Origin of the sequence: Nostoc sp. DedQUE08 (genome assembly GCF_034530895.1) — a bacterium.
Lineage (GTDB): Bacteria > Cyanobacteriota > Cyanobacteriia > Cyanobacteriales > Nostocaceae > Nostoc.
The window spans coordinates 1-57671 of record NZ_JAVRCD010000043.1 but is presented as its reverse complement, the minus strand read 5'-3'; the positions used below and the strand labels follow the sequence as shown (position 1 = coordinate 57671).

The following is a 57671-nucleotide window of genomic DNA, read 5'->3' as shown; positions in this document are numbered from 1 at the left end:
TTTGCTTACCCTGCATAAACCATTGATGAATTTGGCTGTGCAGCATATATTCATTTCTGACTGTATCTAAAGCCATTGTGGCTTCAAAATTTTTCACTATTATCGGCAAATTATCTGCTTGAGTGTTGGCAGATTGAGATTTTTTAGCTCTAATTAGAGAGATGCTGTTTCGATCTAGCTTGACATCGGCGGCATAGAGTTGAGCAATTTTGTCCCAAACTTTCTGGTCAGTAATTTCAGCTAAGGCGTTTTGATTCCGTTCAGCATCAGACTGGAGAGCAGTTAACATTGGCGTTTCAACTCTCATTTTAGAAACTGCTAGAGAGCTTGCTATTTCTGCTGTCGGTGGTTGACTGCGATTGCTCGGAATTTCTACCAACTTAGGGGGAGACTGGATACCCAGGCGGGATAAATCTGCAACCCATTGGCCTTGGATAGAATTTAAGCGATCGCTGTGGTATTTTCTTAAATAAGACTCGCGATCGCTTGGTGTAAGTTTACTATAATTTTTTACTGCTAATTCAGCCTGCTCTAGCTGCCGCAAAAATGCTTTGGGACTATACAACCCTGGAATAGCATCGATTGGACGACCTGATGCATCCAATACATAATGAATGCTATTGCCTGTAATCGTTCGCTCCAACTTGCGTCCGTCGCCAAAATCAATAGTTACTTTGGGTACAGGACGCACTGATTGCCAATGCAAAATGAAACGGTCTTGAAGCAGTTTAGAAATTTCCACATTCGGATACAGTGCTACCCTGAAGAACCTACTATTAGCACAACTCAAATCTTGATCCAGCCTACCCAATAACCGCAGAGATAGAATAGGTTTACCACTGGTTCTAGCAGCAGCTTTGGCTTGTTCTATATCAGTGTACCAATACAAACGAGAGGCGTAACAGTCCCGTTGTTGACAAAGTTCATCTAAAGCTAGCCGAAGTGCAGGGGAAGGTAGAACTGCTTCTGAAGAAGCGGTATTTAACGTATTAGCATGGGATTTAAGAAATACTTCTAACCCTTTTGGGCCCTATTTCCGAAGTACAGAAACTTCTTGAGATAGCTTGGAGGTTTCAGCTACAGGAGTTTGAGCATCAGCTATCTGCACAAAACCGAAGCTGACTAGCATGAGTGCGAAAGGATATTTGCAGGCTCTAAATTTCATATATTTTCAGATATTTTCAAGAAAAATAGGGGGTGTGAATGAGGAGCATCCGGTTTTGGCAACAACAAATAGAAACAATTTGGTTGACACTCTTAACATTCCACTGTAAGCCAGAAATTTTAATCCTAGCGTTTACAGTAGTTTTGTAGATTTATTTCATTAAAACTTCAACGAAATAATTACGAGTTTGTCTGTATTTTTACTCATTTTTCATATCTATTTGTTATTTGAGAATAAGTGAAATCAGCAAATGCGATCGCTAAATCAATAAATGCGATCGCCAAAATAACATTATGTGTACACACAAGTCGAATTACCCCCTTAATCCCCCCTTAGAAAGGGGAAAAATCTAGTTCCCTCCCCTTTATAAGGGGAGGGTTAAGGTGGGGTAAAACCTTGGGTTTTTCAGCTATTTCAGACTTGTGTGTACACAGTATCCTTTTAGGCTACGCAGGGTACACAAGTACTAAAAATCTTATCGCTTAAAGAAAATTAACCGTTTTTATACGCAGATGAATATATTCTCTGCGTATTTTTTATGAAAAAAAGATTCATCCCAATGTATATTTCCGCATTATTTTGGGAATCATAAATCGAGGAAGCATGATAAACCGCAAAATATGACTTCCTGAAATATCACGTAACTTTTAGAGGATAATTATGTCTAAACGCAAGTTGCCCAAAGGCCGTAGTGTTAGTTCAGTTGCTATAGAACCAGAAGTTGCGATCGCAATTCTTGGGTTATTTTCTGCTGCGGCTGATGGTGAGGGTATTTCTTCCACAGAAGAATATGCTTTGAGTGAATTTCTCGGTCGGGTTGACTTATTTGAAGATTACTCTGAAGAAGACTTTGAAGAATTGACCGAAAAAGTCGTCAGTTTGATTGAAGAAGAAGAACCAGAAGATTTAATCGCCCAGTCTATCGAATCCTTACCCAATAGAAATTATCGCGAAGCTGCATACATCACAGCTATCTTAGTAGTAGGGATTGATGAAGAAGTACCCGAACACGAACAAGATTATATTTCTGAACTTCAAGAAGCCTTAAATATTTCAGACGAACGCGCACAAGAACTCATAGACGCAGTGTTCGGAGAAGAAGAAGAGGAAGAGGAGTAATATTTATTGACTTGCAACCTCAGTCATCTACTATCTTTAATTTGAGGTTGCTAATTTAGAATATGAAATAATTTTGTTTGGGTTAAGTTGTTCAGATTCCCGGCTTCATGAAGAAGTTGGGAATTTTGCATTGTATCAAAATTAACATTTGTCAGATAAAAGTAAAATATCCTTGAGCGATCGCCATTCAACTTTCACATCACGTTATCATCGGATCTTGGGGAATTTCCGTGCATAACTCGATAGCATCTATGACTGCCTCTCACTCCGAAACTCCATCTACCAAGCCCGATGCAAGTACTTTTATTTCTGACCATCTACAGGTGGATCGCAGTAAGCTAAGTCAAATGTACTTGCATTATGTCGAGACGAAGGATAAATATCCTCACGCGGTATTGCTGTATCGGGTAGGAGATTTCTTTGAATGCTATTTCCAAGATGCTGTAAAACTAGCGCAAGAATTGGAATTAGTTCTCACTAGTAAGCAAGCTGGGGAACAAGGACGGGTGGCGATGTCTGGTGTTCCACATCACGCTTGGGAACGCTACGCGACAATGCTAGTAGAAAAAGGCTATGCAGTAGTAATTTGCGATCAAGTTGAAGATGCTTCTGAAGCTGCTGGGAGATTGGTGCGGCGGGAAGTAACGCGCATTCTTACCCCCGGTACTTTGCTAGAAGAAGGAATGCTCAAATCCAGTCGCAATAATTACTTAGCAGCAGTAGTAATTGCCGCAAATCATTGGGGTTTAGCCTATGCAGACATCTCCACAGGGGAATTTCTTACCACTCAAGGTAGCGATTTAGAACATTTGACCCAAGAATTAATGCGCTTGCAACCTTCAGAGGTGTTAGTTCCGACAAATGCGCCCGATTTGGGTAGTTTGCTGCGTCCGGGAGAAACTTCGCCACATCTTCCTGAGTGTTTGCCACCATCATTTTGTTATAGTTTGCGATCGCAACTTCCCTTTTCCCAAGGTGAAGCTAGACCGAGATTATTGCAGAAATTTAAGGTGCGATCGCTCGAAGGACTCGGTTGCGATCGTCTTCCTCTCGCCGTCCGTGCGGCTGGTGGTCTTCTGGAATACCTGGAAGATACTCAAAAAGAAAACCCTGTCACTCTTCAAAGACTCCGCAGCTACACTGTCACCGACTACCTAATTGTTGACAATCAAACCCGCCGTAACCTAGAAATTACCCAAACCGTTCGAGATGGCACTTTTCACGGTTCCCTACTTTGGGCGTTAGATAAAACTAGTACAGCAATGGGTGGGCGTGCTCTGCGGCGGTGGTTGTTGCAACCCCTACTCGATATTAAAGGCATTCGGGCACGACAAGATACCATCCAAGAATTGATGGAAAATACGCCCCTACGTCAAGATTTGCGGCATTTATTACGGCAAATTTACGATCTAGAACGCCTCACCGGAAGGGCGGGTTCTGGTACAGCTAATGCTAGAGATTTAGTAGCTTTGGCAGATTCCCTCTCACGCTTGCCGGAATTATCCAACTTAGTAGTTGAGACGCGTTCTCCATTTCTCAAAGCTTTGCAGAAAGTCCCAAGTGTGTTGGAAGAATTAGCACAAAAGTTACACGCACATCTTGTAGAATCGCCACCTATACTAATTAAAGAAGGTGGATTAATTCGCCCCAGTGTAAATCCCTTGCTGGATGAAAGAAAAGCGACTGTAGAAGCAGACCAGCAATGGATTGCCAATTTGGAAGTTGATGAGAGAGCTAAGACAGGAATTTCCACCCTCAAGGTAGGATTTAACAAAACCTTTGGTTATTACATCAGTATTTCTCGCACCAAAGCTGACCAAGTACCCGCTAACTATATCCGCAAGCAAACTCTGACCAATGAGGAACGTTATATCACCCCAGATTTGAAGGAACGAGAAGCCCGAATTTTGACGGCGCGGGATGATTTAAATCAGTTGGAATATGAGATTTTTACAGCATTGCGAGAAGAGGTAGCACAAGAGGCGGAAGTAATTCGCAATCTGTCTCGTGCAGTGGCGGCGGCGGATGTGTTGTGTGGTTTGGCTGAATTGGCGGTACATCAAGGTTACTGTCGTCCCGAAATATTGCCAGGGAGGGAGATAAATATTGTTGATGGTCGTCATCCGGTAGTGGAACAGTCTTTACCTGCGGGGTTCTTTGTGCCAAATTCAACGCAATTGGGTCAAGAGTCATTAGTCATTAGTCATACCCTGCAAAAAGGCGAAACGCCTATGTCATTAGTAGATGACCAAGAACAAATAACAAATGACCAAGGACAAAAGACAAATGACTATCCCGATTTAATTATTCTTACCGGGCCAAACGCCAGTGGCAAAAGTTGTTATTTGCGTCAGGTGGGATTGATTCAGTTAATGGCACAAATTGGTAGTTTTGTACCAGCAAGATTTGCCAGATTGGGAATATGCGATCGCATTTTTACCCGTGTCGGTGCAGTAGATGATTTAGCAACTGGTCAATCTACCTTTATGGTGGAAATGAATGAAACCGCAAATATTCTCAATCATGCCACATCTAGGTCGCTGGTATTATTAGATGAAATTGGTCGCGGCACAGCAACATTTGATGGTCTTTCCATCGCTTGGGCGGTAGCAGAATACATAGCAGTGGATATTCGATCGCGCACAATTTTTGCCACCCATTACCACGAGTTAAACGAACTGGCTAGCATTATCCCGAATGTGGCTAACTATCAAGTGACAGTGAAAGAATTACCCGACCAAATTATCTTTTTGCACCAAGTTCAACCAGGAGGTGCTGATAAGTCTTATGGAATTGAAGCGGGGAGATTGGCAGGTTTACCAGCCGTAGTTATTCAACGGGCAAAACAAGTCATGGGGCAAATTGAAAAACACAGTAAGATTGCAATGGGGCTGCAAAATCTTGATGGATAAGCAAGTTTGTAGTAAGGACTTTAGTCCTTATTTTCTAAGCACTAAAGTGCTTACTACAAACCGAGGTGTTAATTACTGCCGAAAAATTTCTACTTTTTCTAACACCACTTCTTGATTTGGACGATCTCTAGTTGTAGGCACATTCGCAATCTTGCTGACTATATCTAGACCTTGGACAACTTCACCAAAAACACTGTGATTGTTGTCAAGGTGAGGCGTTGGTGCTTCTGTAATGAACCATTGCGAACCATTAGTACCGCGTCCGGCATTAGCCATCGACAAGATACCTGCACGAGTGTGTCTCAATTCAGGATGAAACTCATCTTCAAATTGATATCCTGGGCCACCAGTACCCCATCGGCTAGCTGTATCTAGATAACGACTCAGAGGATCGCCACACTGAATCATAAAATCAGGGATGACCCGGTGAAAGCGAACTCCATCGTAAGCTGGAGTTCCCTTACCAGATGCACCAGTTTTAGGGTCTTTCCAGTCGATTGTTCCAGTTGCTAGACCGACAAAATTTTTGACAGTGTTAGGAGTTCGCTCTTCTTCCAAACGAACTACAATTTCACCCAAGGAAGTAATTAAACGAGCGTGCAGTGTTCCATCACCGGGAATATTAATTTCTGGAAAGTTCATTAGATATCCTATTTTAACCAGTGCCAGTATTTGAACTATACAAGTTTATCAGCATTCAAGTTACCGCCTTTAGACATGAAAAAAAACCTGAATTCAAGAAGCAGGAGGTCGAAGGCAGGAAACAGGAGGCAGGAGGAAGCCACCCTTATAGTGGAATTGAAGCAAGGACGCTTTATACTTTTCTGCGAGACGCTGCGCGAACGCGCTGCACGTCTGAGTATAATTCTTTCTTTAAACGTGGCTCTAAACCCAGAACTAAAGTTTTAATTGATACTCCTAACCTCCTGCCCCCTGCCTCCTAACTCCTGCCTTTTAGTAAGGAAACTTGAGCCAACAAATATTTTACTCTGGTAAATTTATCGCTGGATTCCGGCTAAAGAATCCTCTAGGGACTAGCTTAAAGCCAACTTCGTGAACAGGCATCACCGGCCAATCTTCCGATCGCGGAATATGAGTTACGCCCATTGTGTACCACAGTACGATATCTTCACCCATCAAGGCTTCATCGTCTGCAATATATTTTGGTAAACCCTGTTCGGGTTGAGTTTGGTTGGGATAATCGCCGCCAGCATAAAGTTCAGTAGGTTTATATTTTGTTACCCAGAGGTGATGAGTCGCAAATTCTGCCCTTTCCCGGATTTTTGAGCCTTCTACAGGGAAAAATATCGAGTTTCCACCAGGCATCAGCATATATCCAGGTGCAGCACCGAGAGCATTCTTTTTGTCTGCACTAACAATCATCCATTCTCGACTGCTTTTCATATCCAAATCGCGCACAGCAGCCGTTTCTTTGACTAGTGGGATTTCTGCAAGTGCGATCGCATTTCCTAAAGGATTTTTCTCATCCATCGGCAAAGCTTTCACATTCATTTCCATCACAGAGTTAGCCTGACCATCAACATCGAAATCTAGGCGATAATTGAAAAAGTGCTGATGATTTACTCCAAAGATATTCTGAGCAATTAATCGACCATAGGAATCATCATCAAATTGCTTGTGGGCAGCCGTTCCCTGCGCCAATACAATACCAGTTAATTCATTTTGGACTTCCAAAGTCCCATCTTGGTGAAAGATCCAATTGATGCTGTAATCATAGTTATCAATGGCTACTGTCATCTTCATCACTAATTCTCGACTGCGACGGACATCATTACGCTGAGTATTATATTCATAATGTTTCCACAGGATTCCGTTGTCGCGTTCGTAGATGCCGATAACCCCTGGTATTTGATAAGGTTCTCCCTGCTCATTAGCAAATACAGCATTTAACAACAAGCCATTTTCCGGAATTTCTTTACCTAATTCCATCGTATTTGCTAGTAAACCTAAGTTGTATTCTCCAACATCAAAGGCATTTTTAAATGACCAAGTAGGCTGAGGATCGCCATAAGGTACTACCATTTCTGAAAGGCTAGCGCGGTATAAAATTGGTCGAATATTTTCCCCATCTTTGTGCGTCACTTGGTAAAGCATTAATCCATTACGAGGATGCATTGAATAGCGAAACTTCCAACCTTGCCAACTAATTTCATTGTCTTCGATCTGGAAACTTCTACCATTAGGTTGGAGTATTTTTAATGCTTTAAGTGGTGACAGTAATTTACCCAATGATTTGACATCATAATTCCAGTTTTCTTGAGAGAAAGGTATGTTTTCTCTATCAACAAAACTGGCAATTTTACCCGTATTCAAATTGACTGTTGCTAAAACTCCTTCAATCGGACTACCGTAATAGTTCCAGCCTTTACCTTTGTAGTAAGATAAGCCGCGACAAAGACGATTACCTGTTGCTTCTTCCTGTTTGCTGAGAATTCCTGGTGCCCACCAACTGATTTTAACTTGCTCAAAATCGGTAATTCCCCGCTTTTGCATTGCTTTTTGCCATCGGGGATCGGCTTTAACTATTTGAGTTGCTAGTTCGTATTCTGAATTAGCGATCGCAGGTTGAACGGACGGTATTTCTTTCCAAGAACTTAAGGTTTTGCTTCTCAGATCGACAATCCCTTCAAAGGTTTTGTTTTCTGAACGTTCATAGATTACCAAAAAAGCTTTTCGCCCAAAGACTTTACCAGGTGTAAAATTTAGAACTTCTTCTTTATCTGGTTCTTGTAAAGCAATAAGAGGAAAAGCTACCATTTCGCTCAAATTTTTTTCTCTTTGGATGACAGAAACAGCTGTGCTAATTTCTACCTCAGTTAGTGAAGTGAGAGGATGGGAAATCGAAGGCTGTTGAGCCGTTAATGTTTCCATTAATCCGATTGAGAAAGAAATGACAACAATGATGGCAATAGCTAGCCATAAAAAACGCTTTAGCCGCTTAATCATCTTTTACATTTTTACAAAAGACTTATAGTTATCTATTTCCAAACCTAAGATTGAAAACCGATAAATTAAGAGGCTAAAGCGAAATTAATTATAATAAAATAACTCCACTCTGCAAGTGGGGCTACAGTGTACACACAAATCGAATTACCCCCCTTAATCCCCCCGATGTATTGGGGGGAAACAAGAAAGAAATCTAGTTCCCTCACGCCACGTGCTTCAAGTCGGGCATTGCCCGCCCAACGCAGTGGCTCCCCTTTATAAGGGGAGGGTTAGGGTGGGGTAAAACCTTGGTTACTCAGCTATTTCAGACTTATGTGTACACCGTAGGCTTGTGGGGAGGGGAGCTAAAGCACAGCTTTGGCAGGGTGGGGTTTTGGGTATTATGCTTAATTACCTGGACATTATCTTACGCCGAAACTAAACGGCGTAAAGATTCAGCACGACGTTTAGCAATAGAGTTATTTGGAGCTAATTTAAGTGCTTCTTCGTAAGCTTGTAACGCCTGAGTAGTTAATTTTTTCTTCTCATAAGCGTGACCGAGATTATTGAATCCTGTTACGTAGTCTGGTTTAGATTTGAGAGCTTCTTTGTACTGACGAATTGCTAAGTCATATTGCTCTTGGGTAAAATAAACATAGCCCAGCCCGTTGTAGATGGGGGCGATATTTTCTTCTCCGTCTTCTTCAGCTGCTTTGAGAGCTTTTTGAAATAGCGCGATCGCTGGAGAATACATTTTTTTTTCTGAATAAATACTGGCTAACTCATAATATTCTTGAGTCGTACCCTTTTCTTTCTCTAACTTCTTTCGCAACCTGGCAAAAGAGCCTTCAACCTTGCGAGTTTTGAAAATCTGGCGAAAAACACTCACGGCTGCAATTGTGAGTATCACCACCAAAATTGAGAGATAAACAACGGCTAGACTGTTATCCATTACTGCAAATACAAATATTATAAAGTTTGTTATTTGTCATTTGTCATTTGTCCTTTGTCATTTATTATTCGTTTATGACTAATGACCAATGACCAATGACAAATGACCAATTTACGGTAAACCCCAATATTGAGACCGTTGCTGGAGCCAACCTTTTTCTAAATAACGAGCGATCGCTTGATTCACATTTCGTCTAAACTCATCGTACTGCAATCCCTTGGGCATGACTATAGATAAGGGTTCAGTTGATAACTTAGTTGGCAGTAACCGATATTGAGGATATTGTTGCACCCAACCGCTTAGAACACTAGCATCTGCGGCAAAGGCTATTGCGGCATTATTTTCTATTTGCTCTCGCGCTTCTTTATAGGAATCCACTCCTACTAACTCGGCGTTTGGTAGATAGTACCGCACTTTAGCAATGGTACTGGAGTTATTGAGTACGGCAATTTTTTGTTTTGATAGATCGCTCAACTGCTGCACAGAGGGATCTTTTGTAACTAATACAGTGCCATCCAAATAGTAGGGAACACTGAAACTAACTATGCGGGCACGTGACTCGGTTGCTGTGACTCTAGCGATCGCAAAATCAACTTTCTTGTCTAAGACTACAGAAAGGCGATCGCGATTCGCTACAGGTTGAAATTTTACAGCTTCGGCTTTACCAACCAAGTCAACTGCCAAACGCTTGGCCAAGTCAATTTCTAAACCTTGCAAATTCCCGTTGTCATCTTTAAATCCCAAGGGACGCAAGTTATCTTTCACGGCAACATTTAAATAGCCCCGTTGCTGAATTTCTGACATTTGGGCAGCAGATGCAGTTAATCCCGTCCCTACTAAAGAAAAGCAAAAAATCCAAAATATAGTGGCGGATAATACCAGATGTAACCGAGTAATTGTTTGCCGTCTGTTACATCTGTTATACATCCCTCACCACCTTTATCCTTTAGCTTGAAGTGCCAATTCAGCAACTTTGCCGAAACTAGCTGGATCGAGGACTGCCAATTGCGCCAACATCTTGCGATTTAGTTGGATATCAGCTTTTTTCAAGTTACCAATAAACTGGCTGTAACTCAAGCCGTGTTGCCTGGAAGCAGCATTGATGCGGGTGATCCAAAGGCGACGAAAATCGCGCTTTTTCTTTTTGCGATCGCGGTAGGCACTCCGTAGCGCCTTCATCACTTGTTGGTTGGCAGTTCTAAACAGAGTTGAATGGGAACCGCGAAAACCTTTAGCTAGTTTGAGAATTTTATTGCGGCGTTTGCGAGCTACATTACCGCGTTTTACCCGAGTCATAATTTATTTCCTAAAATACTTACAAATATGGGAGCATCAAGCGCACGTTAAGTTCATCGCGTTCGTGTACAAGCGCACTCTGACGCATACTACGCTTTTTATCAGAAGATTTGTGTTCTAAAAGGTGGCTTTTGAACGCTTTACGACGGACGATTTTGCCGGTACCGGTGGCACGGAATCGCTTTGCCGCAGCTTTACGAGTCTTTAGTTTAGGCATGGTCTAGCTTTGATTCGACACGATCCATTATTATATACTATTAAAATTGCTATAACTGCAATTAAATAAAGGATTTAGCCAACAGCGATCGCTGTAGACAAACTTAGCTTCACTTATGGATGAGGTCAATATAGTTGAATATGACCCACGTTGGGCGACTTTGTTTACAGAAGAAGCCGAGCGGATTTGGCAGGCACTAGGCAATGACTTAGTTGTAGAAATTGAACATATTGGTAGTACCGCAGTACCAGGAATGGCAGCCAAACCAGTTATTGACATTCTGGTGGGAGTGCGTTCCTTGGTAAATGCAAAATCTGCTATTTTGGCTTTAGAATCCTTGGGATACGTTTATTGGCGTGAAAACCCGCGTCCTGGACAGATGTTTTTTGTTAAAGGAATGCCACCATACGGAAAGCAACGTACTCATCATGTTCACATAGTCGAGATTGACAGCGAATTTTGGGAGCGCAAGCTATTTTGCGACTATTTGAGAAAGCATCCTGAAGAGGCGAAACGCTACGAAGTTCTAAAACGCGACTTGGCGGCAAGTTTTCGGAGCGATCGCGAAGCTTATACGAATGGTAAAAATGACTATATCCGTGCTGTGATGGTCAAAGCACGGAATGAGGATATGGGAAAAAACCAAAGCCATTGATTATTTAGCTTTTTTCAGTAGCGTTGGCTTTGGGATCTAAAATTATTTGCGAAGTGGATTTATTCACATGGTAAATCCAAGATTGCTCTTTAACCTTGACAATCACTTCCCAACCTTCTACGGGGTCGTACTGCTGGGTGCAGACTTCGCCAAAGTTGAATTGACAGAGATTTCCAAAGGTTTTTGGTGTAGTTTGAGTAATTTTTAAATCAGTAATTTCCACCCCAGAACGGTTTGAGGCATCGCTCAAAATTGCATCTGCGATCGCCTTCGGCAATGTTTGTGAAGTACTCACTTTCGGATCTAAAATTCTTTGCTTTCCAGATTTATCTACATGGTAAGTCCACGAATCTTGGCGGACTTTGACAACTACTTCCCAGCCTTCAATGGGGTTGTATTCCCTAGTACAAACTTCTCCAAATTTGAACTCACAGGGATTACCAAAGGTTTTCGATGTGACTTGGGTAATCTCTAATTCGCGTTTACGTACACCGGAACGGAAGGATGCATCTTTTAAAATTTTATTAGCGATCGTTTTCGGCAACTCGTTTGCTTGGGATTGGGATACTTGAGTGTTGTCTTGGTAAGGAATAGCACCAGCAGAAGTGTTTTCAATCAGTCCAAATCCACAAGATAGCAAGCTTGTCAACACCAGCGTCAAGAAAATTCCTCTGGGTGACTGGAAGGTACTTTTAATTACGGCAGATGCTTGGATGATGGATTTCATATATTATGTATTGATTGTTAAAAATTGAACAGATAATATTGCAATTGCAATCATAATTTGTTTGACGTTGCACTCTTAATTCAGTTTCTTTATAAGGAGTGGGGGAGCAGGGAAGCAGGGGAGAATAATTAATAACCAATGCCCAATGCCCAATGCCCCATGCCCCATGCCCCATCCTTTATACTTATTTACTCATTACCGCTAAATTCACCATACATTCAGGAAATTGGCGTTTTAATGCTGGAAACACCGGACAAGGCGCTTGTTCTTGTAAATTGTCTGGTTTACTCCAAGTAAAGGGGGCTTTCTGCGCCGCAGACATCCATAGCAGAAGCTTTGCTCGTGTCATGGCAACATAGAGTAAACGATACTCTTCAGATGTTTTCAAATTCTTTGCCACCTCCCATGCTTGACTAACATCCGGTATGATAGATTCTTCGTGGAGAGTAGCGCGAATTTGGGCGCGAGCTACTTCTGATAAGGTAAAATCGCCTAAAAATTGGCTTTGGGGAGGAACCCAAAATCTGCCAGGAATCAAGTTTTCGTGGAGAAAGGGAAGAAATACATAGTCCCAATCTAGCCCTTTAGCTTTGTGCATAGTGATAATTGTCAGTTGACCGCGACGGGTATAACGTTCTTCCGAATCCTCGGTTTCCACTGGTTCAAACCGTTCGGAACTAACAATTTCACTTAAAGCTGACAGCATTCCTCCCATCGAACTATTGCCAGCTATCTGCTGGTTTACCCGTTCTGCAAGTTTATCAGCAGTTGCCAATTCTGCTTGGTCATAATTTAAAGTCAGGGCGAGAAAGGAAATTAGCTGGTAAAGAGGCAATTCTAAACGAGCGCGGAGTAAGCTGCGACACATGCGAGCAGCTTTTTGTACTGTTTCTGGCTGGGGTGGTGCTAGGGGGCCAGGATACAAAAACTCTTCTGGCAGACTAGCAAGGGCGTTGAGGTCTTGGGTAGGAATTAATTGGCGCTGTACTAATGCTTCTAGGGCAGCTTTGAGGTAATCGGGGGAGTGGGGGCGATCGCAAAATTGCAATAATGCCAAAATCTCTTGAGGAACATGGGAACGGCGATCGCGTTCTCCCACATCGTAAAGTGTAATTTTATGCTCTTTGCACAAAGGTGTCAAAGCTTCTGCTAACCAGCGTCCTTGACGATTTTCTCGGACTAAAATCGCAGCACTATTTTTTGTTGGATCTTCACCAAATAACTCAATTACTCTTTGAGATAACAATTCAACGGTGTGATGAATATCGCGCGGTGTATAAAGTTCTAATCCTTGTCCTACGGGTGCGGGGTTAGCGTTAGCTTGCGGATCGCCAGCTTCCACAGGGCGAATTGTCTGTAAGCGAAATGGTACTTGTCGGTTGTCAGCAATCTGTTGTTTGTTGTTGGTTTTGGTTGTTGCTAACCACTGATTATTGATCCATTTGAGGGCAAAGTTAGCGGCTTCAATGATAATTCTAGTACTGCGACCAGCTCGATCCATCGTTGCCAATCGTTGGATGCGATCGCACTCTTCGCAAAATTGCCGGAAATAAATCGGATCGGCTGGAGTAAAGGTAGAGTTAATCGCCTGGTTAGGGTCGCCAACTCTGACTAAATTGAGTGGGGAGTACGTAGAGACGCGATCGATCGCGTCTGTATTCATCCCCTCATATTCTCGATTACTCGCTAAAATTTCTAATAACTGCGTCTGAAGAGGGCTAGAATCTTGAGCTTCGTCTTCAAAGACGGCGAATATTTGGTTTTGCTCGATGTGACGGGCACTGTCATTTTCTAAAACGCGCAGTGCGGCTAAAATCATATCGTCATAATCGATAAAATCACGCGATCGCATCAAGTTTTGATATTGCTCGTACAATCCCGCCGCTACACTCAAAATTGCATATTCATCTGTGGTTTGCTTACTCCACTCCCGCAACAATTCTGGCGATATCCCAGAACTTTTTGCTTCATGAATGACTGTATTAGCCAATTCTGGTAATACTTCTGTTCGCAGCACCGATTGACGACGCAACCTTTCTGTCTCTTCTCCATCAAATTGATGACCTTCCAATAACCGCAAATATACATCTGGATTATTTATAATCCATTGTTCTACAGCAGTTCTGATAAAGCGGTGACTTTGGGTTGGTGTAATTAATATGACATTTTCTAACTGCAAACCCGACAAATCAGAATGGCGGTTGGCAATGTTCAACGCTAGACCGTGTAGGGTATAGACAAAAAATCCTGTCTGAGGTAGAGATAAATCATCTCTTAAAAATTTACGAATCTTCGCTTTAATATTGGCAGCAGCAGAGCGAGTAAAAGTAACGACTACCAACTGACGGCGGGAGGATGAACGCTCATATTGACGGGCGATCGCGATCGCCGCCGCCGCCGCCATCCCAGTAGATTTGCCTGCACCAGGAACGGCTGAAATCGCCAAAGGCCCAGATTGCCAATCAGCCATTTGCTGCTGTCCAGGGCGGAGACTGTTGCGGATTGTGAGAATCTTTTCTTCCAAAGAAGGAATGAGCGATCGCTCAGACAATTCTGAGTCGAGTAATTCTTGAATAATAGGAGCAGTAAATTTAGAGTCGGACATCTTAAATTATATATTTTAAATAGATATTGAATTTAATTCCCAAACCGCAGATATGAATAATCTTCGGTGATTCTTAATCTCAAATTACTAACAAAATACTCCACCGTTCTTGTTTTAACTGTTCTAGTAAACGATCTGGATCAAATGCGTGTATATATACTTAAATATTATGTCAACCCCCTGACTAAACATATAACACTTAGTTAATTTGTTTAGTTAGGGGATTGTTAAGAAAGTTAAACTAGTTCTTTGAGTTTACCGTTCTTCCACAGTTGATTCACTAAAGATAGCTACGTACAACCATCCTGCTAAAATAGCTCCCAAGATAGGAGCTATCCAGAACAGCCAGATTTGCGAAAAGAGTTCTACACCTGCAAATAGAGCAACTCCAGTACTACGGGCAGGATTAACCGAAGTATTGGTTACAGGAATACTAATCAGGTGAATTAAAGTGAGTCCAAAACCAATTGCCAGTGGTGCAAATCCTTTAGGAGCACGGCTATCAGTCACACCCAGAATAATCAGCAGAAACATGAAAGTCATCACAACTTCAGTAATCAGGCAAGCAAACAGCGTGTAACCACCTGGAGAATGAGTACCATAGCCGTTGGTAGCCAGTGGGTTGAAGCCAGTCAGCGTAAATCCAGTTTTGCCGCTAGCAATCAGGTAAATAATCCCCCCAGCAACAATTGCGCCGATCACTTGAGAGAGGATGTAAGGTAGTAAGTCAGACCCCGGAAAGCGCTTACCTGCCCATAGTCCAAACGAAACAGCTGGGTTGAAATGACCACCAGAAATATGACCAAAAGCATAAGCCCCTGTGAGGACAGTAAGCCCAAATGCCAGGGATACACCTACTAATCCAATACCCAATGGAAAAGAAGTATTCTCGCTGATTTTTGCAGCATCTTCTGTGTAGGCGGCGGCTAGAACAGCACTACCACAGCCACCTAAAACAAGCCAGAATGTGCCGATAAATTCGGCCAAACAACGTTTCGTAAGAGACATTTTCAGAAAACTCCTTGTTCAGCTACAAACGAGTAATAGCTATGTTGAATAATGCTTGAGTCATTCCTGTCAACAGGAAATCCATTCCGTTTGTTTGGTTATGAAACTAAATCGAAAAAATAGTAATTTTTTTTCCTCAATAATTGTGGTCATAAAATATGAAGATACTGGAAAAGCTAAAATCCCAAAATAATGCTTAATAAATTAAGCATTTTGCTCTCATAATATAAAACTCATATTTGATTTTTTAAATATCCGTAGGGGAGCCAGTGCGTTGCGGTGAATCCAGCGCTGTAGGCGGGTTTCCCGCCGTCTTACTTTTCACGTTATGTGGAAAAGCCACGAAAAACCTAACCCCCTAACCCCCTTCCCGACACGGGAAGGGGGAAAATTCAAAGTCTCTCTCCTTTTAGGAGAGAGATTTAGAGAGAGGTTTTCCAGATACCGTGAAAAGTCAGTTCCCGCCGTAGGCGACTAGTGTTAGCGTAGCGGTAGCGACTGTGCGTAGCGTTACCAGAAGGGAGGTTCCCGACGCTCGTAAGCGTTGCGTTACGTTATGCGATAACACAATGCCAGTCCGCTCAAGTCGAGCCAGCCGCTTGCGGGGGTTTCCCCCGTTGTGCGGACTGGCGTAGGAAACCCGCCCACAGAAATGGCTACCCTACATTACTTAAATTTTTTCAAAAATCAAATCGTATTGGTATATATCTGTTGAGATTCTTGATCCAGTGCGTTCTATTAAAAGTTATTACGAAATTCAAATAATTTTTGTGCTTTATACACTTTCAGCTTAAAAAATTTGGGTTTTTCCTGTTACAGTCGTTACTTTGTGACTGTTCAGGGGATGTCATCATCACTCAAGATATAGAATTACACAAGTCAGCGAAAAATCAAGGGTTTAGGCAAAGCATTGCCAAGCCAGTGCCAAGTTCATGTTAAGAGAGTTAAAGCAGATGGGGCATTGACTAAACAAAAAATTGAACCAATGCCGCCATTTGCTATCCGCTGTTTGGACAGTCAAAACAAGTTCACATCACGCAGTTAGTTCTGTCTAAAATTAAATTTATTCGTCAATCTGCCAGGAATCCTTAGTTAATTCTTCATCCAGAATTTTCTTAGGACGCACAATGATAATAATTTGTCCTAGTAGAGGAATTTCTGGCTCATTTTCAAACCACTGAAAATCTAATTCACCACCATTTTCAACGACAAAGTAGCTAGAGACATCCCATTCTCGTTGGGCACGATCTACCACAACTACGACTGGCCCTGTTTGGGTTTGGGTTTGGATGGGGAAGCGATCGCTATTCGCTAAAATCACCACTGGATCTTCTGCCGCCAATAGTACTTGCCAACCTGGTAAGGGAACCCAAGCTTGCTCTCCAGAAAACTTTACCATCCGAAAAGGTTCAATTTCTGTCAGTATGGGCACAGCTTGCAAATCTTGGCGTGATAATGGCAACTCTCCTACTACAGGCAAGATTCGGGGTAACTGTTCTTCAAATTCCAGGCGGTAAAACGGTAAAATTGGCGCTGGACGCTGGGGAACGGTAGTAAAATCAGTCAGTAGTTGTTCGATTTTTTGCCTTGCACCTGGCGTGTGAGCAAAACGCAAACCTTTGGCAATTAGGCGCGATCGCTGTTGTAAATCTGCATTTTGGCGTGCCAGTTTCCAAACTTGGTGAGCAACCGCATCTCCAGGATGAGCAGAAAACCCTTCTGGCAAAGTGCGGAAGTAGGAGAACTCTTTAATTGCTTTTGCTATATCCCGTGCCTCATCAGCATCAACATTATGGACAAAAATCAGTTCGGCAGCAGCGGCGCGTTCTTCTTGAGTAAGTAAACGTAACTCGTATAAAACATCGCTGCCACGTGTAGTATAGTGCGATCGCGTTTCTTGCGATACTCCAAACTTTTCCAAAGAATTGTAAACTTGAGAACCAACAACCACCTGGTTTTGTTGAATCGGCTCAAATCCAGTCGCCTCAAAAATTTCTTGGGGGTTGTAACCGATTTTTAGCAACGAGGCGATCGCGGCTCCCCATTCCACCCAGTTGCCTTGTTTTTGCCTCAGCTTTCGGAGTAACTCTTGTGCTACATCGTTTGTAGCATTATCTTCGGGATTCTGAGTGTTGGGTGGTAAATCAGTCATAATCGGAGTGCAAGCTTCAACTTGAGAGGTTAATTAACACCTCATGAGCAAGTATTATTCTAATCTATACCCAGACCTACACCTCATCCACGATCAAAACTGCCATAGTTTTGCTGATTTAGTTAGTTTTTCTAGTGGAACATTTTTTCAGATATTTGGGCAGATAAATTTCCTCTGTAGCGTTCACTATTAGCGTTCTCAAATATGCAAAATAACTCCGTATAAACCCTTGGCGATTTTCGGCTATTCTCAACTAAACTTGGTATGGAATATAACAAGAGAGTGAATATTTAAAGGAAAATCTTATGGATAAACCCAATCTCGAAATTGATAAAGTCCAATCTCAAGTTATGACTCTCGAACGACCAAAAAAGCTGAAAATACTGGTAGTTGACGATGAGCCAGATAATCTCGATTTACTTTATCGCACATTTCGACGTGACTTTAATGTTCTGAAAGCTGATAGTGGGGTGAACGCTCTACAAGTTTTGGCAGCAGAAGGGGAGGTAGCAGTGATTATCTCCGATCAACGGATGCCAGAAATGAAAGGGACTGAATTTCTCAGCAAAACTGTACCTCAGTTTCCCGATACAGTAAGAATAATTCTCACTGGATTTACTGATATAGAAGACTTGGTAGAAGCAATTAATGCCGGACAAGTTTACAAATATATCACCAAGCCTTGGGACCCAGGGGAACTGAAGGCAGTGGTGCAAAGAGCAGCCGAAACCTACGACTTGCTCAAGCAACGTACAGAAGAATTACGCCGCGCTCATGCTCAAATGGCGTTGCTGAGTGTTTTGGTACAGGTAACTCAAGCCGCTTCTAGCTTAGAAGAAACTCTCGCTCCCATTGCTAGGGCTGTGAGTGAAACTTTTGGGGCAGACGGCTGTATTTTACAACTTACAGATGGAAATACTCTAATTGCAACTCAAGGAACTTACAGCTATACAGGTACAATAGAAAATTGGCTATCCCTTGACCCACTAACCAGGGAAGCGATCGCCACGGGACAAATGCAAGTTTCCTTAAATGTACTTAAAGACACTAAATTAGTTGATGCGATTCACTACCAAAATACCGGCGTGCAAGCACACTTAGTCATCCCAATTAGCTACCGCAATCAACTTTTAGGTGTATTGTCGCTACAGTGGAAACAACCTTGCACTTTGCGAGAAGATGAATTAGTGCTAATTAATTTATCAGCGCAACTGGTGGCGATCGCTCTGACTAGTAGTCACTCTCATTAAGGTATTGTGTAGTTGTCATTAGTCATTTGTCCTTTATCCTTGGCAAGTGACGAATGACTAGTGACCAATGACTTATTGACCAATGACTAACGAAATTCAGTCCATTTTTAACCGTATTGCTCCAGTTTATGACCAGTTGAACGATTGGTTGAGTCTGGGACAGCATCGAATCTGGAAGGAAATGGCAGTAAAATGGAGTGCAGCTAAACCAGGAGATACTGCATTAGATTTGTGTTGCGGTAGTGGTGATTTAGCTTTACGTTTGGCACGGCGTATCGGAGCAACAGGACAGGTGTATGGAGTGGATTTTTCCCCAAACCTGCTAGAAAAGGCTAAAGAACGCTCACATTCGCAGTACCCGCAACCTGCTATCAGCTGGGTAGAAGCTGATGTCCTCAATTTACCCTTTGACGACAACCAATTTGATGCCGCAACAATGGGCTATGGTTTAAGAAATGTTAAAGATATTCCCCGCAGTCTCCAAGAGTTATACCGGGTTTTGAAGCCGGGAGCTAAAGCCGCAATTTTAGACTTTCATCGACCGAGTAATCCTCAGCTACGCGCCTTTCAACAGTGGTATCTAGACGGTTTTGTGGTACCAGTTGCCAATTATTTAGGCTTAAAAGAAGAATATGCTTACATCAGTCCCAGCTTAGATCGCTTTCCCATCGGTAAAGAGCAAATAGAGTTAGCTCATCAAGTTGGTTTTGCAGTTGCCACACACTACCCCATTGCGAACGGTATGATGGGAGTGCTAGTGCTTAGTAAGTTAGGAGTTATTAGTTAAAAGTTATGAATTATGAGTAGTGATAAATTCTCATTGAAAATTTATCATTCCTAACTCTTAACTCTTGTACAGACGCGATTAATCGCGTCTCTACTGTTAACTCCTAACTCCTAACTTTAAATTCCTAACTTTTTTAATTCTTCCCTTGGACTGGTCTCATCTTTGGCTTTATGTGTCTCCCCCGGTACTGGGTGGAATTATTGGCTATTTCACAAATGATATAGCCATCAAAATGTTGTTCCGTCCTTACCGAGCAATTTATATCGGTGGACGAAGAGTACCCTTCACCCCTGGATTGATTCCCCGCAACCAGGAACGTCTGGCTTTGAATATTTCTAAGACAATCATGGGGTCACTTTTGACACCGCAAGAATTGCAAAATTTGGCGCGGCGTTTGTTGCAAACAGAACGCGTGCAATCAGCAATTCTTTGGTTGTTGCGGTTAGCAATTGAACAAATCAAAACAGATAAAAACGAGAAAAGTGCCAAAATTGTAGCGGGAATTTTGCGGGATTTACTAGGGGAATCTTTGCCACGATTACTTAAGGTTTTAGCGCGGCGTGAAGATTTTTTAGAAGCGCAGATCAATCAAATTTTTGACCAGATATTGCTAGAATTTCAACTGAGTGAAGAACAAGCTACACGGCTTGCTGATTGGTTGTTGCAAGTAGTTTTACCGCCGGATCTTTTACGCCAAACGATAGTTGATTTTTTGACAGATCGCACGATTCAAATTATCGATGAAGGCTTCCGCGAAAAAACCAGTGGAACTTATTGGGTAGTAGCAAATTTGTTTGGCTTACGTAATACTCTTACACGGTTACGAACTTTTTGTTTGGATGAAAAAGAGGTTGCTAATACTCGCTTGCAGGAATTGACTCAAGATTTGCAAATGCGCGATCGCATTCGGAAATTACTGCAAAATTTATCATTACAAAATTTGCCAATGGGTACGGTTCGTCAACTCCGAAAAACCACCCGCGAAAGTGTCCGCCATTACCTGCAAAATAGTGGCAGCGATTTTTTACAAGGATTAACTGATTCTGTTGATTGGGAAAATATTGCTGTAGTCTTGCTGAATCGTGTTAGTACTTCACCAGTTGTCAGTACTTCTTTAGAAGTCATGAGTCAAGAATTAGCTCTAATTTTAGAGAAGTATTTGGAAAAAGATTTAGAAGCAATTGTGTCGCAAGCAATTCCGATTTTGTCAATAGATCAAGTGATAGTCGATCGTGTCAAATCAACTTCACCTGCTGATTTAGAAGCTGCAATTGAGGGAATTGTCAAAAATGAATTGCAGGCGATTGTAACTTTAGGTGGTGTTTTAGGTTTTGTTGTTGGGTTATTCCAAACAGCGTTTTTAGTTTTAAGTCAATATTAATTTGTCTGTAAATTTGTATTACATTAGAGTTGCAAGTTCTGCCGATTTTGAAATGAGTGAAATTGAGCGATTGCTTAACTCAAAATCTGCGTCAAATCCAGCACAAATCCAGGCAATACATCCTCTCCTGATAAGCTAGTAGGCGATTGCAAAACCTCAATATCCTGTCCTGGACGGTAAATTTCTACCTGTTGGTTTTGCGAATCGATCAGCCATCCTAAACGCACACCGTTGTCAATGTATTCCTGCATTTTTTCTTGCACTGTCTTTAAGCTGTCTGAAGCAGAGCGTAATTCTACCGCCAAATCTGGAGCGAGTGGTAGGAATTTGTCGGGGTCTGGATTCAGGGCTTCTAATCGCTCTCGGCTGACCCAAGATGCATCTGGAGAGCGATTTGCACCATTGGGGAGTTTAAAACCCGTTGAAGAGTCAAAAGTTAAACCTGTGCCATCAGCGTCAGCCCAATTACCTAAGCGCTGTGTCAATCTACTATTTCGATTTCCACTTTCCCATCCAGTTGGTGGCATGATAATTAATTCTCCCTCTGCTGTGCGCTCAAGTCGCAAATCTCGATTATTCTGACACAGTTGGAAGAACTGCTCATCTGTTAGTTCAATGGTGGGGCTAAGGTTCAGAATCAGGGCAGTCATAATTGCCTCTTAATCTTGCTAACTGTAGCGTAGCACTTGGTTGACATACTAGGTTATCTATTTATCGAGATGAGGTTTTAGCTCAGTATATAAATTGGAATAAATTTTATAAAAGAGTAAAATCAATTTTTATCAATCACCGCAAGGTGTGCAGATAGTTCATCTTCTTCATGGTTCGGTGTACAGTTCTGGTAAACGGTGAGTCAGCATCGGTGAGATGGTCACAAACCAACCAGCAGGGATGCAATAACCTGCATACTCAATATCTTTAAGGACGCCACGATTATAGGCATACACTGGCGGATACAGCCTTTCTGCTTCTTTGAGGACGTTGGTTAAATCTGGAAGTTGTTTGAGATGGGACAGGTTAAGGGGATTATTTCCCACAACTGCTAATTGTTCTTTACGCAGTTGCTCTCGCCATTCTGGATGATTACCTAATTCAAAAATTACCCAACTCAGCAAAGAGGCTGTCGTCTCATGTCCAGCAAATAGTAATAATAGTGCCTCGTTGATTATCTGTGCTTCGCTCAACTTATTGCCGTCTTCATCAACAGCTACTAGCAGCAATCCTAAAACATCTTTTGATTCTTCTAAGTTACCTTGCTCGATACGCTGTGCGATTTCTTGACGCAAGAAAGCTACTAACTTACCCCTAGCATGAACTAATACTATCGAGCATTTGATCGGCTAACTTCGGCTACTCCATAGACAAGTTATACAGTTAACTTGAGAACACCAAATTTCGAGTTCAGCACACCAAACTCCGAGTTGAGAACACCAAACTTCGAGTTCGGAACACCAAATTCTGAGTTCAGCACACCAAACTACTAGCTCAAAACACAAAACTTCAAGAACAGAACATCAAAAATACAAGCTAAATCAACGAAACCTTTGCTATATCCGAATTATGAATTCCGCGCAGCGCTACTAGTCTTCAACTTAGGATAAGCAATGCGTTTGTGATGAAATTGCTGCCAAACATCCACAAATATCTGGGCAATTTGTGACATCTCTTCCCGTTTTAGTCCTGAATCTACGAGTTGATTGTCTTGCCACTTGGCACGCAGGATATTATTGAGCATTGCTAAAGCTTGTTCTGTGGAGACATCTTTAACCGATCGCTTTTCTCCCCCAGATTTAGCCGATGCTTGCAGCGATCGCAGCGCTGCTTCGCAAGAATCTGCTAACATGACAATTCCGGTTTCCCGTGATTGGGGAATTGGGCCATCGTAACGAAAGTCTGCGTCGTCTACAGTTAAACTTGGATCTGACTGAGCCATTTGCTGGGCTTGGTGATGGAAATAAGCAATCAGCATCGTTCCCTGATGCTCTGGAATAAAAGCTTGAATCGCCGTAGGTAAAAGGTGTTTACGCGCCATTACCAACCCTTCACTTACGTGCTTTTTGATAATTTCTGCACTCTTCCAAGGATCTTTAATCTCTGTATCGTGTTTATTCGGCCCCCCCATTTGATTTTCAATAAAGCCAAGAGGGTCGTGCATTTTGCCAATATCGTGATATAATGTACCAGCCCTGACTAGTTCAACATTGCATCCTAATTCTTTTGCAGCAGCTTCAGCAAGGGTAGCTACAAGCAGCGTATGTTGAAAAGTTCCCGGAGTTTCAGTAGCAAGTCGTTTTAATAAAGGGCGGTTAGGGTTCGCCAGTTCTGCTAGGCGAATTGGGGTAACTAAATCAAAAACTTTTTCTAGATAAGGACTCAAACCCAAGGCGATAACACTCCAGCCTAAGCCGGATAAAGCAAATAATCCCGCTTCTTGGAAGACAATATACCAAGTTGAACCAAATATTTGACCAATTAAGATTTTAACAAACAGGTAAATGCCACCTTGAGTTAAGGCGATCGCAACGCCTAATAATGCCAATTCTTCACGCGATCGCAATCGGTGGGCAATATAACTACCTAATATTCCTCCTCCGACACCAGCTAAAAGCGCAGCCTTGCTCATATCCAAACTAATGCCTAATATCGGCCACAGCAGGCCGACAACTGTCAACCCCAAGGTGGGGCCGTAAAAGCTTCCTAACAATAAACCAAGGGCGCTCCAGGTGGTATAGGGCAATCCGATGACGATTACTCCTGGCACACTTAGAGTTAGCAATAATACTAATAGGCGATCGCGTTGTCGCAATTCGTAATCAATATGGCGTTCTACCCAGACAAAAATACCAATAGCGATCGCAATAATGCCTCCTAACTTCACCAACTCCTGCCACTTTACCTCCCGGCGAATCAGGCGATAATGCTCCAGCACCTCAAAGTCCCATGCAGTAATCTGCGCTCCTCTTTTGACAATCACCTCACCATGCCGTACCTTCACCATCACAGGTGGCACAACAGCCGCAGCCTTTTGAGCATTTTGTCTAGTTTGTTCTTCATCTTTTTGCAGATTCGGCTTGAGTACAGCTAACAACAGATTCTTTGCCAAAGTTTCAGCAGATTCTGGTACAAAGGTCTGTAATTGTAAACTCACCGCATCCTGTAAGATATTTTTTGGTAGTCCCTGTGGAATCCCTTGGGTGAGAATCCGTTCTGTACTCTGATGGATTCCCCATTGTGTTTTTTCCCATTCCACATCTGACAAATCTAAAAGTAGAGATTCCTCGTATACTGCTTCTGCACCAACAGTCTCTAACTGTAGAAGTTTGGCAGTGGCTTGGGTATATCTTTGGCGTGTTTGAGAAATTTTGCCAATTAGTAAAGACAAGTTTTTCTCAGAAGTTGTGAGACGGTAAGATTCTAGTTCTGCTACTCCTTGAGTAAAATCAGTGTTTTGAGAAAAATCTACTGGCTCTGTCTTTTTTGAACTCTGGGAATCAGATTTGGATGTGATGCGCGGCTGGCGTTTCTGATTGGATGAAGCGGTAGTTTGTCCGATTCCCTTCTTCTGCTGATTGTTACTATTTTCTACAGCCGATAGCAGTGCTTGCCATTCCAAGTCAGGACAAGAGCGGAGGTAACGTTGGCTAGAAATGGATAAAACTACAGGATCGAAAAAAGGAAAAGCTCCAGCAACAGCGCGAATTTCGTTGCCATCATCTAGAAGTTGTTGCAAATTTTCGTTAATTTTTTCGTTGATTCGCGCATCAAGCATCAACACCTGTAAGGAGCTTGTGCTGACGGCTTTGCGCTCGGCTTCAGTTTTTTTCCGATCTTCGATGCTAGCTGTGTAAGGCGCTGTAATCGTTTGGGGCGCGGGATGTCCTACTTGGAGTTGAGTCTGATTGTATAATTTATGACCAATAATCCCTGTAAGGGACACTACAGCGATCGCCAAAATCACCGAGTAACGCTGTTTATATGCCCAATCTAAACCGACTGTACAAATACTACTCTTAATCTTGACAGATTTTGCCTTTGACCTTAGCGCTCTTTCTTGTTTTCGGCGTTCGCTTTTCTCATTGGTTTTTGATAAAAATAGGAATACATTCTTGAGCATAGTCCTTAGAAGTTCCCTTCTATGGGTTTTACCTTTGGGACTTCTTATTAACTTTCCTTTACGGCGTAGTGTTTTGTACTGTCGCCGCCAGTGAGTCAATTGCTGGTTCAAGAACTGCAAAAATTGATGCATTTTCATTATCTCTACCTGCAATTGCCGACTTTGATAGCTCAAAAAAGACAATCATCAGGAAAGTTCGATCTGCGGCTGCAACTTGGTAGCGGGGGCTTTTTTATTGCTGATTTACCACAATAGCTAGCTACAAAATCAGTCCGAGGGTTTACTGAAAAATTCTAGTATATGAGATTAATACACGGTGGCGGAAGTTTACCTACTTTTAACCCCTTATCTGGTTAATTTAAGATTAACGCGACCGAATAACGCGAGGAGCTGCGTAAACTGAAAGCAAAGCCACCTCACATCCCTCCTCTGTTAACTCTTTTGGGTTTAAGGTAAGATTATACACTCCTGACCACACCCCCACAAATGCATCGGTCAATTCTAACACTTGGGAAAAGCTAGTTAATCCCCATACTGGAGAATTCCTCTGCAAGAGCAATTGCCAATTTACGGGAATTCCACCTATCCCGTTATATGCTCCCGACAAAGCACCAGTAATTGCACCTGTAGCCTGTGAATTTAGAAGCGTAGCACCTTGCAGTTGATAATTGTGATTGTGAGTAGCCTGTAAAACTGTTAGGCGAAAGTCTTCTAAGGTACTCAAAAAGCAGTAAAATGCCATAGCAATACTGTTACTGAGTTTTTCTTCCTTAGCAAACTCGGCTTGGGCTGTTGATAATCCAGCCCCTTGCTCTAATAAAGTCTGGACTCTTAATAATTTTTTTGGTATTGATGTCGGTGTTTCTCCGATAAAAGAAATTGTTTGTGGGATAAGAGTTAGAGGGTCAAGTTTTTCAGTTAGGGCAAGAGCGATCGCATATCCTACTGCTAGTGTTCCATCCCTGATTACTGGGTCATCCTCCCAGATTTTCAGCACACGCAGCAAGTTTTGTCGGAGCTTAATCGGATTTTCGTGAAAAAAAAGTGCTACTGGTAATGTGGCAATAATTATTTTTATCGAGATGTCATCAGTTGGGACTAAATGAGGAGATTCTTCTTGCTGACGCTCTATCCAATCATCTAAATCTAATCTACCCAAGGCAATCAAACTCTGGATACCCAGAATTGCTACTCTGCCTAAATCTGGGTAACTCTCAAACTGTACTTTACCACTAGGAGCTAAACTTCCTCCCAGGAATGCCCCAAGTAAAGTTCCTTTAAACCGACTTATAGGAGAGTAACGCATAAATTATGTAGTTAAAAGTGAGGAGTTAATGAAATATTACTAATTCCTAACTTTACTACCAACTCCTAACTCCTAACTCCTAACTCCTAACTCTTAAATGTTCTATCAAAGCTTGTAAGCCCAATAAGTAACTTTGAACGCCAAAACCACTTATTTGCCCGATCGCAACTGGAGCGATATAAGAATGATGGCGAAATTCTTCCCGACGGTAAATGTTACTCAGATGTACTTCCACTGTGGGCAAGTTAACAGCAGCGATCGCATCTCGCAAGGCCACACTTGTATGGGTGTATGCTCCTGCATTAATCAGAATTCCCTGATGTTGCCCTAACGCGCCATGAATACTATCTACCAAAATTCCTTCATGATTTGACTGCAAAGGAAAAACTTTCGCCTGTAATTTGAATGCTTCTTCTTCTAACAGGCGGTTAATTTCATCTAGTGTCAGCGAACCATAAATTCCTGGTTCTCGCTGTCCTAGCAAATTTAAGTTTGGCCCGTGCAGTGCCAGAATACTTAAGGGTTGTGACGCCGACTTTACCACTGTGGGGTTAGTGGCGACGGCGCGAGCGATCGTTCACAGGAATCGGAATCAGTTCCGGTTCCGGTTCAGCCTCTGGCCCTAATAGGCTTTCAATTAACCTACGAGCTAATTCCTTAAGCTTTTCCAGCACCTTTTCTATATAGTCCATGAACCGATCGCTCCTGAGATACTACCTCAATTTTTGATTAACAGGTACGCAGAAAAAAACATACTTTCGCACCTCTGGCTTCCAATCGGGCTGATACACAATCTTGCATTTGGGCCCGCATTTGGGACATAAGCCACTTCTAAAATTTAGCGTTGTGTTTTCCCTTACTTTTTAGAGTATCACACTTGAACCTAATGAACTGTATCCTATCAAGGATGGATATCAAGGGTCAAGAGTTAAAAATCGGACTTTAGATAGACTATTGAGTAGGAATTTTAGATTTTAGATTTTGGATTAAGAGAATTTTGAGATTCATGCCTTGCCCGTTATGGGCGAAATAAATCTCAAAGACACGCCTTTGTCGCTAACGCTACGCTAGCGTAAATCTAAAATCCAAAATTGTTTGACTTACCACTAGTTTTCTGTACCCTTTTTCTTTGCAGCGGTTGTTGATGATTTCGCAGTTGACTTAGATTTGGAAGTCGTTGATTTACTCGTTTTGCGAGTCGATTTTCCGGTCGATGTCTTAGCTGCCAACAAGTTCAGCGCCGCCGCCAGGGTTACATCTTCTACCGTTTGACCTTCTGGGATACTGACATTAGTTTTGCCATGCTTGATGTAAGGGCCATAGGGACCATCGTAGATGTTAATTGTTTCTCCATCTTCTGGATGCGTACCTAATTCGCGTAAGGCTGCCTTTGACTTGCTGTTGGTGGAACTGCGCCCCTTTTTGGGTTCGGATAATAGTTCTAATGCACGTTCTAGGTTAATTGTCAATACGTTATCAGCAGCTTTCAGGGAGCGGTAGTCTTTCCCCTCCTTACCCTGGTCATGAACCACATAAGGGCCAAAGCGTCCCAAACTTGCTTGAATTTTGCCGCCAGTAACTGGATGAACTCCTAATGTCCGAGGTAGTGCCAATAGACCAACAGCCATTTCCAGGGTAACGGTTTCTGGGGTAACACCTTTGGGTAGGGAGGCTTGTTTCGGTTTGGGGTTTTCGTCGGTTTTGTCACCCAATTGCACATAAGGCCCGTAAGCACCAATTTTCACATAAATCGGTTCGCCAGTTTCGGGATGGCGACCTACCTGGTCAGGGCCTGTGATTTTTTGCCGCAGCAATACTTCTACCTGTTTGGGGTCGAGGTCGGCTGGTGTCAAGTCTTTGGGAATTGAGGCGGTGATCACCCCCTCACCGTTTTCGACTTCAATGTAGGGGCCATATTTTCCAATGCGGACTTTGGCATCTAAATTTTCAAGTTCTACAGTCCTAGCTTTGGTGGCATCAATCTGACTTTCCTGCTCTTTTACCAGCGTTTCCAGTCCTTTGTCTCCCAGATAGAATTGCTGCAAGTAGGGTAGCCATTTCGCTTCACCTGTGGCAATGTCATCTAGGGTTTGCTCCATCTTCGAGGTAAAACTGGGATCGACAACGTCCGGGAAATGTTTTTCCAGCAAGTCGGTGACGGCAAAAGCGGTGAAGGTAGGAATAAGAGCGTTACTCACTAAATGGGCATAACCTTTGTCGATGATGGTGCCAATGATGCTGGCGTAAGTACTGGGACGACCGATACCTTCGCTTTCTAAGGTTTTCACTAAAGTTGCTTCGGTGTATCTAGCTGGCGGTTGGGTTTCGTGTCCAACGGCTTCCAGTTCTGTACAATCGGGGCGATCGCCCACTTTCAGATTTGGTAAAATTACTTCCTGGTCTTCCAGTGCTGCTTCTGGGTCGTCTGAACCTTCAACGTAGGCACGTAAGTATCCGGGAAATTCAATCCGTTTGCCAGAAGAACGGAATCCAGCATCCTCGACTTGCAATTGCACGGTAATTTGAGTTTGCCGGGAATCAGCCATTTGACAAGCAACAGTCCGCTTCCAAATCAAATCGTAAACGGCAAGTTCTCGACCGCCCAAACCAGTTTCTTGGGGGGTGCGGAAGGTGCTACCCGCTGGACGAATTGCTTCGTGCGCCTCTTGTGCGCCTTTGGATTTGGTGGTGTATTGCCGGGGTTGGGGACTGAGGTATTGTTGACCGTAGAGCTTTTCTACACAACTGCGAGCAGCTGCGATCGCTTGATCTGACAAATGCACCGAATCTGTCCGCATATAGGTAATATACCCTTGCTCGTACAAATTCTGAGCAACCCGCATCGTGTCACGAGCCGAGAGACGCAGTTTCCGGTTAGATTCTTGTTGCAGTGTCGAGGTGGTGAACGGTGGCGACGGTTTGCGCGTCACTGGGCGTTCTTCGATGTCGTTAACATTCCAGGTTTTCCCAGTTAGGCGTTCCTTGAGGGCTACCGCTTGTTCAACGTTTAGCAACAAGACATTACGACCTGCGGTAATTTGTCCGGTTGCGGCATCAAAATCGCTGCCGTTAGCAATTTTGGTTCCTCCCAGTGTTACCAACTGGGCAGCAAAGGGGGTTTTTTCCTTTGACAAACTAGCTTTCAAATCCCAGTATGTACCCTCATGGAAAGCGCGGCGTTGGCGTTCCCTAGTAACTAAAAGCCTCACAGCTACAGATTGTACCCGCCCAGCAGATAATCCCCAGGCGATTTTTTTCCATAGCAGGGGAGACAGGGTATAGCCGACAAGCCGATCTAAAATCCGCCGCGTTTCTTGGGCGCGAACCAACTGCTCATCGATATTGCGGCAATCTTTCAGAGCTTTTTTGATCGCCTCTTGGGTAATTTCGTGAAACACCATCCGCTTAGTCGGAACTTTCGGCTTCAGTAGTTGGTATAAATGCCAACTAATGCTTTCACCTTCCCGGTCTTCGTCTGTTGCCAGAATCAGTTCATCTACATCTTTAAGGGCATCTTTGAGCTGGGTAACAATTTTCTTTTTGTCTTTCGGGACAACATATACCGGTTCAAAGTCGGCGTCCACATTTACCCCTAGCTGTGCCCATGATTCCCCTTTGACGGCAGCGGGAATTTCACTAGCCGACTGGGGTAGGTCACGCACATGACCCATAGAGGCCTCCACCCGATAGCCTGCTGGCAGGTAGTTGCGAATGGTACGAGCTTTGGTTGGAGATTCGACGATGACGAGAGTTGACATGGAAATTTCAATAAAAAGAAGAGCTACTAAGCTAAACAGTCAAATTGAGGTAACTTTTACAAATTGTCAAGATAAATGGTCACGCTTAGGGCGGTGATTTAATCCTCACATAAACTGCCTGCTTGGGAGAAAATCCGCTGAACTTAATGCCCAGTCTGTCCCAGAGGATAAATGAGGATACGCTGGGTGTGAATTTCCAGCTATTTCAATCTTTAACTTATCTAACGCATAATTGGCGACTACAGTTTTCAAAATATTCTTTAATTGGGAAATTGGGCATCGGGCATGGGGCATTGGGCATGGAAGATGAGAAAGCAAGGAACAGGGAGACAGGGAGACAAGGTGACTTGAGTGAGTGCTTATAACAAGTCTTTCTCCTTATCCTTCCTCTTCACAATGCCCAATGACCCATGCCCCATGCCCAATGCCCCACTTTAATAAAGCTTGTGCCAAAATTAAACCAAACTTGAGAGGAAAAGCGAAGTAGCATTTATACCTATATCAGGAAAGCAAAACTATGCAACCAATTCGTCAGGGTGATGTTATCTTACTACCTGTGCAGCAGGTTGAAGGACAAAAAATACCTCACTTAACTTTGGCAGAAGGCGAAGTTACGGGGCATAAGCATCGCATTACTGAGGGAAACGCCGAATTATACGAGAAAGATAGCACACTTTATTTACGTGTGTTTTCAGAGTCGGCATTGCTTGCCCATGAGGAGCATAAAGCTATTTCTATTCCCCAAGGTGATTGGATAGTGAAAATTCAACGGGAATACGAGCCTGAAGGTTGGCGATATGTCGCTGATTGAAAAGTTAACGCCTGAGCAAGAGGCTTTGATTCCAGTTTATCGGGAGAAGTGGAGAGCGATCGCGTTTTCAACTGAGCGGATTGATCGTGAAAAAGCGGCCAAGGTGGTAAAAGCTGCTTATGTATTTGTGGGATTATCTAAGCCTGAGATTTTATTTTTTGATAGTCCCTATGCTGCTTGGGCTGCTATTAATGGTGGCTTGAAGAGCAAATTGGAATATAAGTTATATCAAGGATTATGGAAGTTAATTTTTGGTTTGCGTGAGATATATCAACAGCTACATATAGAAATTATTAATAAATTAAGTGCAGAATTTTCTAGCGATGCTTATATTTTATTAAGGCAAGATTTATTGTATTTAGGTATACCTTTAATAAATGAATTAGATGATACAGAGCAAGATGTAGCATCATTAGTAGATTGCTGTATTTCCCCTACAAAAATTCTTCTTAATGGAATTGATAAGGATTTTTGTATTTCAGTGTTAAATTGTACTCATAACTCAAGAAAATGGAATTTATTTCAGGCGATAATTAAGGATTGTGGTTGGATTTTTACATTTGAAAAAATTTGTATAGTATGCGATCGCCCCCTTCACCTGCGCTTTGACAATCAAAATCGCCTCCACGCGGAAGGCGAACCCGCAATAGAGTATGCCGATGGATTTAGCCTTTACTTCTATCACGATGTAACCTTACCTGAAAAATATGGTAAGATCCACCCTGAACAATGGCAATCTCAATGGCTTTTATCAGAGGAAAACGCAGAGCTACGGCGAGTACTAATTCAGGGTATCGGTTACGCTAGAATTTGCGAAGAATTGCAAGCTATTGAATTAGATAATTGGCATGAATATACACTATTAGGAATTGATAACAATGTGGATATCGAGCCGATTTATTTATTAAAAATGACTTGCCCTAGTACAGGGTTTATTCACGCCTTGCGAGTTCCACCAAATATGAACTCAGCGCGTGAAGCAATTAGCTGGGTAAATTGGGGCGTAGATCCAGAAGAATTTGGTGTGCAAACATAATTGCCTAAAGGACTTTCCCCATTTAGAAATTGTTCAAATAGGTAATGACAAGCCATTCATACTAGATGTCACATTAGCAGAAAGAGCATACTATAAATTCTTAAATGCAGTAGCTTGAGAGTTAATTATTTATTTTTGAGTAGTACAGTGAAGATACTACCATTTGGATAATTATCTTCAATAGTAATTGAACCGGAATGGGCTTCGATCGCCATTTTGCAGAAAGCCAATCCTAAACCAATTTGCGAAACTTCTGGTATCGAAGTTCCAATTTCATACTTCTCGAAAATGATTTGTCGTAACTCCAGACTTACTCCCGAACCAGAATCAGCGACTTGCACTTTTACACCGCCTGCTGCTAAATACTCTCCCCGTAGGGTAACTTGAGACTTGGACGGGGAGAACTTAATGGCATTGGAGAGCAAATTATCCAGCACTCGACGAAAGATAACTGCATCTATTGCAACAATGCCACCAGGTTCGGGTAGTTCGCGTATCAAAGTCAGGTTCTTTTGATTTGCGATCGCCTCAATATCTGCCAATGCTGACTATACACAGCGTACAAAGGTCTACTTCTGTGTAATTGAGAACCATTTTCCCAGATTCCAGCTTTGCTACGATCAGCAAGCTATCGATCAACGATTGTAGTTGTTGTCCAGCAACTAAAATTTGATCTACTTTTCTTTGATACTGTTCAGATGACAAACCTGACAACCGTAGAATTTCTGCGCCTAAAACAATACTGGTAAGTGGATTTCGCAGATCGTGCACAATCATATTTACCATGTCTTCTCGTAGTTTGAGCAATACTTGCATGTTGTCGTATTGCTGCTTAATCCGCAACATGGAATGAACTCTAGCTCGTAATTCCACACCATTGACTGGTTTACTAATGAAGTCATCTGCACCCGTCGCCAGACATCGAGCCAAATCTTCTTTATCGGTTAATGCTGTCACCATAATGATTGGCACTGCTTGCCATTGTGAATCGGCTTTGATGCGTCGGCAAACTTCCATCCCATCGAGATCGGGCATCATCACATCTAATAAAATCAGATCGGGCTGAAAACTATCGAGGCGATTTAGAGCTTGTTGACCACTAGGAGCGTAGTATAACTGGTAGTTTTCACCATCCAGCAAGGTTTCAACAACATCAAAGTTATCGGGTTCATCATCGATTACTAAAATAGAGAGTTGACTATCCATCGAGAATTTCCGTTACCTTCGTAAAAGTTGTTGAATTGTGGTTACAAGCTGTTTAAGTTTTACGGGTTTGGTCAAATATTCGTTAGCTCCAGCTGTTAAACAAGTTTCGCGATCGCCAGGCATAGCTAATGCCGTTAGTGCAATTATGGGAATATGCACAAATTGGCGATCGTTACGGATGCGGCGGATTGCTTCTAACCCATCCATTCCCGGCATTTGAATGTCCATCACTATTAAGTCGGGGCATTGAACTCTCACAAGCTCAATAGCTTGTTGTCCATTATTTGCCAAAATGAGATGATACCCTCGACTTTCAAGATAGGCAGACATCGTATGAATATTTGGTTGATTATCTTCTGCCAGCAAAATCAAAGGATTCTCCAGAAAGACTTCTGGCACTACAATTAGATTTGGCGAGTCAGAAGGGGCAGGATGTTGTAGTTTCTCTATAGTTACCTGAAGTTGAGCGCGGGTAATCGGTTTGACCAGATATTCAAACGCTCCCTGAGCCAGCCCTTTACTATGCTCATCCATAACTGAAATGATGATCGTTGGAATATCTTTGGTTTTTGGATTGGTCTTGAGTTGATTTAGCACCTCCCAACCCGATAGATTCGGTAGTTGCAGATCGAGAATGATTAAAGCAGGTTGAACTCGCAACACTTCTTCTACAGCTCCTTCACCTTGAGAATAGATAATGGATTGCATTCCCATCTCGCTGAAGTAACGAGTAATCTGATCTGCTGCCGCCACAGAATCTTCGATAATCAAAACTTGAGCATTTTCAGCAAGTAAGGGATAGCTGGGTAATAGAGTTGTTACCTGCGTCCTGAGAACACGATCGCTGGTACGGTAGGGAATACGGACGGTAAAACAACTTCCCTTTCCAACTTCACTGTTAACTAAGACTGTTCCTCCATGTAGGGTAATAATCTTTTGTACCAGTGCCAAACCTAGACCAGTGCCACTGTACTGGCGGTTAAGGCTGCTGTCAAGCTGGATAAAAGGCTGAAACAGCTTGCCAATTTCTTCAGAGGCGATACCGATGCCGGTGTCGGTGATATAGAAGCAGATATCTAGGGAAGATGAGGCAGAATTTACTTCCCCCGCTCCCCCGCTCCCTTGCCCCTCTGCTCCCCTGCTCCCCTGCTCCTCTGCCCCCTCCAGCCGGACTTCTAGCGTTACAGATCCCCGTTCTGGCGTAAACTTGACAGCGTTACTTAACAGGTTGATCAGTACCTGACGCAGGCGGCGATCGTCTACTTGGATGCTGCCAATATTGTCATAAATATGAGTACTAAGACGAATATTTTTTTTCAAAGCCATCTGTTTGACAAAAGCAAAGCTGGTATCACACAGGCTCCTAACCGAAACATCACTTAGTTGCAGTTCCAGTTTGCCAGATTCAATTTTAGACAAGTCTAGAATGTCGTTGATTAGTTCTAGTAAATGTCTGCCACTGCGCTCAATAGTGGCGATCGCTTTTACTTGTCTTTCATTAATGGAGCCAAACACACTTTCTTGTAAGCCCTCTGACATACCCAAAATCGCATTGAGAGGTGTTCGCAGTTCGTGGCTCATGTTTGCGAGAAATTCATCTTTGAGGCGAGTGGCACGGGCAAGTTCCATATTGGCGTTAGCAAGCTGCTCATTCGTTTGCCGCAATTGTGCTTCGGCTTGTTTGCGTTCTGTGATATCTTCGTGAGATACCAGTACGCCAATCACCTCTTTGGCGCTATTGGTCAGGGGAACTTTATTAGTTCGTAGCCAGAGTTGTTCGCCATTAGCCCCTTCAAATGGCTCCTCATAGCCTAGCTTAGGTGTTCGAGTATTCATCACCATCTCATCGTCTGCACAGTAAAGGTGTGCCAACTTTGCCCAAGGTAATTCAAAATCGGTCTTGCCGATAATTTCATCGGCTGTCAGTTGAGAATGGTCGATAAATGCTGGATTACAGCCGAGAAAGCGTGATTGGCGGTCTTTCCAGAAAACACGTTGCGGAAATGTATCTAGTACAGTTTGCAGCATTTTACGTGATTCTTCCAGTTCTTGCGCGGTCTGTTTGCGTTCGCGGATATCAAACAGGGTGGTGCGGCTGTATAGATAGTTACCCTCTGCATCATTAACAGCAGTAGCGCTTACCAGCACTGGGAAAACTGTGCCATTTTTACAAATCATGTCAAATTCCACATCCTTCAACGAACCCTGCTTTTTGAAGTGAGGATAGTTTTGCACGAAGGACAAGCGACTTGCTTGAGTAAAAAAATTTACCAGACTTTGGCCAATCATTTCTTCACGGGTATAACCCAACCATTGCAGTTCAGTCTCGTTGACCTTGAGCAATCGGCCTTCGCTATCGAGGGAATGATAGCCACAGGGAGCATTATTGTACAAATCTTCGACCTCATGGGCATATTTCGCCAATGCCTCTTGTGCCTCTTTTCGTTCGCTGATATCAGCGATCCGAACTAGATTCATGGTGCGTCCGGCTACAGTAATCGGCTTGGCTGCAATGTTTCCCCAGAAAATCTTACCCAGAAGAGTAATATATTCAATCTCTAGGCTCCAGAAACCTTTTAAGTGCATATCTCTGACGATCGCATCCGTTTCGTTGGTAGTGAATGGCCGCAACTGGAGTGTCTGCCCATTGATACCGACCAATTCAGCGTTGTCAAGCGCCTCAAACATTTCTACTGCCCGCCGATTGCAATCTAGGGTGAGCAAGGTTTGCGGATCTACTAGAAAGATGGCATCAGCAGATTCGTTAAAAATTGCTTCTCGCAAATCCCGATTGTGGATGAGTTCCTCTTCGGCTTGTTTGCGTTCGCTGATATCATAGTTAACCCCAATCATCTGTACAGGTTCACCCTGTTGGGCACGCTTGAGAATGCCGTAGCCTTTAAGATAACGAATTTCCCCACTTGGTTGAACGATGCGGAACTCGACATTATATTCTTGCTTTCCTTGCAGAACTTGCTCTATAGTTTCCAACATATAAGGGCGATCGTCTGGGTGTAGGCAGTTTAACCAAGCATCAAAAGAACCACTAAAATCAGTGTTGCTCACTCCATATAGTTGGTACATGCGCTCGTCCCAAATCTGCCTTGCTTGGACGAAATCATATTCCCAAATACCAAATCCTCCAGAACTGATAGCTATGGTTAGCCGTTCGGAGAGGTGATGCAACTGTTCTTCTGCTTGCTTGCGTTCGCGCAGCGCGGCTTGCTGTTCGCTGATATCTGTCAGCGTGCCGATGTAGCCAATAATGGTGTCGTTGATGTTGATTTCAGGTAACACTTGGACATAGAACCAGTTGATGCTGCCATCTGGGCGTAGATGTCTGCCCTCACTCTGATAAAATTCCCTTGGATTAACATGTTCTTGCTCAAATTTTAGAGACCATTCCCTGCCCAAACGCTCGGCGTCTTCTGGGTGCAAAGCCTGTAGCCAACCTATCCCCAATGCTGCCTGTGTTGGTCTACCAGTCATCTCACTCCAGCGATCGTTAGCATAGATGCAGTTACCAAAGGCATCCAGTCGGAAAATAGCTACAGGAGCCGCTTCTGCCAAATTTGCATAACGGAGTTCGCTGTCTCGCAGGGCTGTTTCTATTTGTTTTTGCTGGGTAATATCTTTGGCAATACCCAGAAAGCCGATATTGTTTCCTTCTAGATCCTGGAGAATTTTTACTGACAGAAATACAGGGAACCGAGAGCCATCTTTACGAATGTAAGTCCATTCGTTTTAATAGGTATTTCCGTCTTGAGTGACGATAGTAAAAAATTCCCTACCAGGTGCAATTTCCCTACCCAATTTCAACGAGAGTTCTGCTGCTCGTTGTTTGAGTTCATCTGGGTCGTGAAATGTAGATGGATTTATTTGCCGAACAACTTCATCTGCTGTGTAGCCCAACATTTTCTGAGCAGCTGCGTTGAAGGTTTGAATGCCATTCGAGTTATTAGAAATAATGGCATAGTCAGTGCCATCTAAAATAGCTTGTTGCAAATTAGCGATCGCTAACAATTGAGCTTCTGCCTGTTTGCGTTGTGTAATGTTAATATGGCAACCAATCATCCGCAGGGGATTGCCGTCTCGATCCCACGCAATAACGCGACCGGAACAAATGACCCAAACGGTAGAACCATTTTTATGTCTATATCTCACCTCATTATAAAAGGGGATTTGTCCGCGACTTTGGACGTGTTGCTCAAAAAGTTCCAGAACACCTGGTAAATCCTCTGGAAAAATCAGGCGTTGCCAGCTCTCTGGTGTATTTGGCAATTCACGATCTTCATAGCCGAACATCTGCTTGAAGGTTAAGCTCAAGTACTCCTGATTGCCCGGAATATCCCAATCCCAGTAACCTGCTAGGCCGACTTCGAGAATTTGCTCCAGAAGACGTAATTCAATTCGCAGCATTTGGGCCCGCCGCCGCTCTTCCTCTGAGAACTTGCGTTCTGTAATATCTATCAGCACGCCCAGCATCCGCAACAGTTTTCCGGTTGCTTCGTAAACTCCGCGTCCTTTTACCGATACCCAATGAATGCTGCCATCTTGCCAGACAATTCGATATTCCACAGCATAATCGGTTTGTGTGGCGATCGCCTGCCTCAGTTGCTGCTCAATACATTCTCGATCCTCTGGATGTACTTGATCCCGCCACTTTTCATAAGTCCAGTTCACATCACTCAGATCGGAACCAAAACAGCGAATTGCATTCTCGCTAGCAAATATTTGATTAGTGATTGGGTTCCATTCCCAATAGCCAATACCAGCAAAACTCAGGGTCAGCTTGAGTTTCTCTTCACTGGCTTTTAGGGCTGCTTCTGTCCGTTGGCGTTCTGCTAGTTCTGCCTGTAGTTGCTGATACGCACTTCCCTGTTGAATGGCGATCGCTATTTGCACCGCTAGTCGATCTAACAAATCTAGTTCTACTGATTGCCAATGACGAGACGCACTACATTGGTGAGCAATTAATAATCCCCATAATTGCTCTTTGACCAAAATAGGTACTACTAGATTGGCTTTAACTTCAAATTGTTCTAGAAGCTGCAAATGACAATTGTTTAAGCCAGCCTGATAAATATCGTCGATTGCTCGTTTTTTCCCTTGACGATAGTCACTTCTGGCTCCCTTATGAAAGCAGGTGTCTAGAATCTGCTTTCCCAGAGCCACTGTCCAACCAGGAAGCACTGACTCTGCGACAATTGTACCGCTCATATCCGGCTGAAATTGATAGACCACTACTCGGTCTGCTTTCAAAAACTGCCGCACTTCTGTGGCTGTGGTACGCAGAATCTCTTCTAACTTTAGAGACTGACGAATCCGTAAGGTGATCGCAGCAATCAGTTGCTGTTGTTGCCGACTTTGTTCTAACTGTCGAGTCAAATCCATCCGCTCAATGGCATGATGAATTGCACCTTGAAGAACTTCAGATGTGAGTTTCTTTTTAACCAGATAATCTTGCACACCACTTTTCATCGCACGGACAGCAGTAATTTCATCCCCTTGTCCTGTCAGCATAATTACAGCAGTTTGAGTATTGCTATGGCATTCCCGAAACTGCTGAATAAACTTCAGTCCATCCCGATCGGGCAACGCAAAATCTAGCAAAATGATATCTGGTATCTCCTGTTGACACCATTTCAGTGCTGGCGTTCCCGTCTCAAATTCCAAAAAGCGGTAGGTATACAGGCTGTCTTGCTCCAAAAATCGACGATATACTCAATGCGTTCGCTTCTCGTCTTGATAAACACGCTTTGGTTGAGCGCCAAACTCAAGCAAAGCTAGACGACCTGAGAATGAATATTGCTCACTCATTAGCTCACGAACTGAATACGCCTTTAAATGGTATTCTCGGTATGTCACAGTTGTTAATACAAAATTGTGAGTTCATGCGTGACTCTGAAGAAGTCGAAATTGCCGAATTAATTTACAAATCTGCCAATCGCTTGAATGCACTAGTTCAAAGGTTTTTATTATATAGTAATCTGGAATTAATCACTAAAAGTCTCGAAAAAACTCGTCAATTCAAAGAAAAAAAAGATAGATGTTTGGCTGAAAAGATTATTATTGAAATAGCTTTTAAAAAAGCTAAAGAAAACTGTAGATCAAAAGATTTAAAGTTAGATATCCAAGAATCTACAGTACAATTGTCAGAAGAAAATTTGAGTATTCTGATTGAAGAATTACTAGATAATTCTTTCAAATTTTCTTTGCCAAGCAGCGAAATTCAAATTCTAAGTAAGATAGAAGGTAGCAAATTTAATTTATATGTAATTGACAATGGCAAAGGAATGAAAATTGAAGAGATTAGTAAAATTGGAGCTTTTGTACAATTTAATCGAAAGTTATGGGAGCAACAAGGCTCTGGCTTAGGACTGGCTATTGTTCAACATATAGTTAAATTATATGGTGGTGAATTTACAATCGATAGCATTCCTGAGAAAGGAACTATTGTAAGTGTTAGTTTGCCTTGCTAGTACAGTACGGCGTAAATAAACCACCCATTCAAAACCAATGTAAATGCTTACGCTGTATTAATTTTGAATGCGTGAATTTTGAATTTTGAATTCCGCCTTGCAGTACTAGGGTGTACTTGCCAATATAATCACAATAAAATAGCCAAGTTATTATTCAGTGGTTTGAAGTGCGTTTTTTTAACACCAGATTTGCACAACATGACCTTTCAACTGTTGTCCTAACCAAGGTGTATTTTGTGAAAGTGTATAAAGACTTTTCCGTTCGACTTTCCAAGTTTGCTGGGGATCAAATAAAGTAAGTTCCGCTAGTTGATGAGGTACGATCGCACTTACTTTTTCCCCCAAACACTCTGCTGGATTGGTACTCAATGCCCGCCATAATTCTAAAGCTGTAAATTCCTCAGTTTCAACGAGATATTGCCATAAAAGAGGTAGTGCTAATTCTAAACCAATTGCTCCTGGAGGCGCTTCGGCAAAGGCTTGGACTTTTTCTTCGTAGCTGTAGGGTGTGTGATCGATAGCGATCGCATCGATTACACCCGCACGTACCCCTGTACGTAACGCCGCCATATCACTGGGATTACCTAAAGGCGGATCTAAATGCAAGCTGCTGTGATAACTCTTAACTGCTTTAGTATCAAGTAAAAGGTGCATCCAGGTGGTGCTGGCGGTGATGGGTAAACCAGCCGCTTTAGCTGAAGCAATTAATTCCACGCTGCGAGCTGTGGAAACACGCATGATATGAACTGGTGTGCCGATGGTTGCAACCAATTCAAGCATAGCTGCGATCGCAGTTGTTTCAGCGCTGGTGGGTATTGGGGGTAAACCAAAACGGAGAGCATTTGTCCCTTCTCTCATTACACCATTGGCTGTTAACTGGCGATCGCTAGGCCAAAATGCTACTGGTTTCCCCAATGGCTGGAGATACTCTAACACTCGCCGCACCAGCGCCAAATTTTCTAAAGGTTTACCATCAGTAAAACCCACAACTCCAGCAGACGCTAAATCTGCCAATTCCGTCATCTGTTTCCCAGCAATATCTACAGTAATCGCACCCCAGAGATGGAGCAGGGGGAGAGGAGAAGACAAGGAAGAGGGGGAAGACAAGGGAGAAAAATTGCCCCCTTGTCCCCCTTGTCCCCTTGTCCCCCCTCTTTTCTTCTGCTGCAATGCCACAAGCGCAGGGTTATCAATAACTGGGGATGTATCGGGTAAAATACTAACTCTAGTAAAGCCGCCAGCAGCAGCAGCTTGTAAGAAAGACAAGAGGGTTTCCCGTTCTTCAAAACCAGGTTCACCAGAGTGGCTGTACAAATCGACTAACCCAGGGCCGAGAACTAATCCCTGACAATCTCTGATTTGAGTATCGGAACTGATGTCAGAAATGTGCGAAGCCACTTCTCGGATATAACCATCAGCAATCAGTACATCAAAGAGTTCGTCAATTTCAGAAACAGGGTCAATTACTCGTACTTTTTGCAGCAGTTCAATCATAAAAGTTTTAGTTATGAGTTAGGAGTTAAGTAGGTAGGCATAATTAAACATAAAGTAAAATCCTAGTTCGTAGTGAGCGATTCATCGCTCAAAGAAAGGATTATAGGACTAAAGTCCTTACTACAAACTTTAATTTATTTACGTCTAGCTACTGATAAGTTATTTGTTTTTCAGTCATTGCTTCTAACTTTATTCCTCACTCCTCACTCCTCACTCCTTCTAACTCCTTCTTACTCAGAACTCAGCACGGGCTAAACCTTAGCTTTCCGCTAACAGCACTCACAACGCTCCCGCTGCTGTTTTATCTAGTACACCTCCACCAAAGTGATAAGTGATATTCATTGCTTGCAGTACTGGTAAACCATCGATGCCAGCAGGGTAGTCGATAACACTGACTGCACCATTACCCTGACGAAAACTCCAGAAGTTTTCCAGCGATAAACCCAGAATGTGACAAAGCAAGGTTTTGTTAGTAGCGTCATGAGCTACTACTAATACAGTTTTGAATTGATTATTTGATGCTGCTTGCAGAATTGATTGCCAAGCTACAACGCTGCGCTCCCACACCTGTTGTAAATTTTCCCCTTCAGGCATTTGCACTTGCGTTGGTATCAGCCGCCATCGCTGCAATTCTCCTGGAAACTCTTGCTCTATCTCTGTTTCTAATTTTCCTTCCCAGAGACCATGACTGATTTCTCTTAAACCATCTTGCAATTCTAATTTTACATTCGGATGTTGTTTTAAGATAATCTCTGCTGTTTCTTTAGGGCGCAGCATTGTGCTACTGTAAGCATTATCAATCTCTACATCTTGAAGAAATTCGCTGGCTTTTTGTGACTGTTGTCTACCGTTGTCGTTGAGGGGGACATCAATTTGTCCTTGAAACCTGGTTTGGCGATTCCAGTCGGTTTCACCGTGACGCACTAGTAACAATCGTACTCCTTGATGATCCGGTCGCAATGAAGGTAGAGTTTCTCCGGTGTGTTGCGTCTGATTTAAGGATTCTAGCTGGACTGGTTCGCCCAATCCGCCAGCAAAATTTAATACGGTGATACCACAGTTAGATTGCTGTATTGAGTGGTAGCGACTGGGAGGGATTCCTAACGCTGTGCTAATCAAAGCGCGATTGATTCCGTTATGTCCCACTATGAGAATAGTTTCGCCTTGATGTTGAGACAAAATTTCTTGCCAAAACTGCCGTGCTTGTTCGTATAAAGCAAGAACGGGAAAATGTTCTCTTGTTCCTTCTGCATCATTAAGCAGCATCCGCAGTTCGTCGGGGTGTTGATGCCAAGTGCGGTAGTCTTCAGCAAATTTCTGCTTGACTTGGGCAGTCAGCAATCCTTCCCATAAAGGTAGGTCGATTTCTAATAGCAAATCAGAAACTTGAACTACAGCAGATTTTTTAGCATGAGTAGCTAACTCACTATGGATAATATCTGCTGTGTGTTTCGCTCGTTGTAAAGGACTACTGTAAATCGTATTAAATAAGATATTGCTGAGGGCTTTGCCTACTAGACTTGCATCCTTACGACCTTTTTCGGTTAATGTTGACGCATCAGTGCGTCCTTGGATGCGCCGCTCGGTGTTATAACCGCTTTGACCGTGGCGCACAATGATGACCTTTAAAGTTTTATTTTTCAAAAGCTTCAGCCTTATTTTTACAAAAAATACTCAATTAATGCTCAAATTAATTAATTAAGTGCATAGTTGCACATTAAAAGTATATATTTATACTTATTATCAATGCTCAATATATGCTCAGATTTATCTTACTTCCTAATTACTCCAAGTAATACTCTGAGTTAAAATGACTCCTTACAGTACAAGCATTCTAGCCATCTTTGTCATCAGGGCATTCATTCTTATCTGTTAATAGTTCCATCCTTTGACTCTAGATGGTAGACTGGAGGCAATTCTAGACATGAATAGGGATATCGTGAGAGTCATTATCACTCACTATTGATAATAGATTGGGTGCGATCGCCGGAAATACGATCGAAGATGTAATCCATGAAGTCTTGTATCCAGCATTGCCAGTCGGGCGGATACCGTAACGTCGGCATGAGAAACGGTCAAAATACTTTTGAATATCAATAGCCTGCAAACAGCAGATATCCCTTGTGAATTATGACTAGTATTTCTGCATCACCAATCAAGCTGCATCGTCATCGAGAGCAATTTCCCGCTTTAGGGAATAAGGCTTATTTTAACTATGGAGGACAAGGGCCCATGCCCCAAAGGGCAATGGATGCGATCGCCCAAACTCAAGCTTACGTTCAGCAAATAGGCCCCTTTGGCAATGAGGCGTTTAGCTGGATAGCACCTCAAACTCAAGCCGCTAGAGTTGCGATCGCTTCGGAGTTAAATGCACCATCTGAAACAATTACTCTCACTCAAAATGTCACTGTTGGCTGTAATATCGCCATGTGGGGCATTGAATGGCGGGCTGGCGATCATCTACTGCTCTCAGACTGCGAACATCCAGGCGTAATTGCTACAGCACGAGAAATCTCGCGGAGATTCTCTGTAGAAGTTACCACTTGTCCCCTAAAAGCGACTTTAAATGAGGGCGACCCTGTAACCATCATTGCCCAGCACTTGCGCCCCAATACCCGCCTAGTAATATTGAGTCATGTTTTCTGGAATACCGGTCAAGTTTTACCTCTGGACAAAATTGCCGAAGTATGCAGAAATAATCATTCTGCACTATTAATAGATGCTGCTCAGTCTGCTGGTTTATTGCCTTTAAACTTGACTGAATTGGGAGTAGATTTTTATGCTTTCACTGGTCATAAATGGTTATGTGGCCCTGCGGGTGCTGGTGGCTTGTATGTCCGGCCAGAAGCACGAGAAAGCCTAAAACCTACGTTTATTGGCTTGAATGGTGTTGTTGTAGATAGTCAATCTCAACCTGTAGATTGGCTTCCCGATGGGCGACGATACGAAGTGTCTACATTAGCTTATCCGTTGTATCTTGGTTTAAAGGAAGCGATCGCAATTCATCAGCAATGGGGAACGTCACAGGAACGTTATGAGCAAATTTGTCATAACAGTGAGTACCTCTGGCGACAATTGACGGCGTTACCCAATATTAAATGTTTGCGAACTTCTCCACCTGAAAGTGGTATAGTCTCTTTTCAACTTGCAAATAATCAGCCTCAAGCTCATTTGAAGTTGGTGCAATTTTTGGACTCACAAAAAATATTAACTCGGACAATTGCCGATCCTAGCTGTATACGTGCTAGCGTCCATTACTTTACTTTAGAATCGGAAATCGACCAATTGATTGAGGCGATTCAAAATTTTTGCAAAATTAATTAAAAGTTATGAGTTGTAAGTTAGCGTGTATAAATTATGATTTTAACTCCTAACTCATAACTCCTAACTTAAAAATGGAACGCCCAATCTTATACTTAGCCATAACTAACCACGGCTTTGGTCATGCTACCCGCACGGCTTCTGTAGCTGCAACAATTCAAAAGTTATGTCCAGAAGTTCTGCTAATTGTGGTGAGTACTGCCCCACGCTGGCTGTTAGAGTGCTATATAGAAGGCGATTTTATCTATCGTCCTCGTGCATTTGATTTGGGTGTGGTGCAAACAGATAGTTTGACAATGGATAAAGGTGCGACTTTAGAAAAGTTACTGGATATTCAGAAGCATCAAAATTCGCTGATTGCCTCAGAAGTGAATTTTATCCGCCAAAATCGCGTTAATCTTATTTTGGCAGATATTCCCTTCCTCGCTCCTGGGTTTGCCAAAGCTGCAAATATTCCTTGCTGGATGATGAGTAACTTTGGTTGGGACTTTATTTACCGAGATTGGGGAGGCGAATTTACCGCAGTTGCAGATTGGATTAGTGATTGGTATTCAAAGTGCGATCGCCTGTTTCGTCTTCCTTTCCACGAACCAATGCCAGCCTTTAATAATATCACAGATGTCGGCTTAACAGGCGGTTCCCCCCGTCACTCTGCTGATGATTTACGTTCTCTTTGGGGAATAACTGCACCAGTCGAAAAAACCATTTTGTTAACCTTTGGCGGGTTGGGTTTACAGCAAATCCCTTATGATAACTTACAGCGATTTCCAGATTGGCAATTTATCGTATTCGATCGATCTGCCCCTGATTTACCTAATTTATTGAAAATTAATGACCGCAAATACCGCCCTGTAGATTTTATGCCTATTTGTGGTCGAGTCGTCTCTAAACCTGGTTATAGTACTTTTTCGGAAGCCACAATACTAGGAGCACCAATTGTCACCATACCGCGTGAAGACTTTGCCGAAGCAACTTTTATTGTAGAAGGCATAGCTAATTATAATCAGCATCAAATCATCACCCCATCTGAGTTTTTTCAAGGAACTTGGAATTTTCTCTATGAGTTACCTCAACCTCCAAGGCAATCTCAACCAATTGCTAAGGATGGTAATGAAACTATAGCTCAAGCTGTTATCAATTATTGCCAGATTAAAAGATAGTAGATAATATTCCTCAGAATAGATAAGATTGGCTAATTACTAACAAAACTTATCCCCAGGGCAAACGCATCTTCTTTACTAATAAAAACTAAAAAAGATTTCAAAAGAATATAAATAATCCTAAAAGTTGCTATAATCTATATTTAAATGCATTCGGCCCTGGCTTTTACCCAAATTACCTACTTCTCAATTCTTGACTTCAATTACTAAAACTACTGCTATATCTACTTTATACATTTTCACTCTTTTATTAAAAAAAATATGACTAATGCGTAGCCATTCGTCATTGTTTAAGTGAGTTTGCTCTGAGCGCTGAACAAATTTCACAAATTGCTGTGTTTGTAAGTTTTGGGCAAAACAATTATTTGTTAACGTTTCTGGTAAATATGAAACTTTGACAGTAAAAAGTTTTTCATAAGTTTTTTATTCCCTTCCATGCCAATCTCTTCAAATCCAGACTGCTCCATCAATTCTTTTGTTTTATTGCTATCAAGAATTAACAAATCAGCAGTTGTATCGCTGATTATTTCACCATTGTTTTCTCTGATCCAGAGATACTGCTTCTTAACGCCTGTATCTGTTTTTGAAACTTTGACCTGATGGATTATATCTCCTGGTAATTTCTCTACCCTATCTATATGCATACCTTGAGCGCTCAGAACCAATAGACCATTCATTTTGAGATGTTCAGCGACACGCCTTAATGCTATTACATTATTTTCAATACTATTAATACTACTACATAGTAAGTATTCATTGTCGGTATTTGTATCTAAAAAAAACCAAACGCCACTATTTGAATAAGCTAGATCAAAACTCTCTTCTAGTTGCATATTAAGAACATCAGATTCGACTAATTTAATTTTATTTCCCAGTCGTTTTTTTGCTACATCTAACATTTGTTTAGAAATATCAATTCCTGTTAAGTTACAATTCGGTTTTAGTTTTAAGACTCTTTCTGCTACTAGACCTGTACCTACTCCTATCTCTAGGATATTATTAGAGTCTCTAATTATAGGAAACAGAGCTCTAACAACCTCATCGTGGTACTCAGTGTAAATATATTGAAATAATAAATCATAATAGTTTGCTGGATTGTCGGCAAATATATTCATAAAACCCTCGTCAAAGTCGGTGCTTGAAGCAAAAAAATCTTATAGGTAGATATTAATTATACTGGACTTTAGACTATTAATTTTGAGCGTGGACACGATATTTTGATTAGATGCCAATTTTAATAATAGTTGAGTCGTGTGGCGATCGCAAGAACAAGTTGTTTAATATGCTTATAATACCTTAATTTCAGTATTCCACATGACTCACTATCAAAAGTTACTCAGAATTTCTACTACTGGCAAATCTTTTCAAAACATCACCGCAAAAATTGAAGCTATAGTTGCAGAATCGGGAGTAGAAACCGGCCTTTGTACTTTATTTTTGCGCCACACTTCAGCTAGTTTAGTAATCCAAGAAAATGCCGATCCTGATGTACTTGTAGATTTGGCTAACTTTATGGCAAAACTTGTGCCAGAATCAGGCAAATACATTCATGATGCCGAAGGTTCCGATGATATGCCGGCACATATTCGTACTGCACTTACCCATACTTCTGAACATATACCTATTAATCGTGGTCATTTGGCATTAGGAACTTGGCAGGGAATTTATATTTGGGAACATCGTCAACGCAGTCATTCTAGAGAACTAGTTGTGCACATTTCTGCATAGCAAATTTCTTAAATTTAGAAATCGTAGTTAAATTCTATTAGGACTTACGCAAGTGTCCTATTTTTTTGTGCAGCTTGTCCAAAGTCAATAATCAATAATTCCAAAACCTTAACTTTTGGGAGACTATACTAAGTATTTTTACACTTTTGGGATGGGAAAATTCCTTTATTGATAATTAACTAGACATACACTGAGTATTTCATGTCAGTTTGTAAACTTAAAAGTTAAGTTTATTTATATAATTTTAATAACTTATTTACTCTAATATAAAATAATAGTTATGTAACCTGATTGGGCTATTACTATTACTATGAAGCAAGAAATAACACCAACTAATACTTTTCAGATTATTGATAAAATCCTTGCCCAGCAGTCTGTTAAATTATTATCACTGAGTCCTAAAAAAATATTAATTACCAGCTTTGCAGAATTAGAAAATTTGATTGTGGAACAAAATAGTGATATTCAAACTATCACAAGTATTCAAAAAACTCTCGAAATTATAGTCTGTACTCAATTGCAAAACTTCCCAGAAAACATCTTTTGGGATTTCGATTTTTTGGTAAGCAGTATGCTTAGGCAGGCTTTAAATGCAGAGGAGGGCGCTATTGCATTCTTAAAAATTTTTGGTGAAAAGATGGTTTGTCTAACAGAGATGTTCGGCAATAAAACAGAAATTCGCTTTCGTTATGTTCATGATTTTATGTATGGGTTTGAGTGGGCAAGATGGGTACAAAAAGAGCCACAAAAACGCGCACATATAGAGCCTTTTAGTCTGTTATTTTTAGATTATTTACTCATCAAAGGTAAGGAACTTTTACAACGTATTAAGCATGGTCAGGTTGTATCTTATAAACTGTGTGAGACGGGCTACCGCAACCCCTTCACTTTTTCTCGCGAACCAGAAGATGAATATCGGCTGTTAACTTATCTTGCTGAAGAACAACTTATTCCAGTAGCGGTATGGAACTGGAATGCTAGCCCTGTATGGAACAAACCTTTCCAAGAAATGCGCCAGCAATTAGCATTAAAATTAAATATTCAACCACAGAAACGGTGATTAGTAATTAAAAATTGCTGAAGAAAATAATTATGAAAATTGCTGATTTAATTACTTGGTTTGAAGCATGGGCGAATCCTGCTTGGTGTGAAAGTTGGGATAATTGTGGCTGGCAAATTGAGCCGGGAGTTTTGCAGGAAAAAGCACGGGTTTTGGTATGCTTGACACCGACTTTAGCGGTAATGCAGGAAGCGATCGCAGAAAATGCTAATCTGATATTTGCCCATCACCCCTTGATTTTTAATCCTCTCAAATCTTTACGTACTGGTGAAGCGATCGCTGAAATGGTACGGTTAGCATTTACCCACAATATTGGTATTTACACTGCTCACACGAATTTTGACCAAGTGCAAGATGGGACTGCTGACGTTTTAGCTCAGATTTTAAAACTCAAAGAAGTTACTCCCATAGAACTTACACAAGCAGGATTAGGATATGGTCGTGTTGGTTTGCTAGAACCATTTCTAACATTACAGGAATTACTCGCAACTATTCAAACCCGACTTTCTCCCCCTAATTTGATTTTTTCTCCAACGGCTGATTTACAGGAAACGATTTCACGAGTTGCTGTTTTGGGTGGTTCGGGGGCTAGTTACATTTCAGCCGTCGCCAAAACAGGTGCCCAAGCTTATCTAACTTCTGACTGTAAATTCCATCAGTTTCAAGAAAGCCGCGACCGCAATCTCATTTTAATCGATGCCGGACATTACGCTACCGAACGTCCCGCTTGCGATCGCTTAGTGCAAAAATTCCAATCTTTAAACTTAGACTGGGTGCAATTAAGTCAAAAAGATGAAGATTTCCGCCAGTTTTTTGCTTGATTGCTGATGTCTCATTATATTTTATCAATGCTTTTTGAAAAAGTTGTTGTATTTTTATTCTGTTAAAATATTCGGCTTTTCAACATTGATGCTGAAAATTCCTGTGCCCTTTTATCTGTGTAATATTAAAGTATCCAAAACTCATATTGTGATATCAATCACTGATTGAGCGTAATAGTAATCACACAGTATTAATGTTTCATATCAATTAGTAAAAGAGGAAAATGTTCCACACTAGACCTAATAATTTGCTCATTCTGCCCTAATCAAGATGATTCGCACAATTATCGCATCTGCTTTCCAAACTGGATATCTGAGTGTTGAATCTGAGGGTTTACTCCAGCAGGTGCTAGCCACTAAATGCTATCAGCCAGAGGATTTGCCAGAACTCGCAACCCTATACGATGCAGTTCGCGTCGGAAAAATTAAACGAGAAGCATCCTCGTCAAACGTGCTTATAGAATTTCCTTTACCACATAAATCCTCCTAAACTTCTAGAGTAGAATTTTCTCATGGTCTTTTCCTTTACTCTTCCCTGACGCTGTTGCCTTTTTTCAGGTTTTTGCCTGAAAAACTCAAAACTATTTGGGTGTTGTTGTTGAAAAGCATCAAGGTCAGCAAGAGAATGAGTTAAGATCAGATACAAGTGGGTAAAAGTAAAGCCAAGTCCCCGGACTTCCCAGTAATGCCAATGATTAAAAGTAGGCAAATTAAACAACCGCAATCAACAATTGTTTTGGAGTATTCTTTATTACATAATGGTAAGAATGACTCAGCAGCAAATATGAACCTGGTTAGGACAGGTACCGAATTGTTTGACTTTTATAGAAGCAGACATTCCCTAGAATAAGCTGGAGGGAGATTGAGTTCATTGTTGGAGCAACCATTGATTTATGACCCAACATTATCCTGATATTTTGACAAATAGAAGCAAATCTTGGGATTGGGTTATGAAGCGCACTTGTTCTAAACGGTGAAATAAACCTCTTAAAGGTGTAATGTAATGGGGTAGAACCCAGATTTTGACAGGTTTAACTACGTTGTTTAAAAAGGCAGAAACAGTACATGCTACACCGCAAGATTTATCAACTGTGTTGCGATGGGCGCGAGGTATGTGTTTTCTTGCGGGACCAGCAACGCTGGATTGAACGCGCCCGCATCATAGACATAGAGGGAGATTTAGTGACCCTACGCTATGAAACAGAAGAAGAGGACGAAGTTTGTTCTTGGGAAGAAATGGTTCGCCTCGAGAGCATTGGTGCTGTAACGCAAAAATTGGCTTCAGTACCGCGCGGTAATGTAGAACCTCTGATGACTGAAGATTGTCCCGAAGCAGAGCGCATCCACAACCGTTACACTGACTCGAATCCAGAATAAATAGTCATTAGTCATTAGTCATTAGTCATTAGTCATTGGTCATTGGTCAAAAATGACAAAGGACAAAGGACAAAGGACAAAACAGCTAATGACTATTGGCTATCATTCAAGCCTTCAAAAGCAGGACAGTAACCTTCGAGAGTTACTTTAAAGTTATACAACGGGGAAGCTGGATTCCAACACCGCTGCCCCCTTTGATGTCGGCAAGTACCACAACAGTCTACATCTGTCCAGGTATAGCGATCGCTGTTTTGGTTGAGCAGTTCTCGTTGAGACAATCCCCTTAATACTAATTCTTCCCCTTGCCAACGAGCTTCGATTAAACCAGTATCGGCAAATTGCCGCCAACGCTGATCGGCAGTAATCACATTAGGTAGGGTGATTGTGATTACTGTTCCTAACTCTGTCAGTTCGCCTTCGTAGTTAGTCTCAGGTGCTGCTGGTTGTAAAAATGTGTCGCCGATGGGTAGTTCTACTAAGGTATCAGCCGCCGGAGAATGTACGTGGTAGCGGTTTTGCAACTCCTCTAAGCTAGTCAGGTCTGCCAAGTAAGCAGGAGAACCGTGGACAAAAACCACGTGCTGGGGTCGCAAATTATGAATTAGCTGCGTAGTACCAGGGCCATCGCTATGTTGAGCTAAGAGATAAGTTTCAAGAGTGGTGGGCGCTAAATATTCTTTGTTAACTTTTATATCAATTTTTTCTGGTAGGAGAATCAGCCAAGGCCCGGTGTCTAGTTGGCAGTGTTCGCCTAAATCAGATGTCGAGTCGGTGAGGACAATACAAGGTGACTTACCTACACTGGAACGATGTTCTGGTTGTAGACGACGCACGCGGGGACGTACCCGTTCATCCCAAAACAAAGGTTGATGGCGGGCGAAGTTCTGTACCGATGGGGGGAGATGGGGCAGCAGTTCAAGATATGCATCGCATCCAGTGGCGACAGCACCATCTACCCAGATATCTAAATCTCGTCCGGTGAAGTGGTGATGCGATCGCAAGAGCATTAATAATTCTTGACCTAATCCTAAAGCCGGGGTAGGAAGGATTACAGAACAATGGTCAGCGATCGCTCGATTAATTCGCTCGGCTAGTTGATTTTCTTGGTTGCGGCGGTGAGGATGACGGGATGTGCCATAACTACCTTCAATAATTAGCACATCCAAATCTAAACCCCGCAGTTCCTCTAAACGCAAACCTTCTACTAGTCGGGAGTTCGATAAGAAAAAGTCCCCTGTATACAGTAGCTTGTAAGTACGCTGCTGGGTGGTATAAGTCAGGAGAATTGCTACTGCTCCTGGTAAATGTCCTGCGGGAAATAATTCTGCCACCAAACCATCTTGGAATTCCACAGGCGATCGCAATGGCAAGGCATGACAAAATTGGGAAATTTTCTCAGGATCTTCATCTACCCAATTCAGCGGTAGTAACTTGCTAGTTACTTCACTACCATAAATCGGTAACTTGGGAAAAGCTGTATGCAGCGCCAGTAAGCCTTTGGCGTGATCTGGGTGAGCGTGACTAATCAAAACTAAATCTGCTGGTAGGGGCGAACTAGTTCCACGTCCCGATTTAGTAAGCCCCTTAACCAGCGATGAAATATCCTCAAAACCACAGTCTAATAGGATGCGGTGCGGGCCCATTTTCACCAACAAACACACGCCCTCATTGTCATGCTGGACGCTATAGGGCAAACATTCTAATTCACTACCCGTTTCCGCAGCATCTACGCGAGAGGATGCCGATAGATTATCCCTCATGCTCTCCTCCCCTCAAACCTCATCGTCATGGACATATCCCAAAAGCCAAAAGTTACACAAATTTTGGTTTTGTGACTTAGGGGTAAGTTTTATCATGCGCCCCTACACCCTGAGAATACAGATTTTTAATTGGGGAGGACGCCTGCACCGAACCCGCACTGGTTCAAAAAGGTGGGCTAACCAGAAGCTATCAAACTAGGAGCTACAGCAGTTTGCCTCTGGTTTCTTTTCCCTTTACAAGTTTTGAACGCTCTTAGCCAACTCACCCTCCGGGAAGTCGATCGAGCGTCTACAGATTTATCTCAATGTGCGGAGCCATTGCCATGATAATTATCTGAATCATAGAATCCATTCTTCGTGCCAAAAAATAAGCACGAAAGTGTAAATATAACTGTTAATCCAGCTAGAATCAGCTTTACATCCATTTGTCTGCTGCCCTTTACTCAAAGACTTTCCTATATTAATTTAGTGCTTCCGCAATCAAACGGAATCACTAGAAAATCTTTACTATGCTTATATGGATTGGGCAATAGGTAAATTTACCACAATCAGTCAAATTGTAGAACCTTTCGGTCAAGCTGTCTATCCATCTAGATGTAAAGCAATATGACAGCAGGAGCAATTTTCTACAGCCCGTAAAAATCTTCATCTAAAAATAGCATCTCCCAAACCGTACCGCTTGGCAATTAAAGAGTGCTAAAGGATTTCCAAGAAATAAATTATCCCAATAAACGTAGACGCATACCCCTACGGGGAAGCAAGCTACGCAAAGCGTCTGTCTGCGAGACGCTGCGCGAACGTAGGCCGCAAACTACCACTCCAGGCGCAGAGAACACAGAGACAATCTTTGCGTCAGTTTTGGGATATTTTTTATTTGGAAGTCCCTAATTTCGATTAAACAACCACAAAATTGTTTTCGCTGAGTGACAATCCAGTAGATAATTGTGCAAATTTTACCTGAGTAAACCCAGACGCACTGCCATCAAGGTCAAAGAACAGTCCACCTGTAGCACTGTTATAGATAAATCGTTGATTGCTTGTCGTTGCAGACGTTCCAAGGGTAAACTGACTTGTCTTAAGTGAACCTGGTGATAACCCGCCACCAAAGCCAGCAGCCGATACCTGAATCAGTTCATTAGTAGCGTTGAAATCATTAATACTGTCAACACCTTTACTGTAACTATTAAAAACAAAGGTATCAGTACCAGTGCCTCCATAGAGGGTGTCATTACCAGAACCACCTATAAGGATATCATTCCCACTGCCGCCATAGATTGTGTTCTTACCAAAGGCGTTAGAGGCAGAGATATAATCATTGCCAGCGCCACCATCGAGTAAGTTATCACCTTTTGAATTAGTAGCATTCAAGTTGTCGTCCCCAGTGCCACCATTAAGAGTGTTTTTTCCAGACGAGCGAGAATCGTACGTGATGGAGACATCGCGGGGTGAGTACGGGTCGCTAGGAGTGTAATTGAAGTAGCCAGAGATGGAGAGATAATCATTGCCATCACCCCCAGAGAGCAAATTATCGCCTGTTGAACCGCCAGCACTCAAGGTATCCTTACCTGCACCGCCGTTGAGGGTGTTTTTACCAGACGAGCGAGAGTCGTAGTCTGCATAGTTACCTCCGTCGTAGTAGCCAGAGATGGAGAGATTATCATTGCCATCGTCCCCAGAGAGCAAATTATTGCCTGTTGAACCGCTAGCACTCAAGTTATCGTCACCTACGCCACCGTTGAGAGTGTTCTTACCAGACGAGCGAGAGTTGTAGTCGTAGTCTGGGTAGCTAAAGCTTTCGTAGCCAGAAATGGAGAGATAATCATTGCCATAGCCCCCAGAAAGCAGATTATTGCCAACAAGGGAGTCAGTCCCCGTACCACCAATGAGGGTATCATTTCCCGCACCACCAATGAGGGTATCATCACCCGCACCACCTCTGAGCAAATCGTTTCCACTCAAGCCATCGATTTTATCATTACCGCCTTGACCATTAACGACATCATTTGAGTCCTCTAACCCCGTAATGTTATTGTTGAGGTCATTGAGGAAAGTTACTGTGTTCTTGATGCCCAGGCTAGTATCAGTAGAGTTGGAATCGAGGACATTAAAGCTGTCGGTGATGCTATTTTGCCCGTCAAACAGGATATTACCAATTGCTGGTTTGCCTCCAGAAGCTTTCAGATTCTCTAAATTTTCTAGTTTGAAATTTTGTAGAATAACTACGGTATCAGTATTCCCCTCAAAAGTGATTTCTAGATCGTTGCCATTCTGAAGCAGCAGTAAATTTTGAGCAGTTAATCCTGCACCCTGAAATTTGATCGTGTCCACTTCAGCAATAACTGCTGCTGTCGGGTTAGTTCCTTTACCGATGCCACCAAAATCAGTGATTGTATCAGTGCCGTCGCCCAAGTCGTAAACAAATTTATCGTTGCCACCGCCACCTGTGAGAAAATCACCTCCCACACCACCAATGAGAGTATCATTCGCAGTACCACCCTGTAGTAAGTCGTAGCCGCTGGTTCCAATGATATTTGCCATAATTTTTACCTACCTGATTCCATTTTTTTAGTAATTTCAGTTCTCAATCTTGAATTTAGCGCTGTTTTTGAGCAGTGGTTGATTGAATTTGGGCAGTGGTTGATTGAATTTGGGCAGTGGTTGATTGAATTTGGGCAGTTGTTGATTGAATTCGGGCAACCTCCAAGAATTTACATAAAGTCATTCAATATATTTGTGATAAATAAATTAATTTATACTTAATAATGCGGGTGTCAATTAACCCTAATTCTGTCTATCCTAGTGCTGTACAGTCCAAGGTAGAAGTCAGTTTTTATCCTGGTGCATTGTAGAAGAATTGTAGGTTGGGTGAAGCAAAGCGCAACCTAACAAAGCTATGAAAATGTTGGACTTCGTTCCTCAACCCAACCTACGTAGTATTGGTTTTTGGCGCTAACCCAAGCGTATTGTTCTATCAACAGCTTTTTACTTAGCCAATCAGTTTATTCAATTTAGTATTGGTTTGGATATGAGTATGATTTCATTTAGACCATTGATTTTGATTATAGGCACAAGTATTGGTTTACTGCCTTTGTTGTCCAACTGGTGCGTCCAAGCACAAAATCAATCACAAAACATTGAGCTAAAAATTTATAGTGAAAACGAGCAAAAACAAAGCTGTCCAAGCAAAGTGATTGTCACTGAAAAACCCCGTCCTTATCAAGAAGGTAGTTTTGCAACAGATGGCTCTATTAACCTGAGTGCCTATGCTACTAATATTTCTGTTCAAGCCAGTAATAACTTTAGCGTTACATGGGTTGGGACACTCAAACCAAAATATGCTAGATGCATTGCTGCTGCTGGAATGACTAAGGTTGATGGGCAAGACTACTCTGGAAAGATTAATTATTTACGGATGCACTTTGTTAAAGGTAAAGTTTATTTCATCTTGGATTTGGCTGGTGGCTCCGATCCTAATGATTATCCCCTAGTAGTGCTAAAAAATAGTTTCAAGAATGGCAATCCTGCCTGGACTTGGGGTGGAACTGACTAGAGGTAATACTGGAGTTTGGCGATCGTTAGACCTCTTGCAAAAATCTTTGAATTACCCCTCCCCTTGTGACTACGGTGTATACACAAGTCCTAAAATCATTGCCTGGTAAGATACAAGCCTTGGTAGGCAAGGTTTTGAGTTAAGCGAACTGATTATCAATAGTGTCAGCTTATTGATAGAGTCCTAACGGAAAATCAAAGATTTTAAAAAAAATTTTCTGTTGTTTTTTGTTGATTTGATTGCCAACTCGACTTGTGTATACACAAGTCTGAAATAGCTGAGTAACCAAGGTTTTACCCCACCCTAACCCTCCCCTTATAAAGGGGAGGGAACAAAATTTTTTATTTCCCCCCAATATATCGGGGGGATTAAGGGGGGTCTATTTGACTTATGCAAGAGGTCTATTGTTGAGCAAAAGCCAAGTCACTTTCAATTAACTTGGCATTTGTTAGGTTAGCCCCACTCAAATTGCACAAGTGAAAATTTGCCCCTCTTAGGTCTGCTAGTGACAGATTAGCTCCTGTTAAATCTGCACCAGTGAGGTTGACTTCACTTAAGTTAGCACTACTGAGGTTAGCCCCCTGAAGTGAAGCTTTTTGCAAGTTTGCCTCGCTTAGGTTAGCCCTCATCAGGTATGCTTTACTTAAATCGGCTCCACTTAAATTCGCTTGACTGAGGTCTGCTGCTGTTAAATCAGCTTTACTGAGATTAGCTTGACTTAAGTTTGCCCAACTCAATGAGGCATAACTTAAGTTAATTTCACTTAGCTTCATGGTCGCAAGTACTGCACACCTCAAATTAGCATTAACAAAATTTCTTTCTCCGATTGCATAACGGCGTAAAATTTCATCAGTTGTTACTCTGTTCAAAACGGCTTTTGATGTGCCTTGATAACACCATGTAGCTTGTAATAGTTTGGCAGCAGTGTTAACAGCTATTTCATCATTAGAAGTTATAATTACACCATTGCAGCCATCCCATTGACCGTTGAGCATTAGAGCAATCTCATTAGCGGCAGTAATTGAGTCAAATAGTAAAACAGATTCTTTATGCCTTTTTAACCAGTTATTCCAACCAATCGAGATAATATTTTTCATTTCTATAAATTTTGAATTTTTTAGACGATTCCGGCTTTAACTATCTATTTTGGCTAATGACAATCAGACTGGTGTGTGTAACAACCGACCCTTATTGTGCGTGCTTAACGAACGCTTCTAAAAGTTCTCTCTTAAGAAACGCTGGGCGGGTATGTTATTACACTTAAATATGTTCTTGTTGGGTGCGTAAGCTGTTAATCGTAGCGATTAAAACTAGGAAAATGGCCAAAACCAATACGGTATTTCTGAGCATTGAGTTATCAAAATGCTTGAGTGCGTTCGTCGCAGACGTTGGCGCAGCCATCGCCACTAATGCCCAGACTATTACTCCTGCATAAGCGATGTCTCGACGCTGGATAACCATAAGAGCTGATTCGTAAAGTAAATATTAAGCAGCTAATCGCCTAACCATGAGACG

At 42.2% G+C, this 57671-nt stretch carries 43 protein-coding genes and 3 pseudogenes (1 of these 46 running past the window's edge); 17 read left to right on the top strand and 29 right to left on the bottom strand.

What is annotated here, in order from left to right; translation table 11 throughout:
- A pseudogene (locus tag RMY64_RS25015) lies at nucleotides 1–1165 on the bottom strand (hypothetical protein); it reaches 128 nt to the left of the window's first position.
- 660 nt (nucleotides 1166–1825) lie between these two features.
- On the opposite strand from RMY64_RS25015, the gene RMY64_RS25010 reads away from it, so the two are divergent.
- On the top strand, nucleotides 1826–2284 hold the full coding sequence (locus tag RMY64_RS25010; RefSeq protein ID WP_322672875.1) for a tellurite resistance TerB family protein: 459 nt from the start codon (nucleotides 1826–1828) through the stop codon (nucleotides 2282–2284).
- A gap of 251 nt (nucleotides 2285–2535) precedes the next feature.
- On the top strand, nucleotides 2536–5196 hold the full coding sequence (mutS, locus tag RMY64_RS25005; protein ID WP_322701422.1) for a DNA mismatch repair protein MutS: 2661 nt from the start codon (nucleotides 2536–2538) through the stop codon (nucleotides 5194–5196).
- A gap of 72 nt (nucleotides 5197–5268) precedes the next feature.
- Here mutS and RMY64_RS25000 read toward each other — a convergent pair whose 3' ends face one another.
- The 6 genes from RMY64_RS25000 to rpmI form a co-directional block, all read right to left on the bottom strand.
- Nucleotides 5269–5838 (bottom strand): peptidylprolyl isomerase, encoded by a 570-nt coding sequence (locus RMY64_RS25000; RefSeq protein WP_322701416.1) that lies wholly within the window; start codon nucleotides 5836–5838, stop codon nucleotides 5269–5271.
- A gap of 342 nt (nucleotides 5839–6180) precedes the next feature.
- The gene (locus RMY64_RS24995) at nucleotides 6181–8163 is read right to left on the bottom strand and encodes a primary-amine oxidase (RefSeq protein WP_322701415.1); all 1983 of its coding nucleotides are present in this window, start codon (nucleotides 8161–8163) and stop codon (nucleotides 6181–6183) included.
- Between the two features lie 406 nt (nucleotides 8164–8569).
- On the bottom strand, nucleotides 8570–9094 hold the full coding sequence (locus RMY64_RS24990) for a tetratricopeptide repeat protein (RefSeq protein WP_322672878.1): 525 nt from the start codon (nucleotides 9092–9094) through the stop codon (nucleotides 8570–8572).
- Nucleotides 9095–9205: 111 nt separating this feature from the next.
- Nucleotides 9206–10021, bottom strand: a complete 816-nt coding sequence (locus RMY64_RS24985) for a transporter substrate-binding domain-containing protein (protein WP_322701414.1) — start codon at nucleotides 10019–10021, stop codon at nucleotides 9206–9208.
- 12 nt (nucleotides 10022–10033) lie between these two features.
- Nucleotides 10034–10390 (bottom strand): 50S ribosomal protein L20, encoded by a 357-nt coding sequence (rplT, locus tag RMY64_RS24980; RefSeq protein WP_322672880.1) that lies wholly within the window; start codon nucleotides 10388–10390, stop codon nucleotides 10034–10036.
- 19 nt (nucleotides 10391–10409) lie between these two features.
- Entirely contained in the window at nucleotides 10410–10607 is a 198-nt protein-coding gene (rpmI, locus tag RMY64_RS24975) for a 50S ribosomal protein L35 (RefSeq protein ID WP_109007939.1), read from the bottom strand.
- Nucleotides 10608–10722: 115 nt separating this feature from the next.
- Here rpmI and RMY64_RS24970 point away from each other — a divergent pair, with 115 nt between their 5' ends.
- Nucleotides 10723–11262, top strand: coding sequence for a GrpB family protein (locus tag RMY64_RS24970; RefSeq protein WP_322701413.1), 540 nt, complete (start codon nucleotides 10723–10725; stop codon nucleotides 11260–11262).
- 4 nt (nucleotides 11263–11266) lie between these two features.
- On the opposite strand, the gene RMY64_RS24965 is transcribed toward RMY64_RS24970, so the two are convergent.
- From RMY64_RS24965 to RMY64_RS24950, 4 genes are all read right to left on the bottom strand, one after another.
- Nucleotides 11267–11989, bottom strand: a complete 723-nt coding sequence (locus RMY64_RS24965) for a hypothetical protein (RefSeq protein ID WP_322701412.1) — start codon at nucleotides 11987–11989, stop codon at nucleotides 11267–11269.
- Nucleotides 11990–12173: 184 nt separating this feature from the next.
- A complete protein-coding gene (locus tag RMY64_RS24960; protein ID WP_322701411.1) occupies nucleotides 12174–14594 on the bottom strand; it encodes an ATP-dependent helicase in 2421 nt (806 codons plus the stop codon).
- A 255-nt stretch (nucleotides 14595–14849) separates the two neighbouring features.
- Nucleotides 14850–15602, bottom strand: coding sequence for an aquaporin Z (aqpZ, locus tag RMY64_RS24955; protein ID WP_322684987.1), 753 nt, complete (start codon nucleotides 15600–15602; stop codon nucleotides 14850–14852).
- 1063 nt (nucleotides 15603–16665) lie between these two features.
- On the bottom strand, nucleotides 16666–17754 hold the full coding sequence (locus RMY64_RS24950) for a RuBisCO accumulation factor 1 (RefSeq protein WP_322701410.1): 1089 nt from the start codon (nucleotides 17752–17754) through the stop codon (nucleotides 16666–16668).
- A 305-nt stretch (nucleotides 17755–18059) separates the two neighbouring features.
- Between RMY64_RS24950 and RMY64_RS24945 the strand changes: the two genes are divergently transcribed.
- The 3 genes from RMY64_RS24945 to RMY64_RS24935 all read left to right on the top strand — a co-directional run bounded on the left by RMY64_RS24945 (nucleotide 18060) and on the right by RMY64_RS24935 (nucleotide 21172).
- Entirely contained in the window at nucleotides 18060–19004 is a 945-nt protein-coding gene (locus RMY64_RS24945) for a response regulator (RefSeq protein ID WP_322672886.1), read from the top strand.
- Between the two features lie 82 nt (nucleotides 19005–19086).
- A complete protein-coding gene (gene ubiE / locus RMY64_RS24940; protein WP_322672887.1) occupies nucleotides 19087–19791 on the top strand; it encodes a bifunctional demethylmenaquinone methyltransferase/2-methoxy-6-polyprenyl-1,4-benzoquinol methylase UbiE in 705 nt (234 codons plus the stop codon).
- A gap of 145 nt (nucleotides 19792–19936) precedes the next feature.
- A complete protein-coding gene (locus RMY64_RS24935) occupies nucleotides 19937–21172 on the top strand; it encodes a DUF445 domain-containing protein (RefSeq protein WP_322672888.1) in 1236 nt (411 codons plus the stop codon).
- A 74-nt stretch (nucleotides 21173–21246) separates the two neighbouring features.
- Here the strand turns inward: RMY64_RS24935 and RMY64_RS24930 are convergent, their stop codons facing one another.
- From RMY64_RS24930 to topA, 7 genes are all read right to left on the bottom strand, one after another.
- Nucleotides 21247–21822, bottom strand: a complete 576-nt coding sequence (locus tag RMY64_RS24930) for a Uma2 family endonuclease (protein WP_322684985.1) — start codon at nucleotides 21820–21822, stop codon at nucleotides 21247–21249.
- A gap of 168 nt (nucleotides 21823–21990) precedes the next feature.
- Nucleotides 21991–22497, bottom strand: coding sequence for a cytochrome P450 (locus tag RMY64_RS24925; protein ID WP_322701421.1), 507 nt, complete (start codon nucleotides 22495–22497; stop codon nucleotides 21991–21993).
- Between the two features lie 233 nt (nucleotides 22498–22730).
- Nucleotides 22731–25424, bottom strand: a complete 2694-nt coding sequence (locus RMY64_RS24920; protein WP_322684982.1) for an HD family phosphohydrolase — start codon at nucleotides 25422–25424, stop codon at nucleotides 22731–22733.
- A 226-nt stretch (nucleotides 25425–25650) separates the two neighbouring features.
- Entirely contained in the window at nucleotides 25651–26592 is a 942-nt protein-coding gene (locus tag RMY64_RS24915; protein WP_322672892.1) for an ADP-ribosylglycohydrolase family protein, read from the bottom strand.
- A gap of 79 nt (nucleotides 26593–26671) precedes the next feature.
- Nucleotides 26672–27136 carry a type II 3-dehydroquinate dehydratase gene (gene aroQ / locus RMY64_RS24910; RefSeq protein WP_322701409.1) on the bottom strand — a complete coding sequence of 155 codons (465 nt, stop codon included), beginning with the start codon at nucleotides 27134–27136 and terminating at the stop codon, nucleotides 26672–26674.
- Nucleotides 27137–27143: 7 nt separating this feature from the next.
- Nucleotides 27144–27284 (bottom strand): hypothetical protein, encoded by a 141-nt coding sequence (locus tag RMY64_RS24905; protein ID WP_012410890.1) that lies wholly within the window; start codon nucleotides 27282–27284, stop codon nucleotides 27144–27146.
- 414 nt (nucleotides 27285–27698) lie between these two features.
- Complete coding sequence (topA, locus tag RMY64_RS24900; protein ID WP_322687928.1) at nucleotides 27699–30350, bottom strand: type I DNA topoisomerase; 2652 nt, start codon at nucleotides 30348–30350, stop codon at nucleotides 27699–27701.
- Between the two features lie 517 nt (nucleotides 30351–30867).
- Between topA and RMY64_RS24895 the strand changes: the two genes are divergently transcribed.
- Both RMY64_RS24895 and RMY64_RS24890 read left to right on the top strand, forming a co-directional pair.
- Nucleotides 30868–31161, top strand: a complete 294-nt coding sequence (locus RMY64_RS24895) for a hypothetical protein (RefSeq protein WP_322672895.1) — start codon at nucleotides 30868–30870, stop codon at nucleotides 31159–31161.
- Nucleotides 31148–32197, top strand: a complete 1050-nt coding sequence (locus RMY64_RS24890) for a DUF6745 domain-containing protein (protein WP_322701408.1) — start codon at nucleotides 31148–31150, stop codon at nucleotides 32195–32197. Before RMY64_RS24895 ends, RMY64_RS24890 begins: the two co-directional genes overlap by 14 nt.
- Before the next feature lie 125 nt (nucleotides 32198–32322).
- On the opposite strand, the pseudogene RMY64_RS24885 reads toward RMY64_RS24890, so the two are convergent.
- Nucleotides 32323–33403 (bottom strand): annotated as a pseudogene (locus RMY64_RS24885) (response regulator).
- Between the two features lie 12 nt (nucleotides 33404–33415).
- Nucleotides 33416–39079: pseudogene (locus RMY64_RS24875) on the bottom strand (PAS domain S-box protein).
- A gap of 83 nt (nucleotides 39080–39162) precedes the next feature.
- Between RMY64_RS24875 and RMY64_RS24870 the strand changes: the two are divergent.
- Nucleotides 39163–39885 (top strand): HAMP domain-containing sensor histidine kinase, encoded by a 723-nt coding sequence (locus tag RMY64_RS24870; protein WP_322701407.1) that lies wholly within the window; start codon nucleotides 39163–39165, stop codon nucleotides 39883–39885.
- Nucleotides 39886–40062: 177 nt separating this feature from the next.
- Here RMY64_RS24870 and RMY64_RS24865 read toward each other — a convergent pair whose 3' ends face one another.
- The 3 genes from RMY64_RS24865 to RMY64_RS24855 all read right to left on the bottom strand — a co-directional run bounded on the left by RMY64_RS24865 (nucleotide 40063) and on the right by RMY64_RS24855 (nucleotide 43486).
- Entirely contained in the window at nucleotides 40063–41379 is a 1317-nt protein-coding gene (locus RMY64_RS24865) for a dihydroorotase (RefSeq protein WP_322701406.1), read from the bottom strand.
- A 279-nt stretch (nucleotides 41380–41658) separates the two neighbouring features.
- Nucleotides 41659–43023 carry a histidine phosphatase family protein gene (locus RMY64_RS24860; protein ID WP_322672902.1) on the bottom strand — a complete coding sequence of 455 codons (1365 nt, stop codon included), beginning with the start codon at nucleotides 43021–43023 and terminating at the stop codon, nucleotides 41659–41661.
- Nucleotides 43024–43297: 274 nt separating this feature from the next.
- Nucleotides 43298–43486 (bottom strand): hypothetical protein, encoded by a 189-nt coding sequence (locus tag RMY64_RS24855; protein WP_322672903.1) that lies wholly within the window; start codon nucleotides 43484–43486, stop codon nucleotides 43298–43300.
- 23 nt (nucleotides 43487–43509) lie between these two features.
- Here RMY64_RS24855 and RMY64_RS24850 point away from each other — a divergent pair, with 23 nt between their 5' ends.
- Both RMY64_RS24850 and RMY64_RS24845 read left to right on the top strand, forming a co-directional pair.
- On the top strand, nucleotides 43510–44703 hold the full coding sequence (locus RMY64_RS24850) for an aminotransferase class V-fold PLP-dependent enzyme (protein ID WP_322701405.1): 1194 nt from the start codon (nucleotides 43510–43512) through the stop codon (nucleotides 44701–44703).
- 71 nt (nucleotides 44704–44774) lie between these two features.
- Nucleotides 44775–45860, top strand: coding sequence for a glycosyl transferase (locus RMY64_RS24845; protein WP_322701404.1), 1086 nt, complete (start codon nucleotides 44775–44777; stop codon nucleotides 45858–45860).
- A 368-nt stretch (nucleotides 45861–46228) separates the two neighbouring features.
- Here the strand turns inward: RMY64_RS24845 and RMY64_RS24840 are convergent, their stop codons facing one another.
- Nucleotides 46229–46975, bottom strand: a complete 747-nt coding sequence (locus RMY64_RS24840; RefSeq protein ID WP_322701403.1) for a class I SAM-dependent methyltransferase — start codon at nucleotides 46973–46975, stop codon at nucleotides 46229–46231.
- 199 nt (nucleotides 46976–47174) lie between these two features.
- On the opposite strand from RMY64_RS24840, the gene RMY64_RS24835 reads away from it, so the two are divergent.
- From RMY64_RS24835 to RMY64_RS24815, 5 genes are all read left to right on the top strand, one after another.
- Complete coding sequence (locus RMY64_RS24835) at nucleotides 47175–47588, top strand: secondary thiamine-phosphate synthase enzyme YjbQ (protein WP_322701402.1); 414 nt, start codon at nucleotides 47175–47177, stop codon at nucleotides 47586–47588.
- Nucleotides 47589–47898: 310 nt separating this feature from the next.
- Nucleotides 47899–48648 (top strand): hypothetical protein, encoded by a 750-nt coding sequence (locus tag RMY64_RS24830; RefSeq protein ID WP_322701401.1) that lies wholly within the window; start codon nucleotides 47899–47901, stop codon nucleotides 48646–48648.
- A 32-nt stretch (nucleotides 48649–48680) separates the two neighbouring features.
- Nucleotides 48681–49469: a Nif3-like dinuclear metal center hexameric protein gene (locus tag RMY64_RS24825; protein WP_322701400.1), complete on the top strand. Its 789-nt coding sequence runs from the start codon at nucleotides 48681–48683 to the stop codon at nucleotides 49467–49469.
- A 271-nt stretch (nucleotides 49470–49740) separates the two neighbouring features.
- Nucleotides 49741–49959, top strand: a complete 219-nt coding sequence (locus RMY64_RS24820) for a hypothetical protein (protein ID WP_322672909.1) — start codon at nucleotides 49741–49743, stop codon at nucleotides 49957–49959.
- A 575-nt stretch (nucleotides 49960–50534) separates the two neighbouring features.
- Nucleotides 50535–50846 carry a DUF6679 family protein gene (locus tag RMY64_RS24815; protein WP_012408115.1) on the top strand — a complete coding sequence of 104 codons (312 nt, stop codon included), beginning with the start codon at nucleotides 50535–50537 and terminating at the stop codon, nucleotides 50844–50846.
- 92 nt (nucleotides 50847–50938) lie between these two features.
- On the opposite strand, the gene RMY64_RS24810 is transcribed toward RMY64_RS24815, so the two are convergent.
- The 3 genes from RMY64_RS24810 to RMY64_RS24800 form a co-directional block, all read right to left on the bottom strand.
- Nucleotides 50939–52606: an MBL fold metallo-hydrolase gene (locus tag RMY64_RS24810; RefSeq protein WP_322701399.1), complete on the bottom strand. Its 1668-nt coding sequence runs from the start codon at nucleotides 52604–52606 to the stop codon at nucleotides 50939–50941.
- Nucleotides 52607–53500: 894 nt separating this feature from the next.
- Nucleotides 53501–55144, bottom strand: a complete 1644-nt coding sequence (locus tag RMY64_RS24805) for a calcium-binding protein (protein ID WP_322701398.1) — start codon at nucleotides 55142–55144, stop codon at nucleotides 53501–53503.
- A 55-nt stretch (nucleotides 55145–55199) separates the two neighbouring features.
- Entirely contained in the window at nucleotides 55200–55328 is a 129-nt protein-coding gene (locus tag RMY64_RS24800; RefSeq protein ID WP_322701397.1) for a hypothetical protein, read from the bottom strand.
- A gap of 309 nt (nucleotides 55329–55637) precedes the next feature.
- On the opposite strand from RMY64_RS24800, the gene RMY64_RS24795 reads away from it, so the two are divergent.
- Nucleotides 55638–56156, top strand: a complete 519-nt coding sequence (locus tag RMY64_RS24795; RefSeq protein ID WP_322701396.1) for a hypothetical protein — start codon at nucleotides 55638–55640, stop codon at nucleotides 56154–56156.
- 401 nt (nucleotides 56157–56557) lie between these two features.
- Here the strand turns inward: RMY64_RS24795 and RMY64_RS24790 are convergent, their stop codons facing one another.
- A complete protein-coding gene (locus tag RMY64_RS24790) occupies nucleotides 56558–57253 on the bottom strand; it encodes a pentapeptide repeat-containing protein (RefSeq protein WP_322701395.1) in 696 nt (231 codons plus the stop codon).
- Nucleotides 57254–57416: 163 nt separating this feature from the next.
- Nucleotides 57417–57617 (bottom strand): hypothetical protein, encoded by a 201-nt coding sequence (locus RMY64_RS24785; RefSeq protein ID WP_322701394.1) that lies wholly within the window; start codon nucleotides 57615–57617, stop codon nucleotides 57417–57419.
- Between the last annotated feature and the right edge of the window lie 54 nt (nucleotides 57618–57671).

Excerpts from the sequence above, each read along its gene's own strand:
- RMY64_RS24960 (WP_322701411.1), bottom strand. The coding sequence starts at position 14,594 with ATGTCCGACTCTAAATTTACTGCTCCTATTATTCAAGAATTACTCGAC.
- RMY64_RS24950 (WP_322701410.1), bottom strand. The coding sequence starts at position 17,754 with ATGACTGATTTACCACCCAACACTCAGAATCCCGAAGATAATGCTACA.
- RMY64_RS24945 (WP_322672886.1), top strand. The coding sequence starts at position 18,060 with ATGGATAAACCCAATCTCGAAATTGATAAAGTCCAATCTCAAGTTATG.
- RMY64_RS24930 (WP_322684985.1), bottom strand. The coding sequence starts at position 21,822 with ATGACTGCCCTGATTCTGAACCTTAGCCCCACCATTGAACTAACAGAT.
- RMY64_RS24800 (WP_322701397.1), bottom strand. The coding sequence starts at position 55,328 with ATGACTTTATGTAAATTCTTGGAGGTTGCCCGAATTCAATCAACAACT.
- RMY64_RS24825 (WP_322701400.1), top strand. The coding sequence starts at position 48,681 with ATGAAAATTGCTGATTTAATTACTTGGTTTGAAGCATGGGCGAATCCT.
- RMY64_RS24820 (WP_322672909.1), top strand. The coding sequence starts at position 49,741 with ATGATTCGCACAATTATCGCATCTGCTTTCCAAACTGGATATCTGAGT.
- RMY64_RS24920 (WP_322684982.1), bottom strand. The coding sequence starts at position 25,424 with ATGAAAATGCATCAATTTTTGCAGTTCTTGAACCAGCAATTGACTCAC.
- RMY64_RS24795 (WP_322701396.1), top strand. The coding sequence starts at position 55,638 with ATGATTTCATTTAGACCATTGATTTTGATTATAGGCACAAGTATTGGT.
- RMY64_RS24965 (WP_322701412.1), bottom strand. The coding sequence starts at position 11,989 with ATGAAATCCATCATCCAAGCATCTGCCGTAATTAAAAGTACCTTCCAG.
- topA (WP_322687928.1), bottom strand. The coding sequence starts at position 30,350 with ATGTCAACTCTCGTCATCGTCGAATCTCCAACCAAAGCTCGTACCATT.
- RMY64_RS24845 (WP_322701404.1), top strand. The coding sequence starts at position 44,775 with ATGGAACGCCCAATCTTATACTTAGCCATAACTAACCACGGCTTTGGT.
- RMY64_RS25010 (WP_322672875.1), top strand. The coding sequence starts at position 1,826 with ATGTCTAAACGCAAGTTGCCCAAAGGCCGTAGTGTTAGTTCAGTTGCT.
- RMY64_RS25000 (WP_322701416.1), bottom strand. The coding sequence starts at position 5,838 with ATGAACTTTCCAGAAATTAATATTCCCGGTGATGGAACACTGCACGCT.
- RMY64_RS24970 (WP_322701413.1), top strand. The coding sequence starts at position 10,723 with ATGGATGAGGTCAATATAGTTGAATATGACCCACGTTGGGCGACTTTG.
- aqpZ (WP_322684987.1), bottom strand. The coding sequence starts at position 15,602 with ATGTCTCTTACGAAACGTTGTTTGGCCGAATTTATCGGCACATTCTGG.
- RMY64_RS24810 (WP_322701399.1), bottom strand. The coding sequence starts at position 52,606 with ATGAGGGATAATCTATCGGCATCCTCTCGCGTAGATGCTGCGGAAACG.
- RMY64_RS24865 (WP_322701406.1), bottom strand. The coding sequence starts at position 41,379 with ATGATTGAACTGCTGCAAAAAGTACGAGTAATTGACCCTGTTTCTGAA.
- ubiE (WP_322672887.1), top strand. The coding sequence starts at position 19,087 with ATGACTAACGAAATTCAGTCCATTTTTAACCGTATTGCTCCAGTTTAT.
- RMY64_RS24995 (WP_322701415.1), bottom strand. The coding sequence starts at position 8,163 with ATGATTAAGCGGCTAAAGCGTTTTTTATGGCTAGCTATTGCCATCATT.
- RMY64_RS24895 (WP_322672895.1), top strand. The coding sequence starts at position 30,868 with ATGCAACCAATTCGTCAGGGTGATGTTATCTTACTACCTGTGCAGCAG.
- RMY64_RS24790 (WP_322701395.1), bottom strand. The coding sequence starts at position 57,253 with ATGAAAAATATTATCTCGATTGGTTGGAATAACTGGTTAAAAAGGCAT.
- rplT (WP_322672880.1), bottom strand. The coding sequence starts at position 10,390 with ATGACTCGGGTAAAACGCGGTAATGTAGCTCGCAAACGCCGCAATAAA.
- RMY64_RS24830 (WP_322701401.1), top strand. The coding sequence starts at position 47,899 with ATGAAGCAAGAAATAACACCAACTAATACTTTTCAGATTATTGATAAA.
- RMY64_RS24990 (WP_322672878.1), bottom strand. The coding sequence starts at position 9,094 with ATGGATAACAGTCTAGCCGTTGTTTATCTCTCAATTTTGGTGGTGATA.
- RMY64_RS24905 (WP_012410890.1), bottom strand. The coding sequence starts at position 27,284 with ATGGACTATATAGAAAAGGTGCTGGAAAAGCTTAAGGAATTAGCTCGT.
- RMY64_RS24915 (WP_322672892.1), bottom strand. The coding sequence starts at position 26,592 with ATGCGTTACTCTCCTATAAGTCGGTTTAAAGGAACTTTACTTGGGGCA.
- mutS (WP_322701422.1), top strand. The coding sequence starts at position 2,536 with ATGACTGCCTCTCACTCCGAAACTCCATCTACCAAGCCCGATGCAAGT.
- RMY64_RS24835 (WP_322701402.1), top strand. The coding sequence starts at position 47,175 with ATGACTCACTATCAAAAGTTACTCAGAATTTCTACTACTGGCAAATCT.
- RMY64_RS24805 (WP_322701398.1), bottom strand. The coding sequence starts at position 55,144 with ATGGCAAATATCATTGGAACCAGCGGCTACGACTTACTACAGGGTGGT.
- RMY64_RS24985 (WP_322701414.1), bottom strand. The coding sequence starts at position 10,021 with ATGTATAACAGATGTAACAGACGGCAAACAATTACTCGGTTACATCTG.
- RMY64_RS24815 (WP_012408115.1), top strand. The coding sequence starts at position 50,535 with ATGCTACACCGCAAGATTTATCAACTGTGTTGCGATGGGCGCGAGGTA.
- RMY64_RS24890 (WP_322701408.1), top strand. The coding sequence starts at position 31,148 with ATGTCGCTGATTGAAAAGTTAACGCCTGAGCAAGAGGCTTTGATTCCA.
- RMY64_RS24850 (WP_322701405.1), top strand. The coding sequence starts at position 43,510 with ATGACTAGTATTTCTGCATCACCAATCAAGCTGCATCGTCATCGAGAG.
- RMY64_RS24785 (WP_322701394.1), bottom strand. The coding sequence starts at position 57,617 with ATGGTTATCCAGCGTCGAGACATCGCTTATGCAGGAGTAATAGTCTGG.
- RMY64_RS24840 (WP_322701403.1), bottom strand. The coding sequence starts at position 46,975 with ATGAATATATTTGCCGACAATCCAGCAAACTATTATGATTTATTATTT.
- rpmI (WP_109007939.1), bottom strand. The coding sequence starts at position 10,607 with ATGCCTAAACTAAAGACTCGTAAAGCTGCGGCAAAGCGATTCCGTGCC.